This is a genomic window from Nonomuraea sp. NPDC004580, from assembly GCF_040609855.1.
Classification (GTDB): Bacteria; Actinomycetota; Actinomycetes; order Streptosporangiales; family Streptosporangiaceae; genus Nonomuraea; species Nonomuraea salmonea.
Genome location: NZ_JBEXLH010000070.1, coordinates 1 through 41,852 on the forward strand (window position 1 = coordinate 1; position 41,852 = coordinate 41,852).

The 41,852-nt window shown below is 72.2% G+C and carries 41 protein-coding genes; 25 read left to right on the top strand and 16 right to left on the bottom strand.

Annotation, left to right across the window (positions count from 1 at the left end; genetic code table 11):
• Nucleotides 1-96 precede the first annotated feature (96 nt).
• The 4 genes from rfaE2 to ABZW11_RS39915 are packed head-to-tail and all read left to right on the top strand — an operon-like array spanning nucleotide 97 to nucleotide 3,069.
• A complete protein-coding gene (rfaE2, locus tag ABZW11_RS39900; RefSeq protein WP_355429504.1) occupies nucleotides 97-576 on the top strand; it encodes a D-glycero-beta-D-manno-heptose 1-phosphate adenylyltransferase in 480 nt (159 codons plus the stop codon).
• Nucleotides 573-1,247, top strand: a complete 675-nt coding sequence (locus ABZW11_RS39905; protein WP_355429507.1) for an SDR family oxidoreductase — start codon at nucleotides 573-575, stop codon at nucleotides 1,245-1,247. The genes rfaE2 and ABZW11_RS39905 overlap by 4 nt, the downstream gene beginning before the upstream one ends.
• Nucleotides 1,238-2,110, top strand: coding sequence for a glycosyltransferase family 9 protein (locus ABZW11_RS39910; RefSeq protein WP_355429510.1), 873 nt, complete (start codon nucleotides 1,238-1,240; stop codon nucleotides 2,108-2,110). The genes ABZW11_RS39905 and ABZW11_RS39910 overlap by 10 nt, the downstream gene beginning before the upstream one ends.
• Nucleotides 2,107-3,069: a UDP-glucuronic acid decarboxylase family protein gene (locus ABZW11_RS39915; RefSeq protein ID WP_345385932.1), complete on the top strand. Its 963-nt coding sequence runs from the start codon at nucleotides 2,107-2,109 to the stop codon at nucleotides 3,067-3,069. The genes ABZW11_RS39910 and ABZW11_RS39915 overlap by 4 nt, the downstream gene beginning before the upstream one ends.
• Before the next feature lie 113 nt (nucleotides 3,070-3,182).
• Here ABZW11_RS39915 and mshC read toward each other — a convergent pair whose 3' ends face one another.
• The 5 genes from mshC to ABZW11_RS39940 are packed head-to-tail and all read right to left on the bottom strand — an operon-like array spanning nucleotide 3,183 to nucleotide 7,106.
• Nucleotides 3,183-4,406 (bottom strand): cysteine--1-D-myo-inosityl 2-amino-2-deoxy-alpha-D-glucopyranoside ligase, encoded by a 1,224-nt coding sequence (gene mshC / locus ABZW11_RS39920; protein ID WP_355429514.1) that lies wholly within the window; start codon nucleotides 4,404-4,406, stop codon nucleotides 3,183-3,185.
• A 10-nt stretch (nucleotides 4,407-4,416) separates the two neighbouring features.
• Nucleotides 4,417-5,067: an NRDE family protein gene (locus tag ABZW11_RS39925; protein WP_355429517.1), complete on the bottom strand. Its 651-nt coding sequence runs from the start codon at nucleotides 5,065-5,067 to the stop codon at nucleotides 4,417-4,419.
• Between the two features lie 33 nt (nucleotides 5,068-5,100).
• A complete protein-coding gene (locus ABZW11_RS39930) occupies nucleotides 5,101-5,865 on the bottom strand; it encodes an SCO1664 family protein (RefSeq protein ID WP_355429520.1) in 765 nt (254 codons plus the stop codon).
• Complete coding sequence (locus ABZW11_RS39935) at nucleotides 5,862-6,410, bottom strand: DUF3090 domain-containing protein (RefSeq protein WP_355429523.1); 549 nt, start codon at nucleotides 6,408-6,410, stop codon at nucleotides 5,862-5,864. Before ABZW11_RS39935 ends, ABZW11_RS39930 begins: the two co-directional genes overlap by 4 nt.
• 9 nt (nucleotides 6,411-6,419) lie before the next feature.
• On the bottom strand, nucleotides 6,420-7,106 hold the full coding sequence (locus ABZW11_RS39940; RefSeq protein ID WP_355429526.1) for a histidine phosphatase family protein: 687 nt from the start codon (nucleotides 7,104-7,106) through the stop codon (nucleotides 6,420-6,422).
• Nucleotides 7,107-7,170: 64 nt separating this feature from the next.
• On the opposite strand from ABZW11_RS39940, the gene ABZW11_RS39945 reads away from it, so the two are divergent.
• Nucleotides 7,171-8,118: an aldo/keto reductase gene (locus ABZW11_RS39945; RefSeq protein WP_355429529.1), complete on the top strand. Its 948-nt coding sequence runs from the start codon at nucleotides 7,171-7,173 to the stop codon at nucleotides 8,116-8,118.
• Between the two features lie 148 nt (nucleotides 8,119-8,266).
• Complete coding sequence (locus ABZW11_RS39950; protein WP_355429532.1) at nucleotides 8,267-9,106, top strand: hypothetical protein; 840 nt, start codon at nucleotides 8,267-8,269, stop codon at nucleotides 9,104-9,106.
• A 98-nt stretch (nucleotides 9,107-9,204) separates the two neighbouring features.
• Here ABZW11_RS39950 and fabI read toward each other — a convergent pair whose 3' ends face one another.
• Complete coding sequence (gene fabI, locus ABZW11_RS39955; RefSeq protein ID WP_355429534.1) at nucleotides 9,205-9,969, bottom strand: enoyl-ACP reductase FabI; 765 nt, start codon at nucleotides 9,967-9,969, stop codon at nucleotides 9,205-9,207.
• Nucleotide 9,970: 1 nt separating this feature from the next.
• Nucleotides 9,971-10,666, bottom strand: a complete 696-nt coding sequence (locus ABZW11_RS39960) for a beta-ketoacyl-ACP reductase (protein ID WP_355429537.1) — start codon at nucleotides 10,664-10,666, stop codon at nucleotides 9,971-9,973.
• Between the two features lie 77 nt (nucleotides 10,667-10,743).
• Between ABZW11_RS39960 and ABZW11_RS39965 the strand changes: the two genes are divergently transcribed.
• Both ABZW11_RS39965 and ABZW11_RS39970 read left to right on the top strand, forming a co-directional pair.
• Nucleotides 10,744-12,237, top strand: coding sequence for a TldD/PmbA family protein (locus tag ABZW11_RS39965; protein ID WP_355429540.1), 1,494 nt, complete (start codon nucleotides 10,744-10,746; stop codon nucleotides 12,235-12,237).
• Nucleotides 12,234-13,601: a TldD/PmbA family protein gene (locus tag ABZW11_RS39970; RefSeq protein WP_355429543.1), complete on the top strand. Its 1,368-nt coding sequence runs from the start codon at nucleotides 12,234-12,236 to the stop codon at nucleotides 13,599-13,601. Before ABZW11_RS39965 ends, ABZW11_RS39970 begins: the two co-directional genes overlap by 4 nt.
• Nucleotides 13,602-13,750: 149 nt before the next feature.
• Here the strand turns inward: ABZW11_RS39970 and ABZW11_RS39975 are convergent, their stop codons facing one another.
• Nucleotides 13,751-13,963: a dodecin gene (locus ABZW11_RS39975; RefSeq protein ID WP_344873910.1), complete on the bottom strand. Its 213-nt coding sequence runs from the start codon at nucleotides 13,961-13,963 to the stop codon at nucleotides 13,751-13,753.
• Nucleotides 13,964-14,061: 98 nt separating this feature from the next.
• Between ABZW11_RS39975 and ABZW11_RS39980 the strand changes: the two genes are divergently transcribed.
• Nucleotides 14,062-14,376, top strand: a complete 315-nt coding sequence (locus tag ABZW11_RS39980) for a DUF3099 domain-containing protein (protein ID WP_355429547.1) — start codon at nucleotides 14,062-14,064, stop codon at nucleotides 14,374-14,376.
• A 305-nt stretch (nucleotides 14,377-14,681) separates the two neighbouring features.
• Here ABZW11_RS39980 and ABZW11_RS39985 read toward each other — a convergent pair whose 3' ends face one another.
• The 5 genes from ABZW11_RS39985 to ABZW11_RS40005 all read right to left on the bottom strand — a co-directional run bounded on the left by ABZW11_RS39985 (nucleotide 14,682) and on the right by ABZW11_RS40005 (nucleotide 20,609).
• Nucleotides 14,682-15,572: an NTP transferase domain-containing protein gene (locus ABZW11_RS39985; RefSeq protein WP_355429550.1), complete on the bottom strand. Its 891-nt coding sequence runs from the start codon at nucleotides 15,570-15,572 to the stop codon at nucleotides 14,682-14,684.
• Entirely contained in the window at nucleotides 15,565-16,554 is a 990-nt protein-coding gene (gene moaA / locus ABZW11_RS39990) for a GTP 3',8-cyclase MoaA (RefSeq protein WP_355429552.1), read from the bottom strand. Before moaA ends, ABZW11_RS39985 begins: the two co-directional genes overlap by 8 nt.
• A 195-nt stretch (nucleotides 16,555-16,749) precedes the next feature.
• Complete coding sequence (locus tag ABZW11_RS39995; protein WP_355429555.1) at nucleotides 16,750-17,253, bottom strand: hypothetical protein; 504 nt, start codon at nucleotides 17,251-17,253, stop codon at nucleotides 16,750-16,752.
• A 145-nt stretch (nucleotides 17,254-17,398) separates the two neighbouring features.
• On the bottom strand, nucleotides 17,399-18,703 hold the full coding sequence (locus ABZW11_RS40000) for a hypothetical protein (protein WP_355429557.1): 1,305 nt from the start codon (nucleotides 18,701-18,703) through the stop codon (nucleotides 17,399-17,401).
• 70 nt (nucleotides 18,704-18,773) lie between these two features.
• A complete protein-coding gene (locus ABZW11_RS40005; RefSeq protein ID WP_355429560.1) occupies nucleotides 18,774-20,609 on the bottom strand; it encodes an AMP-dependent synthetase/ligase in 1,836 nt (611 codons plus the stop codon).
• Between the two features lie 145 nt (nucleotides 20,610-20,754).
• Here ABZW11_RS40005 and ABZW11_RS40010 point away from each other — a divergent pair, with 145 nt between their 5' ends.
• A complete protein-coding gene (locus ABZW11_RS40010; protein ID WP_355429563.1) occupies nucleotides 20,755-22,236 on the top strand; it encodes an oligopeptide:H+ symporter in 1,482 nt (493 codons plus the stop codon).
• Nucleotides 22,237-22,247: 11 nt separating this feature from the next.
• The gene (locus tag ABZW11_RS40015; RefSeq protein WP_355429566.1) at nucleotides 22,248-22,856 is read left to right on the top strand and encodes a trimeric intracellular cation channel family protein; all 609 of its coding nucleotides are present in this window, start codon (nucleotides 22,248-22,250) and stop codon (nucleotides 22,854-22,856) included.
• 3 nt (nucleotides 22,857-22,859) lie between these two features.
• On the opposite strand, the gene ABZW11_RS40020 is transcribed toward ABZW11_RS40015, so the two are convergent.
• On the bottom strand, nucleotides 22,860-24,293 hold the full coding sequence (locus tag ABZW11_RS40020; protein ID WP_355429569.1) for a PLP-dependent aminotransferase family protein: 1,434 nt from the start codon (nucleotides 24,291-24,293) through the stop codon (nucleotides 22,860-22,862).
• Between the two features lie 63 nt (nucleotides 24,294-24,356).
• Between ABZW11_RS40020 and ABZW11_RS40025 the strand changes: the two genes are divergently transcribed.
• Together ABZW11_RS40025 and ABZW11_RS40030 are read left to right on the top strand one after the other, a co-directional pair.
• Nucleotides 24,357-24,959: a hypothetical protein gene (locus tag ABZW11_RS40025; RefSeq protein WP_355429572.1), complete on the top strand. Its 603-nt coding sequence runs from the start codon at nucleotides 24,357-24,359 to the stop codon at nucleotides 24,957-24,959.
• A 79-nt stretch (nucleotides 24,960-25,038) separates the two neighbouring features.
• Complete coding sequence (locus tag ABZW11_RS40030) at nucleotides 25,039-26,793, top strand: glycoside hydrolase family 15 protein (protein WP_355429575.1); 1,755 nt, start codon at nucleotides 25,039-25,041, stop codon at nucleotides 26,791-26,793.
• An 80-nt stretch (nucleotides 26,794-26,873) separates the two neighbouring features.
• Here the strand turns inward: ABZW11_RS40030 and ABZW11_RS40035 are convergent, their stop codons facing one another.
• Nucleotides 26,874-27,782: a transglycosylase SLT domain-containing protein gene (locus tag ABZW11_RS40035; RefSeq protein ID WP_355429578.1), complete on the bottom strand. Its 909-nt coding sequence runs from the start codon at nucleotides 27,780-27,782 to the stop codon at nucleotides 26,874-26,876.
• Nucleotides 27,783-28,112: 330 nt separating this feature from the next.
• On the opposite strand from ABZW11_RS40035, the gene ABZW11_RS40040 reads away from it, so the two are divergent.
• Together ABZW11_RS40040 and ABZW11_RS40045 are read left to right on the top strand one after the other, a co-directional pair.
• Nucleotides 28,113-28,826 (top strand): AMP-binding protein, encoded by a 714-nt coding sequence (locus tag ABZW11_RS40040; RefSeq protein WP_355429581.1) that lies wholly within the window; start codon nucleotides 28,113-28,115, stop codon nucleotides 28,824-28,826.
• Between the two features lie 175 nt (nucleotides 28,827-29,001).
• Nucleotides 29,002-29,259 carry a hypothetical protein gene (locus ABZW11_RS40045; protein ID WP_355429584.1) on the top strand — a complete coding sequence of 86 codons (258 nt, stop codon included), beginning with the start codon at nucleotides 29,002-29,004 and terminating at the stop codon, nucleotides 29,257-29,259.
• 13 nt (nucleotides 29,260-29,272) lie between these two features.
• Here the strand turns inward: ABZW11_RS40045 and ABZW11_RS40050 are convergent, their stop codons facing one another.
• Complete coding sequence (locus ABZW11_RS40050; RefSeq protein ID WP_355429587.1) at nucleotides 29,273-30,556, bottom strand: cation:proton antiporter; 1,284 nt, start codon at nucleotides 30,554-30,556, stop codon at nucleotides 29,273-29,275.
• 132 nt (nucleotides 30,557-30,688) lie between these two features.
• Between ABZW11_RS40050 and ABZW11_RS40055 the strand changes: the two genes are divergently transcribed.
• The 10 genes from ABZW11_RS40055 to ABZW11_RS40100 all read left to right on the top strand — a co-directional run bounded on the left by ABZW11_RS40055 (nucleotide 30,689) and on the right by ABZW11_RS40100 (nucleotide 41,545).
• On the top strand, nucleotides 30,689-32,482 hold the full coding sequence (locus ABZW11_RS40055; RefSeq protein WP_355429590.1) for an aldehyde ferredoxin oxidoreductase C-terminal domain-containing protein: 1,794 nt from the start codon (nucleotides 30,689-30,691) through the stop codon (nucleotides 32,480-32,482).
• A 147-nt stretch (nucleotides 32,483-32,629) separates the two neighbouring features.
• Nucleotides 32,630-33,388, top strand: coding sequence for an SDR family NAD(P)-dependent oxidoreductase (locus tag ABZW11_RS40060; protein ID WP_355429593.1), 759 nt, complete (start codon nucleotides 32,630-32,632; stop codon nucleotides 33,386-33,388).
• Between the two features lie 2 nt (nucleotides 33,389-33,390).
• The gene (locus ABZW11_RS40065; RefSeq protein WP_355429596.1) at nucleotides 33,391-34,890 is read left to right on the top strand and encodes an adenylosuccinate lyase family protein; all 1,500 of its coding nucleotides are present in this window, start codon (nucleotides 33,391-33,393) and stop codon (nucleotides 34,888-34,890) included.
• Nucleotides 34,883-35,830, top strand: a complete 948-nt coding sequence (locus tag ABZW11_RS40070; RefSeq protein WP_355429599.1) for a thiamine pyrophosphate-dependent dehydrogenase E1 component subunit alpha — start codon at nucleotides 34,883-34,885, stop codon at nucleotides 35,828-35,830. Before ABZW11_RS40065 ends, ABZW11_RS40070 begins: the two co-directional genes overlap by 8 nt.
• Nucleotides 35,823-36,797, top strand: a complete 975-nt coding sequence (locus tag ABZW11_RS40075; protein ID WP_355429602.1) for a transketolase C-terminal domain-containing protein — start codon at nucleotides 35,823-35,825, stop codon at nucleotides 36,795-36,797. The genes ABZW11_RS40070 and ABZW11_RS40075 overlap by 8 nt, the downstream gene beginning before the upstream one ends.
• Nucleotides 36,794-37,255, top strand: coding sequence for a VOC family protein (locus ABZW11_RS40080; protein WP_355429605.1), 462 nt, complete (start codon nucleotides 36,794-36,796; stop codon nucleotides 37,253-37,255). The genes ABZW11_RS40075 and ABZW11_RS40080 overlap by 4 nt, the downstream gene beginning before the upstream one ends.
• A gap of 34 nt (nucleotides 37,256-37,289) precedes the next feature.
• Entirely contained in the window at nucleotides 37,290-38,135 is an 846-nt protein-coding gene (locus ABZW11_RS40085; RefSeq protein ID WP_355429608.1) for an amidohydrolase family protein, read from the top strand.
• The gene (locus ABZW11_RS40090) at nucleotides 38,132-39,220 is read left to right on the top strand and encodes a Gfo/Idh/MocA family oxidoreductase (protein WP_355429611.1); all 1,089 of its coding nucleotides are present in this window, start codon (nucleotides 38,132-38,134) and stop codon (nucleotides 39,218-39,220) included. Before ABZW11_RS40085 ends, ABZW11_RS40090 begins: the two co-directional genes overlap by 4 nt.
• Complete coding sequence (locus ABZW11_RS40095) at nucleotides 39,217-40,230, top strand: LacI family DNA-binding transcriptional regulator (protein ID WP_355429614.1); 1,014 nt, start codon at nucleotides 39,217-39,219, stop codon at nucleotides 40,228-40,230. The genes ABZW11_RS40090 and ABZW11_RS40095 overlap by 4 nt, the downstream gene beginning before the upstream one ends.
• 355 nt (nucleotides 40,231-40,585) lie before the next feature.
• Nucleotides 40,586-41,545: an arabinan endo-1,5-alpha-L-arabinosidase gene (locus ABZW11_RS40100; protein ID WP_355429617.1), complete on the top strand. Its 960-nt coding sequence runs from the start codon at nucleotides 40,586-40,588 to the stop codon at nucleotides 41,543-41,545.
• The last annotated feature ends 307 nt before the right edge of the window (nucleotides 41,546-41,852 follow it).

A 41,852-nucleotide genomic window follows, 5' to 3' on the forward strand; every position in this document is an offset into this window, starting at 1 on the left:
GCATGCTCGAAGCCCTCCGCCAGGCCGCCGAACTGTCCCAGGCCCGTACCTCAAGACGCCGCCATCACCACGCCTGGGGAAGGACGAGCGGCCCCTGTGCAGGTGCAGGAGCAACGGCTCGGCGACCGTCCGCGCACCGCGCTGGAGGTGGCCGGGCTCACCCGCGCCCAGGGGGGCCGGCTGATCGCCACCGGCGGCTGCTTCGACCTGCTGCACGCGGGTCACGTGAGCCTGCTGCGGCGGGCCAGGGCGCTCGGCGACGCGCTCGTCGTCTGCGTCAACTCCGACGACTCGGTACGCCGGCTGAAGGGCCCCGCCAGGCCCATCGTGGATGTGCGCGACCGGGTGGAGGTGCTGCGGGCGCTGGGCTGCGTGGACGCCGTGCTGGTGTTCGACGAGGACACCCCGGCGGCGGCCATCGAGCGGCTGCGGCCCGACGTGTGGGTGAAGGGCGGCGACTACGAGGGGGAGACGCTGCCCGAGTCCGAGGTACTCGGCAGGCTCGGCGCGGAGATCGTCGTGCTGAGCACGCTGCCGGGGCGATCGACAACCAACCTGATCAGGGAGATCCAGTGAACATTTTGATCACCGGGGGCGCGTCCGGGCTCGGCCTGGCCACCGCCGAGGCGGTGGAGAAAGAGGGCTGGAAGGCGCTCGTCGTCGACGTACGCGCGCCGGACCAGCGCTTCGAGCACGTGACGGCGGATCTCGCCGACCGGGGCGAGGCCGAGCGCGCGGTACGCGAGCTGGCCGAGCGGGCCGGCGGCCTCGACGGCGTCGTCACCGCCGCGGGCATCGACGCCTGCGGCCGGCTGGAGGACGTGCCGGCCGACGACTGGGAGCGGGTCATCAAGGTCAACCTGCTGGGCACCGCCTCCGTCGTACGGGCGGCGCTGCCGTACCTCAAGCACACCCGCGGCAAGGTCGTCACCTGCGCGTCCACGCTGGGGCTGCGTCCGCTCAGCGACGCGTCGGCGTACTCGGCGTCGAAGTTCGGCGTCGTCGGCTTCACCCGGGGGCTCGCGATCGAGCTGCGCGGTGAGGTGGGGGTGACCCTGCTGATCCCGGGCGGCATGCGGACGAGCTTCTTCGACGGCCGTCCCGAGCAGTACAAGCCGGGGCCCGAGGCCGGGCTGAACGACCCTGCCGACGTGGCCCAGGCCATCGTGTTCGCGCTGCGGCAGCCGGCCGGATGCGAGGTGAGAGAGCTGGTCGTCTGCCCGTCCACGGAGACGTCATGGCCCTAGAGCTGCTGGCCCTGCGCGGGCTCGGCCTGGGCGACCTGCTCACGGCCGTGCCCGCGCTGCGGGCGCTGCGCCAGGCCTTCCCTGGGCATCGCATCACGCTGGCGGCCCCGCGGGCGCTGGAGGCACTGCTGCCGCTGGTCGGCGCCGTGGACGACCAGGTGGACGTCGCGGGGCCCGGGCCCGTGCCGTTCGAGCGGCCCGACGTGGCGGTCAACCTGCACGGCAAGGGGCCGCAGAGCATCGAGGCGCTGCAGCGCACCGAGCCGGGGCGGCTGATCAGCTTCGGCACCGGGCCCGCCTGGCAGGACGGCGTGCACGAGGTGCGGCGCTGGTGCGGGCTGCTGGAGTGGCACGGCATCCCGGCCGATCCGGCTGACCTGACGCTCGGCATCTCCGACCGTACGGGTCCCGCGATCGTGCACCCGGGCGCCGCCTACCCGGCGCGGCGCTGGCCGCCCGAGCGGTTCGCCGAGGTGGCGGCCGCGCTGGACGACGTGGTGGTCACGGGCAACGCGGCCGAAGTGCCGATCGCGGCCCGGGTCGCCGAGCTGGCGGGGCTGCCGCCTGAGCGCATGCTGGCCGGGCGTACCCGGCTGGCCGATCTGATCGACCTGGTCAGCCGGTCGCGGCTGGTGGTGTGCGGGGACACGGGGGTGGCGCACCTCGCGACGGCGTTCTGCGTGCCGTCGGTGGTGCTGTTCGGGCCGGTCTCGCCGATGTTGTGGGGCCCGCCGCCCGGCTGGCGGCACGTCGCCCTGTGGACGGGACACCACGGCGACCCGCACGGCGAGCGGCCGGACCCCGGCCTGCTCGAAATCGAGGTGTCGGAAGTCGTGGAGGCTGCCATGGAGGTCACGTCATGAGGGCGCTGGTCACGGGGGGCGCGGGTTTTCTCGGCTCGTACTTGTGCGAGCGGCTGCTGGACGAGGGCGCGGACGTCATCTGCATGGACAGTTTCCTGACCGGCGGGCCGCGCAACGTCGAGCACCTGCTGGAACGACCGGAGTTCCGGCTCATCGAGTGCGACCTGACCGGATACGTGCACGTGCCCGACCGGCTGGACCTCGTCCTGCACTTCGCCTCGGCCGCCTCGCCGGCCGACTACCTGCGCTACCCCATCGAGACCCTGCGGGTCGGCAGCGTCGGCACGCTGCACGCGCTGGGCCTGGCCAGGGAAAAGGGCTCCAGGTTCGTGCTCGCCTCCACCAGCGAGGTGTACGGCGACCCGCTGGAGCACCCGCAGAAGGAGACGTACTGGGGGAACGTGAACCCGGTGGGGCCGCGCAGCGTGTACGACGAGGCCAAGCGCTTCGCCGAGTCGCTGACCACCGCCTACCGCCAGTCACGCGGCACGAACACCGGCATCGTGCGCATCTTCAACACCTACGGGCCCCGCATGCGGCCGTTCGACGGGCGGGCGATCCCGACGTTCATCCGCCAGGCGCTGACCGGCGAGCCCATCACGATCACCGGCGACGGCAGGCAGACCCGCTCCATCTGCTACGTCGAGGACACCGTCTCGGGCATCCTCGCCATGGCGGCCGGCGACTTCGCCGGGCCCGTCAACATCGGCAACCCCGACGAGCTGACCATGCTGGAGCTGGCCACCCTGGTCAAGAAGCTGACCGGGTCGTCGTCGGAGATCCGCTTCATCGACAAGCCGGCCGACGACCCGAAGGTCAGGCGGCCCGACACGACGCTGGCGGCCGAGCTGCTGGGGTGGCGGGCGCGGGTGCCGGCCGAGGAGGGGCTGCGCAGGACGATCGAGTGGTTCGCGGCGGAGCTGGCCGCGATCGAGCAGCTCGAAGGCGTCCAGGTGTGACGCCACCCGCCCGGCCGCTCACGGGGGGCGGCCGGGCGGGTGGCCCTGGTGGTGCGTCAGGTGCTGCGGGGCGGGTCAGGTGCTGCGGGGTGAGTCAGGTGTTGCGGGGTGAGTCAGAGCGCGACGCCGAGCAGGGCGTCGGTGAGGTCCTTGACCAGGGCGGGGGCGGCGGGGTCGGAGCCGGGGGCGGCCAGGGCGGCGCCGGCCCAGGCGTCGATCGCGGCCAGCGCGCCGGGGGCGTCGAGGTCGTCGGCCAGCCGCCCGCGGACCGTGGCCAGCAGGTCGCCGGCGGGCGGGCCTGAGGGCAGCGCGACCGCCGAGCGCCAGCGGGCCAGCCGCGCCTCGGCCGCCTCGAGCTGGTCCGGGGTGTACTCCCAGTCGGAGCGGTAGTGGTGGGCCAGCAGCACGAGCCTGATCGCCATCGGATCGTGCCGCTCGCGCAGCTTGGAGACGAAGACGAGGTTGCCCTTCGACTTCGACATCTTCTCGCCGTCGAGCCCCACCATCCCGGCGTGGGTGTAGAACTTGGCGAACGGCCACTCGCCGGTCGCCGCGTGCCCCTCGGAGGCGCCGCACTCGTGGTGCGGGAAGATCAGGTCGGACCCGCCGCCGGCGACGTCGTAGCCGGCTCCCAGGTTGTCGAGGGCGATCGCGGTGCACTCGATGTGCCAGCCGGGCCTGCCGCGGCCGAGCGGTGTGTCCCAGGCGGGCTCGCCTGGGCGCTCGGCCCGCCACATCAGCCAGTCGAGCGGGTTGCGCTTGCCCGCGCGCTCCGGGTCGCCGCCGCGCTCGGCGAACAGGGCCAGCATCTCCTGCTCGTCGTAGCCGGACACCTGGCCGAACTTGGGGGCGTCGGCCACGCTGAAGTAGACGTCGCCGTCGAGGTCGTAGGTGACGCCCTTGGCCGCCAGCCGGGTGATGAGATCGGCGACCCGGCCGACGACCTCGGTGACGCCGACGTACTCGCGGGGCGGCATGATGCGCAGCGCCTCCATGTCGCCGCGGAACAGCTCGATCTCCCGCTCGGCCAGCTCCTGCCAGTCGACGCCGGTCTGCTCGGCCCGCTCCAGCAGCGGATCGTCCACGTCGGTGGCGTTCTGGGTGTAGTGGACCTCGTGGCCCGCGTCGCGCCACAGGCGGCCGACGAGGTCGAAGGCGAGGTAGGTGTTGGCGTGGCCGAGGTGGGTGGCGTCGTAGGGGGTGATGCCGCAGACGTACATCCTGGCCGTCGGCCCGGGATCGGTCTGCCGCACCTGCTTGGCCGACGTGTCGTAGAGACTCAGCGGAATGCTCTCACCTGGGAGCTTTGGAACGTTCTGGGCAGACCACGATCTCATGCCTTTGAGCCTATCTGTCCTGATCGACGGTCAGGTCGGTGAAGTCGTACGTCACACTCTCCCGCGCGATGGAGACCCGCATCACCGACAAGGAGGCGAAGACGCGGCCGTCCGGCAGCTCGTGCCTGATGATGAGCGCGCCGCGGTCGTCGGACGGCTCCTCCGCGGTCAGCTCGCTCCAGTCGCCGGCGGCGCGGAAGCGCGGCAGGTAGGCGGCCACCCGCTCGCTCTCGGGGTCGAGGCCGGAGTTGACGACCATGCTGGTGCCCGCGGGCAGCGGGGAGGTGGTGAGCCGCTCGCCGTTCCAGCTGAACAGCAGGACCCGGTCGAGGCCGGCCAGCACGAGGTGGAAGGGGTCGTAGCGGCCGAGGTCGCCGGTGGGCGGCTCACCGGTGTACGCCGCCCGCAGCGCCAGGTCGCCCCGCGAGACCTTCGTGGTCTCGTCGGCGGCCCTGCCGTGCCCGTTGAGCAGGGCGGCGGCGCGGCGGGCCGCCGGGTTGACGGCCAGCCAGGTGCCGCCGGCCTTGAGGTCGCGCCCGCCGATCACGCCGGGGTAGTCGGGCCAGTGCTCGCCAGGACCCTCCCACGGCCGGTCGGCGAACTCGTCCCTCACGCCCATGAGCGTCAGCTCCCGGCCGGTCCTCACGATCAGCGTGCACATGGGGCAAAGGCTAGTAAACCCGCCCGGATCACCCTAGATCGGGGGCCAGGGAATGGCCGGCCAGCCCTCCGACGGGTAGGGGTGCACGCCGGTGTCGAGCAGCCGGCGCACCCGCTGCCAGGTGGCCTCGACCTCGGCCAGCGTCAGCAGCTCGCGCAGCTTGCGGCCGAGGTCGCCGGACTCGATGTCGCGCTCCAGCTTGGCCAGCACCGCCACCGCCTCGCGGGCCAGCGGCTTGCCCCGCCACTGCCACAGGACCGTGCGGAGTTTGTCCTCGACGGAGAAGCACACCCCGTGGTCGACCCCGTAGACGTGGCCTGTGGGCAGCGGCAGCAGGTGGCCGCCCTTGCGGTCGGCGTTGTTGACCACCGCGTCGAAGACCGCCATCCGGCGTACGACCGGGTTGCGGCTCTTGACCAGGCGCATGAGGTCGATCTCGCGCTCGGTGTCGATCCACAGCTGGCACATGCCGGGGCCGAAGGGCCCGTCGCGGTAGACCGTGGGCGGCACGACGCGCCAGCCGGTGGCCTGGGAGACCTCGAAGGCGGCGACCTCGCGGGCGGCGAGGGTGCCGTCGGGGAAGTCCCACAGGGGGCGCTCGCCGCGTACGGGCTTGTAGACGCAGGCCGCCGAGCGCGAGCCCAGCTTGACCGAGCAGTAGAGCGTCATGTTGGTCGCCTCGACCAGCCGCCCCGCGACCTCCAGCGTGCCGTCGCGCAGCAACGTGAGGGCCTCCTCGTCATGCACGGGCGGCGGTGGGGCGGGCTTGACGGCCGGTTCGCTCTCGGGAGCGGTCATGAAGCCGCCTCACCCCCGCGGTAGCCGTTGAGACGGACGCAGACGTGCCCCGTGGCGTCGAGCGGCTGGCCGCACAGCGGGCACGGGGGCCGGCCCGCCGCGACGATCTGGAGCGCCCGCTGGGTGAAGGCCCGCGCGGCCCCGGCGCTGATGCGCACGCGCAGCACCGCGGGGTCGGGACTGTCGAGATCGTCTTCGTCGATGACCTCCTGCGCTTCTATCACCACCTGTGACTTCTCCGCATCCCAGGTCAGCGCCATGGTGCCGACGCGGAAGTCCTCCGCGACCGGCGTGTCGAGAGGAGCGTCGTCGGCCAGGTCGGCGGGGGCCAGCGCGGGCACCTGGGCGGTGCCGCCGCTGAGTCTCAGCACCTCGTCGAGCAGCTCGTCGAGCCTGCCCGCGAGCGCCGCCACCTGCAGTTTCTCCAGCGCCACCGTGGTCAGTCTGCCCTCGGCCCTGGCCTGCAGGAAGAAGACCCGCGCGCCCGGCCGCCCCAGGGCACCGGCGACGAACCTCTCCGGTGGGTCGTAGTCGAAGACCGGCATAGCCTGACCTTACGTGGTTCCGGGTCCGCCGCCGACGGCGGCATCGCTCCCGGTGATGTTTTCTCCCCCGTCTTTCTCCTCCGAATCCTCGGGAAGCTTCAATTCCCCCATATCGTTAATCCTGTGGACAAAGGGACGCAAGGGGGCATAGCGAATGACTGTGAGAGCGGCCGGATCAGCTGTTATCCGCTGAAAATGATCGAGATGGAGCCCCAGAGCGTCGGCCACGATCGCCTTGATCACATCGCCGTGGCTGCACACGAGGTAGACCGCCTTCTCCCCCAGGCGCCGATTCCACTCCCTGACCGCCGCGACCGCGCGATGCTGCATCTCCGCCAGCGACTCACCGCCGGGGAACGTCACCGCGCTCGGATGCGCCTGCACGACCGGCCACAGCGGCTCCTTGGCCAGCTCCTTCAGCGGCCTGCCGGTCCAGTCGCCGTAGCCGCACTCGATGAAGCGCTCGTCGGCGATCACCTCCAGCTCGCGTCCTTCGGCGACCGCTTGTGCCGTTTCCCGGCAACGTTCGAGCGGGCTGGAGACAATGGCGTCGAGCCTGACGCCCGCGACGCGCCCGGCGAGCGCGGTGGCCTGCGCCCTGCCCGCCTCGCTCAGATGCACCCCAGGGGTACGGCCGGCCAGCACCGGCCCGGTGAGGTCCGTCAGCCCGTGCCGGACCAGAAGCAACGTGGTCATCCCGCAAGTGTCGCAGGCGTCGATCACGACGTTTCATCGGCCTGAACGGTAACCTGGCGGGATCATGGAGCAGCGCTATGTCGGCCACAGCGGCCTGTCGGTGTCCCGGCTGGGGCTCGGCACGATGACCTGGGGGCGTGACACCGACGCGGACGAGGCCGCGGCCCAGCTCCGCACGTTCCTCGACGCGGGCGGCAACCTGGTCGACACCGCCGACGTCTACACGGGCGGCGACGCCGAGCGGCTGCTCGGCCGCATGCTACGCGACTCCGTGCCGCGCTCGGAGCTGGTCATCTCCACCAAGGCCGTGGTCACGCCCGCCGGCCGCCGCCCGCGCGACGCCTCCAGGCGGCACCTCATCGCCGCCGTCGACGACTCGCTCAACCGCCTCGGGCTCGACTACGTCGACCTGTGGCAGCTGCACACCTATGACGAGGAGGTGCCGCTGGAGGAGACCCTCGCCGCGCTCGACGCGATCGTCTCCTCCGGCCGCGCCGTCTACGCCGGCGTCTGCGACTACGCCGGCTGGCAGCTCGCCGCCGCCGCCGTCACCCAGAAGACGGTCCCCGGCCGCATCCCGATCACCGCGGCCCAGACCGAGTACTCGCTGCTGGCCCGTGAGCCCGAGCGCGAGCTGCTGCCCGCCGCCGCCCACCTCGGCGTCGGCGTGCTGGCCTGGTCACCGCTCGGGCGCGGAGTGCTGACCGGCAAATACCGCACCGGCATCCCCGCCGACTCTCGGGCCGCGACGCCCCACTTCGCCGACTTCGTCCGCCCCTATCTGGACGAGCGCAGCCGCCGGGTCGTCGAGTCCGTCATGACCGCGGCCGACGGCCTCGGCGTGTCGCCGCTGGCCGTGGCCCTGTCATGGGTGCGCGACCAGCCGGGCGTCGCCTCCGCCATCGTCGGCGCCCGTACGCACGCGCAGCTCAAAGGCGTCCTGCCCGCCGAGGACGTCGTGCTGCCGATAGAGATCCGAGAGGCCCTCGATGACGTGTCGTCACTCGACTGAGGCGGCCGCCCGCCACCGCCGCACTGAACGAGAGGCGCCCTCGCGTATCACTAGTCGATACCGAATCGCAACTTCAGCCACGAAAAGCCTGCGTCTTCCGGCCGATGTCCAGCAAGATTCCTTCCGGAAGCGACGCAGGAGGGGACGGATGGGGACCAGAACCGCGATCTCGGTCGGAGTACTCGCGGTGGCGCTGGTGGCCGTCCCGGTGGGGGCTCCCGCCGCATCGGCCACCGCCCAGGACTGCACGCGCGACGGGGGCCTGCTCTCGGGGGTGACCAACACCCTGTGCGACGTCGTCCAGGCCGTCACCGGCACGGTCGACACGCTGACCGGCGGCACCACCAGCAAGGTGACCGAGGGGCTCGACAAGACCACCGACGAGGTGCTCGGGCGGGTCGGCGAGGTGCTGCCGACCGGGCGCGCCAAGTCCGCCCCCGACGAGGAGGACGAGCGGCCCGCCACCACGCCCAGGCCGGCCCGGGAGCCCGAGCGCGACGAGGAGTGCCCGTCCGTGCTGTCGTGCACCGATCAGAGCACCGTCGACCGGCTCACGCCCCGGCCCTCCGCCTCACCGCCGGCCACCCGCACCAAGCGGCCCAGCGAGGGCCTCATCTCCGCCACCGCCACCTCGCTCCCCCAGCCGGTGCCGGCCAGGCCGCAGACGACCCGGCCCGAGCGGCAGGAGACCGGCGTCCATCGGGCGGCGCCGAAGAAGAAGACCGCGCACGCCGAGGAGCCGCGGGTCGACCTGCTGTGGCCCAACCCGTTCCAGCACGAGCTGGCCGTGCCGATGCAGGACCAGCGCGTCGTACGGCCCAGCCCGCCGGCCTCCGACGTGATCGGCACCGTGCTGACCATCGCGCTGCTCGGCTCCGCGGTGCTGGCGACCCGGATCGTCCAGCAGCGGCGGCACGGCAACGAGCCGGCCGAGTCGATCCCCTTCGAGCCCGCCCGCACCGGCAACGGCCGCCACCGCCTGGCCTGAGCAGGGCCCGAGCAGGGCCCGAGCAGAGCCCGGGGAGGGCCCGTCCGGACAGCACGAGACCCCCGGCCCAGGAGCCGGGGGTCTCATGAAGGAAAGGGTCAGCCGCCGATGGCGTGGACGCCGCCGTCGACGTGGACGATCTCGCCCGTCGTGGCGGGGAACCAGTCGGACAGCAGCGCCACGCACGCGCGGGCGGTGGGCAGCGTGTCGGCGAGGTCCCAGCCCAGCGGCGCCTTCGCGGGCCAGCTGTCCTCGAACTCCTGGAAGCCGGGGATCGACCTGGCCGCCATCGTCCGCAGCGGACCGGCCGCGACCAGGTTGACGCGGATGTCGTGCTTGCCGAGGTCGCGGGCGAGGTAGCGGTTGCAGGACTCGAGCCCGGCCTTGGCGACGCCCATCCAGTCGTAGACCGGCCACGCCTTGGAGGCGTCGAAGTCGAGGCCGACGACCGCGCCGCCCTCCTTCATCAGGGGCAGGCAGGCCACCGCGAGCGACTTGTACGAGTATGTCGAGACCTGCAGCGCGGTCGCGACGTCCTCCCACGGGGTGTTGAGGAAGTTGCCGCCGAGTGCGCTCTGCGGTGCGAAGCCGATGGAGTGGACGACGCCGTCGAGCCTGTCGACGTGCTCGCCCACGCGGTCGGCGAGGGTGGCGAGGTGTTCGATGTTCTGGACGTCGAGCTCCAGCACCGGCGCGGGCTCGGGCAGCCGCTTGGCGATGCGCTCGACGAGGCTGAGCCGGCCGAAGCCGGTCAGCACGACCGTCGCGCCCTCCTCCTGGGCCAGCTTGGCCACCGCGTAGCCGATGGAGGAGTCGGTCAGCACCCCGCTGACGAGGATCCGCTTGCCGTCGAGAATGCCCATGTCAGTGCCCCATTCCGAGTCCGCCGTCGACGGGGATCACGGCCCCGGTGATGTAGGAGGCGTCGTCGCTGGTCAGGAAGCGCACGACGCGCGCGATCTCCTCGGGCGCGGCCTGCCGCCCGAGCGGGATGTTGGAGACGATGGCCTCGTGGTCGAGCTCGGCGGTCATGTCGGTGTTGACGAAGCCGGGCGAGACGACGTTGACGGTGATGTTGCGCGAGCCGTATTCGCGGGCCAGCGAGCGGGCGAACCCGACCAGGCCCGCTTTGGAGGCGGCGTAGTTGGCCTGGCCTGCCTGGCCGCTGAGGCCGACGACGGAGGAGATGAGGACGATCCGGCCGCGCTTGAGCCGCATCATGGGCCTGATGGCCCGCTTGGCCACGCGGTAGGCGCCGGTGAGGTTGGCGTCGATGACCTCGGTGAAGGTCTCCTCCTTCATCATCGCCAGCAGGGTGTCCTTGGTGATGCCGGCGTTGGAGACCAGCACCTCGACCGGGCCGTGCTCGGCCTCGACCTTGTCGAAGGCGGCCTCGACGTCGGCGGTGCTGGTGACGTCGCAGCGCACGCCGAACAGGCCCTCGGGCGGCTCACCCGATCGATAGGTGACCGCGACGGCGTCGCCTGCCGCGGCGAGTTCACGGGCGATCGCGAGGCCTATGCCGCGATTGCCCCCGGTGACGAGTACAGAGCGTGCCATGACACCTGACGCTATCCCCTACCGGCGGGTATCCGCTTGTCCGGGTGGCACAAGATCACAGGGTTAGGATCGTGGACATGCGCCAGATCGATCCCGACTTCCTGGAGCTGCCGTTGCGGCAGCTCGCGGACGCCGCTCTGCAACGCGCTCGCGACCTCGGCGCCGAGCACGCCGACTTCCGGCTCGAACGCGTCAGGGCCGAGTCGCTCAACCTCTACGACGCCCGGCTCGAAGGTGCCATGGACGCCGACGACCTGGGCTACGCGGTGCGCGTGGTCAAGGGCGGCACCTGGGGGTTCGCCTCCGGCATCCACCTGACGCCCGAGGCCGCCGCCGTGGTGGCCGAGCAGGCGGTGCGCGTGGCGGAGGTGAGCGCCCCGATCAACAGGGAGCCCATCGAGCTGGCGTCCGAGCCGGTGCACTCCGGCGCGGTGTGGGTGTCCGACTATGAGATCGACCCGTTCGAGGTGGCCTCGTCCGACAAGGTGAGCCTGCTGGCCGACTGGTCGGCCGGGCTGCTCAAGGGCGCCGACCACGTCTCGGCGCGGCTGCTGCAGGTCAAGGAGCAGAAGTTCTACGCCGACACCGCCGGCACCTCGACCACCCAGCAGCGGGTGCGGATCTACCCCCGGTTCAACGCCATGAAGGCGGCGGACGGCGGCTTCGACGACATGTCCACGATCGCGCCGCCGGTGGGCCGCGGCTACGAATACCTGACCGGCTCCCATTGGGACTGGCAGGGCGAGCTGGCCAGGCTGCCCGAGCTGCTGGCCGAGAAGCTGGCCGCGCCGTCCGTCGAGGCCGGCGAATACGACCTGGTCATCGACCCGTCCAATCTGTGGCTGACGATCCACGAGTCGATCGGCCACGCCACCGAGCTCGACCGGGCGCTCGGCTACGAGGCCGCCTACGCCGGCACCAGCTTCGCCACGTTCGACCAGCTCGGCGAGCTGGTCTACGGCTCGCCCGTGATGAATTTGACCGGCGACCGCACCGTCGCCCACGGCCTGTCCACGGTCGGCTACGACGACGAGGGCGTGCAGGCGCAGAGCTTCGACATCATCAAGGACGGCGTCCTGGTCGGTTACCAGCTCGACCGGCGCATGGCGCTGATGAAGGGGCTCGGGCGCTCCAACGGCTGCGCGTTCGCCGACTCGCCCGGCCACATGCCGATCCAGCGCATGGCGAACGTCTCGCTAGCGCCCGCTCCCGGCGGGCCGTCGACCGGCGAGCTGATCGCGGGCGTCGAGCGGGGCATCTACCTCGTCGGCGACAAGAGCTGGTCGATCGACATGCAGCGCTACAACTTCCAGTTCACGGCCCAGCGGGCCTACCGCATCACCGGCGGCCGGCTGGACGGGCAGGTCAGGGACTTCGCCTACCAGGCCACGACCACCGACTTCTGGCAGTCGATGGAGGCGGTCGGCGGGCCGGAGACCTACGTGCTCGGCGGCGCGTTCAACTGCGGAAAGGGCCAGCCCGGGCAGGTCGCGCCGGTCAGCCACGGGTGCCCGTCGGCGCTGTTCCGCGGCGTACGAATCCTCAACACGGTGCAGGAGGGCGGGAAGTGACGCCTCAGGAGATGGTGGAGAGGGCGCTGGAGCTCTCCCGCAACGACGGCTGCGTGGTGCTGGTCGACGAGGGCTCCACCGCCAACCTGCGCTTCGCGGGCAACACGCTGACCACCAACGGCGTCGCCCGCTCGTCCCGGCTGACGGTCATCTCGATCTCCGGTCAGCAGGTCGGCGTGGTGTCGCGGGCGGCCGTACGCGACGAGCAGCTGCCCGACGTGGTGGCGGCGGCCGACGCGGCGGCGCGCGAGGCGCAGCCGGCCGAGGACGCCAGGCCGCTGGTCGAGGCCGGTCCCGCCGCGCCGCACTGGGGTGAGGAGGTGCGGCCGACCGACATCGAGGTGTTCGGGCGGTTCACCCCCGCCCTCGGTGAGGCGTTCGCGGCGGCGGAGGCGGGCGGCAGGCGCCTGTACGGGTTCGCCGAGCACTCGGTGACCTCCACGTTCCTCGGCACGTCCGCCGGGGTGCGGCTGCGCCACGACCAGCCGACCGGGCGGCTGGAGGTCAACGCCAAGTCCGCCGATCTCAAGCGGTCGGCGTGGACGGGCGTGTCCACCGAGGACTTCACCGACGTCGACGTCTCCGCGCTCGGCTCGGCGCTGGCGCAGCGGCTCGAATGGGCGAAGAACCGCGTCGACCTGCCCGCGGGCCGTTACGAGACGCTGCTGCCGCCGAGCGCGGTGGCCGACCTGATGATCTACATGTTCTGGTCGTCGGGGGCGCGTGACGCGCTCGACGGGCGCACGGTGTTCTCCAAGCCGGGCGGCGGCACCCGCGTCGGTGAGCGGCTCGCCAGGCTGCCCGTCACGCTGACGAGCGACCCCGCGGCGCCCGGCATCGCGTGCGCGCCGTTCGTGACGGCCCACCGTTCCAGCCGGGAGAGCTCGGTGTTCGACAACGGGCTGCCGCTGTCGCGTACCGACTGGATCAAGGACGGGCGGCTGGAGGCGCTGCTGCAGACCCGCCACTCGGCCGGGCTGAGCGGGCTGCCGGTGACGCCCTCCATCGACAACCTGATCATGGCCGGGCCCGGCGACGCCTCGATCGACGACATGATCGCCTCGACGCGGCGCGGGCTCCTGGTCACCTGCCTGTGGTACATCCGCGAGGTCGATCCCCAGACGCTGCTCCTGACCGGGCTGACCCGCGACGGGGTCTACCTGGTCGAGCACGGGGAGGTCGTGGGCGAGGTCAACAACTTCCGCTTCAACGAGAGCCCCGTCGACCTGCTCGGCCGGATGACCGAAGTGGGTGCAGGCCAGCGGACGCTGCCCCGGGAGTGGAACGACTACTTCCAGCGGACGATCATGCCGGCGGTACGCGTGCCCGACTTCAACATGTCCACGGTCAGCCAGGCGAGCTGACCCTACGGCGGCCCGGGTCCTCCTCTCGCTGAAGCGGACCCAGGCCGCCGTATTCTCTTCTCACGCGGCCCGCTGGGCCGCTTCACGGGCGTTGCGGAGCCCTTCCGTGGCCTGGACGGTCTCCGGGGTTCGCGCGGCCTCGTGCGGGCTCAGGCGTCCTCGAGGCGGAAGCCGACCTTCATGCCGACCTGGAAGTGGGCGACCTCCCCCGCGTCGAGGTGCCCTCTGATCTCCGTCACCTCGAACCAGTCGAGGTGCCGCAGTGTCTCGGAGGCCCGCCTGAGGCCGTTGCGGATGGCCTGGTCGACGCTCTCCCCCGAGGTGCCGACGATCTCGGTGACGCGGTACGTGCGATCCGTCATCTCCACATCCTCCTTACTAGAAGGCCATGGTCGCATGACCCCCGCTCCCCGCCGGGGCGCGGTAGTGAGCTCGGCATGGCGGGACTACCGTGGAAGGTATGAAGGGGTGGCGCAGGAAACCGGAAGTCCACCAGGTCACCGACGCCAAGCCGTCGCTGTCGGCCGACATACACAAGCGCGAGATCAGCTACCTGATCAAGATGGGGATCCGCACGATCTGCCTGATCCTGGCGGTCGTGGTGCCGGTGCCGTGGCCGTACCGGCTGCTGTTCATCGCCGGCGCGGTCTTTTTGCCATACATAGCGGTAATCGGGGCCAATGAGAGGGGGAACCCCGGCCCGCCGCCTACCTTTCAGTCCCCGGAGGCTAACCAAACCGAGATACCGCTGCATCGACGCGAGATCGGGTCGTGACTAAGTCTTGACGCATCCCATGGGTTGTAGGTGTACGCTTTAGCCAAGCGCTCCGGTCCCCCGTCGGAGTGCTGGTGCCGGCGTTCCGGGCCCCCGTCGGAACGCCGATGAAGCGACGCCGGGTGGTTTGCCCCCGTAACCACCCGGCGTCGCCCTTTTCCCGGCCAGTGTTGGATCAACGCGCGCCATCGCCCCGAGTTCGATAGGGCGGCTTTCCCGAAATCGTTTACACTCGCCCCCTCCCCGTTATTCACAGGAAATCTTCAGGGAAGGGACGAGCTTGACTTCAAGAGTTCGTTCGAGTGTCAGTCGTCGGTCAGGGTCTCCTCGGTAGCGCGGCTCCAGTTCTTCGCCAATGTGGTCAATCTGGCCACAGCGTCCTCGGGAGCCGTGCCGGCGCCCTGGGCGAGCCCCAGCAGGTACGCCGTGAGCGGCGCGGCGGGCCTCGCCACCCCGTGGGCGACCTCCTTGGTGAGGTCGAGGATCTGGTCGCGGTCCACTCGGGCCGGGTCGACGCCGAGCTCCTTGCAGGCCAGGATGGTCCATTCGTGCAGCACGTTCATGCGAGCCTCCTCCAGGTCGTCCATTGTGTCGCAGTCGAACCAGGGGCGCCCCGGCAAGGTGAGCCGGACGCGTACGAGGGGGGCGAGCAGGCCCCTGAGTGAGCGGCCGTCGTAGGCGGCGAGCCCGGCCTTCAGCTCGTCCGCCGGCCACGCGCCGGCCAGCCACTGCTCCCGCCCGCCGTCGTCCAGGAGTACGGCGCCGCCGCCCGCCTCGCGGGCGGCCCTAAGGAGCGCGGCGACGTGGCCCGCCCCCATGAACGGCAGGTCACCCGCCAGCACCGTCACCCAGCCGGACGTCACGTGCGGCAGCGCGGCGGCGAGCGCGGGCACGGGCCCGCTCCCCGGCGGCTCCTCGCGGACGTAGACCACACCGGGCACGGGCCGCCGCTCAGGGCCCGCGACGACGATGGCGCCGGCGCCGGAGACGGCCGCGATGACGTGCTCGACGAGCGGCCTGCCGCCCACGGTGAGCGCCGGTTTGTCCGCTCCGCCGAGCCGCCTGGCCCGCCCTCCGGCCAGGATCACCGCGTCGAACCCGGCGTCGGACCCGGCGTCGGACCCGGCGTCGGACCCGGCGTCGGACCCCGCGTCGGACCCCGCGCCGGGGGGCGACGGGGCAGGGCCGTCAGCCACCGATGGCGGACATGGGGCGGGCCGGCTGGAGGAAGGCGGGGTCGTCGATGCCGTGGCCGGCGCGCTTGCGTGCCACGGCGGCCAGCCAGCGCTCGGCCAGCTCGTCGTCGGAGGCCCCCGCGCGCATCGCGGTCTTGAGGTCGGACTCCTCGGTGGCGAACAGGCAGTTGCGCACCTGGCCGTCGGCGGTGAGCCTGACCCGGTCGCAGGCGCCGCAGAACGGCCGCGTCACCGAGCCGATCACGCCGACCCTGTCGGGGCCGCCGTCCACGAGGAACCGCTCGGCCGGGGCGCTGCCGCGCTCTTCGAGGTCGTCGGGGGTGAGGTCGAACGCGTCGGACAGCAGCCGCAGGATCTCGTCGGCGGTCACCATGTCGGCGCGGCTCCAGCCGTGCTGGGCGTCGAGCGGCATCTGCTCGATGAAACGCAGCTCGTAGCCCTGGCCGAGGGCCCAGCGCAGCAGCGGCACCGCCTCGTGGTCGTTGATGCCGCGCATCAGCACGGCGTTGATCTTGACGGGGCGCAGCCCGGCGGCGTCGGCGGCGGCCAGCCCCGCGATGACGTCGGCGTGCCTGTCGCGGTGGGCGAGCCGCTTGAACGTGCCGGGGTCGAGCGTGTCGAGCGAGACGTTGACCCGGTCGAGGCCGGCGGCGGCCAGCGGCTCGGCGAGGCGGGCCAGCCCGATGCCGTTGCTGGTCAGCGAGACCTGCGGGCGGGGGCTGAGCGCGGTGGTGCGGGCGACGATGTCGACGAGTTCGCGGCGCAGGAGGGGCTCGCCGCCGGTGTAGCGGACCTCGGTGATGCCGAGGCGTTCGACGCCGATGGTGACCAGGCGGACGATCTCGTCGGCGGTGAGGAGCTCGGGCTTCGGGAGCCAGTCGAGGCCCTCAGGCGGCATGCAGTAGGTGCAGCGCAGGTTGCATTTGTCGGTGAGGGACACCCTCAGATCCGTCGCCACCCGTCCGAACGAGTCTCGCAACACGGGGCGTCACCTCCTGTTCGTGTGCCCGGATCGCCAGCCTACGTCGGCCTTACGCCGGGCCGGAAATCCTCTGGTTCGTGCCTCAATAACACATTGTTCCCTAGATCGATTCCAAGCTCACGTCCAAGGTTGCGGGGGTTCGCCCGGGGATGGCGAACGCCCGGCCGGTGCGGCCGGGCGTTCGCCGGGATGTGACTAGCGGTGGTGGTGGCGGCCGATGACCTTCACCCAGTCCTTGCCCTCGGACGGAGCCAGGTGCCTGCTGCCCTCGAACACCGCGCGCCAGGTGCCCGAAGAACGGGCCGGGACCTTCAGCGCGAAGTGACCGTCGCCGCGCGTGCGCACGGTGTCGACGTGCTCCCAGCGGCCGCTGCCGGCCGGCTGGAAGAGGATGACGACCCGCTTCCAGGCCAGGCGGTGCCAGGTCTCCTGCTTTTTGCAACGGTCGGAGTGGATCACCGACACGAAGCCCTTGATGTAGTCCTCCTCGCACTGGACCGAGAGCTTGCCCCCGATGTGCAGGGGACGGCCCCGGAACGCGGGCTCGGGGTTCACGTCGAGCTGGAGGCTGGTGTGGCCGCCCGCGACATCCGGGTCGAGGCCCGGGTCCGCGAGCGCGGGCGTGGCGGCGGAGGTCGCCACCACCGTCGCGCCCATGGCAGCAGCCGCCAGGCCGGCGGCAAGACGTCGCATCTTCAAGACAACATTCCTTCCCCGTTTGCGAGACGGCCCCCGAATCGGGGCACATCACCGCCAATAGACGCGCTTGGGGAAGAAAAAGTTGCAGTAAATCCGATCACGAATCGGCAACGACGCGTTTGCGCACGTCCATTGCCGGGACGGGCTACTGTGCGATTTGGTGCACTTTTGAATTGTCTGGTGCGTAATGTCCAGTTCCGGTGTAGCGGACGCGCCAATAACCGTCGGTATGTCCCTGCAGCGTCTGGACGAACGCGCCGGACGCGTCCGTCGTCGCCTGGCCCGCCTTCTCCCAGGCCGAGGTGGCGTCGGGACGCCAGAGGATCTCCAGGCGCTGCTTGGCGAACGGCCCGTAGTCGGTCAGGCCGCGCGGATCGACCCTGGTGAGCGAGCCGCGCAGGCGCACGCCGTCGCCGCGGGCCGACTTCTCCGCCCGTACGGACGACAGCCTGCTCTCCCGCCTGAGCTCGAACGAGGCGTACTGGACGGCCGTCTTCCCGTCCTTGCCCTTGGCCGTGGCGGTGATCGTCCAGGTGCCGGCCGGGTAGTAGCGGTTCAGGCGCTTGTCCGGCAGGAAGCGCCACGTCTCCCAGCCGTCGGCCATCCGGGCGGGCGGCACCGGGATGCGGCGCCACACCAGCCGGGGCGGGATCACCTCGCCGGTCTGGGGCTGGACGCCGACCTTGGGCGCCGTCACCCCGACCTGGACCGGCTGCGGGTTCATGACGTGCTGCTGGGACGCGGGCTGCTGGGCGGGCTGCCGGCCGGGCTGCTGGGCGGGCTGCTGGGCGGACTGCTGGGCGGGCTGCTGCACGCCGGCCTGCGCGGTCACGGGCGTCCGGGTGGCGCGGGCCGAGGTGATCGCGTGCTGCTGGGCGGGCTGCCGGCCGGGCGCGAGGGCGGGAGGAGCCTTCACCGGTACCTGGGCGTTGGCCTGGGCACCGGACTGAGTGCCGGACTGAGTCCCGGCCTGAGTCCCGGCCTGCGCGTCGGACTGCGCGGTGCTCTGGGCGTCGGACTGGGTTGCGCCCTGAGCCGCATCCTGGGTTTCCTCCTGCGCCTCCTGCCGAGGCGGCCGCTGCGCCGCCTCCCCGGGCGCGTCCTGGTCCGGGGTCCGGGTGTCGCCGGGTGGTGTGACCGGGGCGCCGGTCTGGGCGGGAGGCGGGTTCCGGGGCGCGGTGACGGGTGGGGTGGCGGGACGTGGCTGCGGGGCGCCGGCCGGTGGGGCGCCGGGTTCGACCTTGACGGTGACGCCGTCCTTACCCCGCACCCCTCTGGCGATCACCTCGATCACCAGCCGGACGGAGCCGTGCGCCCCGACCACCGGTTGCGCGGGTCGTACGGTGATGGCACGGATGGCGGGCTCGGTCGCGGCGGAGGCAGCCGGTGCGGGCACCGTGAGCGACCCCGCCGCGAGCGAGACGAGAAGAAGGCTTCGGCTTGTGGTCATGATCGAGACGGTAGGAACCGGCCGGTAATGGGCACAGCCACAACACACGCCCCGAATGGCAAAGCCGGGATCAACCTGAATAGAGCCCTTCGATGATGTCGGCGTACTTCGAGTGGATGATCCGCCTCTTCAGTTTGAGGCTCGGGGTGAGCTCCTCGGTCTCGGCCGTCCATTCCACGCCGAGCAGCGCCCATTTCTTCACCTGCTGCACGCGGGCCAGTTTCTCGTTGGCCGCGCGTACCGCCTCCTCCACCTCTTTGAGCACTTCGGGGTGCTCGGCCAGTTCGGCGAGCGAGCCGAAGGTGATGCCGCGCGACTGCGCCCAGCCCGGCGAGGTCTCGGCGTCGAGCGTGAGGATGGCGACGGTGTGCGGGCGCCGGTCGCCGTAGGCGAGCGCCTGGCCGATGAGGAGGTGCTGCTTGAGGTGGTTCTCGATCTCGGCGGGTGAGATGTTCTCGCCGCCGGCGGTGATGATCAGCTCTTTCTTGCGGTCGACGACGCGGTAAAAGCCGTCCTCGTCCACGGCGCCGATGTCGCCGGTGTGCAGCCAGCCGTCGGCGTCGATGAACCCGGCGGTGGCCTCGGGCCTGTTGAGGTAGCCGGCGGTGTTGAGCGGGCTGCGGGTGAGGATCTCGCCGTCCTCGGCGATGCGGACCTCGACGCCGGGCTCGGCCATGCCGACGCTGCCGAGGCGGTAGCAGGCGGGGCTGTTGCCGGTGAAAGCGCCGGTGGTCTCGGTCATGCCGTACACGTCGATGACCTTGAGGCCGAGTCCGGCGTAGAAGTGGCGTACCTCGTCGGCTAAGGGGGCGGCGCCGGTGGCGGTCCACTCGGCGCGGTCGAAGCCGATCAGGCCGCGGATGACGGACAGCAGGGACGCGTCGGCCTTCTCGTACGCGGCCTGGATCTCGGGCGTCATCGTGCGGCCGTACTGGCCGGCCTCGACGTAGGCGGCCCCGGCGGCCATGGCGGCGCGTACGGCGGCCTGCTGCTCCTCGGGCTGGGTGGCGAGCACGGCCTGCAGCCTGGCCATCATCTTCTCCCACACGCGCGGCACGCCGAAGAACATCATCGGCCTGACCTGCCCGAGTGTGGTGCCGAGGTTGGCGAGGTCGGTGCAGAAGTGCACGTGGGAGACCTTCACCAGCGGCAGGTAGAGGCTGAGTATGCGCTCGGCGATGTGGGCGTAGGTGAGGTAGGAGATCTGGGTGCCGCGCTCGGGCAGCGAGGTCATCCGGTCGGTGGCGGCGACCTCGTAGAAGATGTTGGTGTGGGTGAGCGGCACGCCCTTGGGGGTGCCGGTGGTGCCCGATGTGTAGAGCACGGTGGCGACGTCCTCGGGGGTGACCGCGCGCCAGCGGGCCTCGACGGCGCCGGGGTCGGCGGCCAGGCGTTCGCGGCCGAGGCCGAGGAAGGCGTCCCAGGTCATGAAGCGGTCCCCGGCGGGGGCGCCGTCCAGCATGATGATCTTGCGCAGGCCGTCGAGGCGGTCGAGCACGGGCTCCCAGCGAGCCAGCTCGGCGGGGCCGCCGAGCACGGCGTAGCGGGCGCCGACGTCGCCGGCCACGAACGCGATCTGGTCGGGCGCGAACGTCGAGTAGATCGTGCAGCCCACCCCGCCGGCGTGCACGGCGCCGAGGTCGGCCAGCACGTGCTCGCTGCGGTTGACCATCATGAGCGCCACCGGCTCCCCCGGCCGCAGGCCGAGCGCGGCGAAGCCGGCGGCGATCTCCAGCACCCGCGTGCGGGCCTCGGCGTAGGTGAGCGTGCGCCAGCCGTCCCCTTCCGGGTCGGAGTAGGCGGGCGCGTCGTCATGCTGCTCGGCAGCCTTCGCGAGCTGCTCGCAGACGGTACGGCCGGCGATCTCCCGCAGGATCTCGGCCCGGACGTCAAGGACTTCGGCCATGGCACCCGCCTCCTGTCAGTAACCACTTATGCGAGTGGCATGCATCGCACCACAGCGCGCGGGCACCGGCAAGAGCTTGCGGAGAAAGATCCCTGTCGTTCACGTACAGTGATCAAAAGAATGCGCATGGTGTCGGGGGGCGCGCGTGAGTAACGGTGGCGGCAGGACGTTCTTCGGGCATCCGTGGGGGCTGGCCACGCTGTTCTGCACCGAGATGTGGGAGCGGTTCTCCTGGTACGGCCTGCGCGCGATCCTGGCCACGTTCATGGCCGCATCGCCCGCCCACCAGGGGCTGGGCCTGTCGCAGGAGACGGCGCAGGCGGTCGTCGGGGTCTACGGCGCGCTCATCTACCTGGTGGCGCTGCCCGGCGGCTGGGTCGCCGACCGCATCCTGGGGGCGCGCAGGTCGGTGTTCTGGGGCGGGTTCGTCATCATGCTGGGGCACATCAGCATGGCGATCCCGGTGACGACGTCGTTCTTCGTCTGGCTGGGCCTGCTGCTCATCATCACGGGCACCGGCCTGCTCAAGCCGAACATCTCGGTCATGGTGGGCCGGCTCTATCCCGAGGGCGACGACGGACGCAGGGACTCCGGCTTCTCGCTGTTCTACCTCGGCATCAACCTGGGCGCGTTCTTCGCCCCGATCGTCGTGGGCTGGCTGGCCGCGGGCGACCGCTGGCATCTCGGGTTCGGCGCGGCGGCGGTCGGCATGGCGCTCGGCCTGGTGCAGTACGTGTGGGGCGGCAAGAGCCTGCGCGGCGTCGGCGAGCGGCCCGGCCTGCGCCTGACCCGGCGCGAGCGGCGCCGCTTCACCGGCATCGCGCTCGCCGCCGTGGCGCTCGTCGCGGTCGCGCTGGGCGTGTGGGCGGCGGCGGGGACGCTGACGGTCGACCGGCTCACGGTGGTGATCACCGTGCTCATCCTGATCGTGCCGATCGTCTACTTCGCCTACATCCTGCTCGGCAGTCACAACCTGACCGAGGACGAGCGGATCAGGATGAAGGCCTACATCTGGCTGTTCGTGGCGGCCGCGGTGTTCTGGATGATCTACGACCTGGCGCCCAGCAAGCTGCTGTTCTTCGCCGCCGACCACACCGACCTGTCGCTGTTCGGGCTGCCGATCCAGGCGGCCACCACGCAGTCGTTCAACCCGCTGTTCATCATGATCTTCGTGCCGGTGTTCGCGGCGCTGTGGCTGAAGCTGGGCACGCGGGTGAGCACGCCGCAGAAGTTCGCGTTCGCGCTGGTCATGGTGGGGCTGAGCTTCGTGGTCATGGCCCTGGCCGCCGCGCTGGCGGGCGCCGGCAGGGTGTCGGTGTGGTGGCTGGTGCTGGTCTATCTGGTGCAGGTGTTCGGCGAGCTGTCGCTGAGCCCGGTCGGGCTGTCGGTGACGACGAAGCTGGCGCCCGAGGCGTTCAAGGGGCAGATGCTGGGCGTGTGGTTCATCGCGACGTCGGTGGGCGACGCGGTCGGCGGGCAGACCGGGCGCCTCGGCCGGGTGCTGTCGGATCCGGCCTATTACCTGGTGCTGGCGGCGATGGCGATCGTGGCGGGGGCGGCGCTGTTCATGTTCACGAAGAAGCTGCGGGTGATGATGGCCGAGCACCACGATCCGGCCATGCGGTAGACATTCCCAACGTGTCCGAACTTCTCGACCTGGCCGGAATCTTCGTCTTCGCGCTGTCGGGCGCGCTCATGGGCGTGCGCAAACGTCTCGACGTGGTCGGCATGGCGGTGCTGGCGGAGATCACCGCGCTGGGCGGCGGCCTCGTCCGCGACCTGATACTCAACGTGCGTCCCGCCGCCTTCCAGAGCCTCGGCTACGTGCTGGTGCCGCTGGCCGCCACGGTGATCGTCTTCTTCTGGCATCCGCACGTCGCCAGGGTGATGCCGGCCATCCTGGTGCTGGACGCGGCCGGGCTCGGGCTGTTCTGCGCGGTCGGCACGGCCAAGGCCATGGAGTACGGGCTCAGCCCGCTGCACGCCTCACTGCTCGGCGTCACCTCGGCGGTCGGCGGCGGCATGCTGCGCGACGTGCTGGCCGGGGAGATCCCGACCCTGCTGTACGACCGCCAGCTCTACGCCGTGCCGGCCCTGGTGGGGTCCGCGGCGATGGCGGGGCTGGCGTCGTACGGGCTGCACGGCTGGCCGGCCACGCTGGCGGCGGCGGTGCTGGCGTTCGGCCTGCGGATCGCCGCGATGCGGCGTAACTGGCGGGCCCCGCTGGCCAGGGGCGTCGGCGAGTGAGCCTCAGACCATCCCGATGAGCGAGTCGCCCGGCCTGGGCGCGGCGAGCGGGCCGTGGTCGAGCGCGGCGCGCAGCCGGACGACGGCGTCCTCCAGCACCTGGGCCGGCTGGGTGAACGGCAGTCGCAGGTAGTTCTCCAGCGTGCCGTCCAGGCCGAACCACGGCCCTGGGGCCAGGCGCAGCCCGTGGTAGGCGGCGGCCTCGGCGAGCGCGGCCGAGCCGGTGCCTTCTGCGAGGCGTACCCAGAGGGTGCCGCCGCCCCTGGGCGGCTCGAACGTCCACTCGGGCAGGTGCTCGCGCAACCCCGCGATCAGCGCCGCACGCGACGTGCGCAGCGCGCGGCGGCGCTCGGCGCGCGTCTCCTCCAGCCGGTCGAACAGCCGCGCCACGACGAGCTGCTCCAGCACGGGGCTGGCCAGGTCGACCGACGCGCGGAAGGTGGCCAGCCGGCGGATCAGCGCGGCGCCCGCGCGCACCCAGCCGATGCGCAGCCCGCCCCACCACAGCTTGGACGCCGACCCGACGCTGATCACCCGGCCGTCGGTGTCGAAGGCGGCCATCGGTGAGGTGTGCGGCGCCTCGTCCAGCGCCAGCTCGGCCCAGGTCTCGTCCACCAGCAGCGTGGTGCCGGCCCGGCGGGCGGCGCCGGTGATCGCGGCGCGCACGGGGTCCTCCATGAGCGCGCCCGTCGGGTTCTGGAAGTCCGGCATCAGGTACGCCAGCCGCGCCGCCGACTGGCACATCGCCCCCGCCACCAGGTCCTGCTCCCAGCCCTCGTGCGAGACGCCGACCGGGACGATGCGGGCGCCGCGCCGCCTGGCGGTGTCGATGGCGTGCGGGTAGGTGGGCGACTCCACCAGCACCGGGTCGCCGGGCCCGGCCAGCAGGCCGAAGACGAGCTGCAGCGCGTGCTGGGAGCCGGTGGTGACGAGGATCTGCTCCGGCCTGGTGGCCACGCCCCGCGCGGTGTAGCGGGCGGCGATGCGCTCCCTGAGCGCGGGCAGTCCCATGGGGTCGTATCCGTTGCCCATGCCGTAGCGGGGCAGGTCGGCGACCGCCTCCGTCATGGCCTCGGTGAGCGCGCAGGGGGCGGGCGGCGCGGCGGCGTGCAGCTGCACGAGGCCGTCGCCGTCGGTGCTGAGCCACGGGTTGTCGGCGGTGGTGGCCGGGTCGGGCAGCGCGGTCCAGCTGCCCGAGCCCTGCCGGCTCTCCAGGTAGCCGCGCTCGCGCAGCAGGTCGTACGCGGCCGTGACGGTGGTCCTGCTGACCTTGAGCGTCTCGGCCAGGTGGCGCTCGGCGGGCATGCGGACGCGGATGGGGATCTGGCCGTCGAGAATGAGGGCGCGTACGCGGTCGGCGAGCGCGCGGTAGTAGGGGCGGGCGCCGGGATCGAGACCGGCTAGGCGGGCCACTTGCGTGGCGGACAGGTGCCGCATAAGGCCACTTTCCGCCATTGGCCCTGTTATGTGCAAGGTTGTGCCTGCCACTGTGGAGCCACTATGAGTGAAACCACCGTCCCACGGCCGCGCTCCTTCCCGGTGCGCCTCCTCCGCCTCTACGGCGGGCTCGCGATGTACGGCCTCGGCCTCGCCCTGCAGGTCGAGTCGGGCCTCGGCAACGGCCCCTGGGACGTCTTCCACCAGGGCGTCGCCCTGAAGCTCGGCCTGACCATCGGCACCGTCATCATCCTGGCGGGCGCGCTGGTCATGCTGCTGTGGATCCCGCTGAAGCAGCGACCCGGCCTGGGGACGATCAGCAACGTGGTGTTCGTCGGCCTGTTCGCCGACGCCGCACTGTACCTGCTGCCCACGCCCGATCTCCTCGCCGTCCAGATCGTCTACGTGGGTCTCGCCGTCACCACCGTGGCCTTCGCCACCCTGTTCTACATCGGCGCCGGCATGGGCGCGGGTCCCCGCGACGGCCTCATGACCGGCCTGGTCCGCCTCGGCCTGTCCGTCCGCGTCGCCCGGCTCGTCATCGAGGTCACCATGCTGGCCGCGGGCGCGCTGCTCGGCGGCACGGTCGGCCTCGGCACCCTGGTGTTCGCGCTGGCCATCGGCCCGCTGGTCCAGCTGTTCACCCGCTGGTTCCCCCTGACGTGATCCCGGGCACCCGGGCCGGACATGACGCGACATGATCGGCCCGGGCCCGGGATCACCCCGCGCCGAGTACCGTCTAGGCATGCGGATCGAGGATTACGCCCTGATCGGAGACATGCAGTCCGCCGCGCTCGTCGCGCGCGACGGTTCGATCGACTGGCTCTGCCTGCCCAGGTTCGACTCGCCCTCGTGCTTCGCGGCGCTGCTCGGCAGCGAGCGCAACGGGCACTGGTGGCTCGGGCCGACCGGGCGCAAACCGGCCGATCGGCGCCGCTACCGCCCCGACACGCTCATCCTGGAAAGCGAGTGGGACACCCCCACGGGCACCGTCCGGGTGATCGACTTCATGCCGCCGCGCGACCGCAACCCCGACGTCGTCCGCATCGTCGAGGGCGTGTCCGGCAGCGTCGAGATGTCCACCCAGCTGCGCGTGCGCTTCGACTACGGCCGCATCGTGCCCTGGGTGCGCCGGACCAACGGCCACCTCCAGGCCATCGGCGGCCCCGACTCCGTGTGGCTGCACTCCCCCGTGCCGCTCAAGGGCGGCGACTACGCCCACCGGGCCACGTTCACCGTCAACGAGGGCGACCGGCTGCCGTTCGTGTTCACCTGGCACCCTTCACACGAGCCGATGCCGCCGCAGATCGAGTGCGAGAACCAGCTCGTCGAGACCGAGGCGTTCTGGGCCGAGTGGGTGGCGAAGTGCACCTACGAGGGGCCGTACCGCGAGGCCGTGGTCCGATCGCTGATCACCCTGAAGGGGCTGACGTACGCGCCGACCGGCGGCATCGTCGCCGCGCCCACCACGTCGCTGCCCGAGGACCTCGGCGGGGTGCGCAACTGGGACTACCGCTTCTGCTGGCTGCGCGACGCGACGCTGACGCTCGACGCGCTCATCAGCTCCGGCTACCTCGAAGAGGCCGCCGACTGGCGCGGCTGGCTGCTGCGCGCCATCGCCGGCCGCCCCCAGGACCTCCAGATCATGTACGGCGTCGCCGGCGAGCGCCGCCTGCCCGAGCTGATGCTCGACTGGCTCGACGGCTACGAGGGCTCCCGCCCCGTCCGCATCGGCAACGAGGCGGTCAAGCAGCTCCAGCTCGACGTGTACGGCGAGGTGATGAACTGCCTGTTCACCGCCCGCACCCGCGGCCTGTGGCCGGACGACCGGGCCTGGACGATCCAGCGCCAGCTCCTCGACTACGTGGAGGACCACTGGGACGAGCCCGACGAGGGCCTGTGGGAGGTGCGCGGCCCGCGCCGCCACTTCGTGCACTCCAAGATCATGTGCTGGGCGGCGCTCGACCGGGCCGTCAAGTACGTCGAGCGGTTCGACCGCGTCGGCCCGGTCGAGAAGTGGCGCACGCTGCGCGACGCCATCCACGCCGAGGTGTGCGACAAGGGCTTCGACGCCGAGCGCAACACCTTCACCCAGTCGTACGGCTCGTCCGAGCTCGACGCCGCGCTGCTGATGATCCCCATGGTGGGCTTCCTGCCCGTCGACGACCCCAGGGTGGCGGGCACGGTCGCGGCCATCGAGAAGGAGCTGATGGCCGACGGCTTCGTGCTGCGCTACCCGCTGGCCGCCGACAACGACGTGGACGGCCTGCCCGGCGGCGAGGGCGCGTTCCTCGCGTGCAGCTTCTGGCTGGTCGAGGTGATGGCCATGCAGGGGCGCAAGGAGGAGGCGAAGGAGCTGTTCGAGCGGCTGCTGACGCTGCGCAACGACGTGGGGCTGCTCGCCGAGGAGTACGACCCCCGCTACGGGCGGCTGGTCGGCAACTTCCCGCAGGCCTTCAGCCACGTTCCCCTGGTGCACGCGGCCCGCGCGCTGTCCTGATCCGTCGCGAGCCGGCGTGACGGCGTCCGCTCACGGACCAGAGGCGGCGTCCGCTCACGGACCGGCGTGGCGGCGTTCGCTCACGGACCCGTGAGGCGGCGTTCGCCCTCCGTCGTGAGGACGAAGACCTGCCAGGCGTAATAGGCGTAGTAGGCGCGCGGGTCGCGCTTGATCTGGCGGGCGTGCAGCAGGATCGCGTTCACGTACGCCTGCGACGGGTTGTAGGCGTGCAGGGCCTTGCGGTAGTCGCGCGGGGCGCCGGTGGCCTTGAGGTAGTTGGCGGCGCCCATGACGGCGTCGCGCGGGTCCTGCACGTCGCCGCCCAGCCCGTACGCCTTCCAGGTGGCCGGCATGAACTGCATCGGCCCCTGCGCCCCCGCGTGGCTGTCCGACCGCACCCGCCCGAACTTCGTCTCCGCGAACATGACCGCCGCCAGCACCTCCCACTCGACCCCGAAGCGGCGCTCGGCCTTCTTGAAGTAGCCGAGCAGCTCGCCGGCCGGGCGGGCGTCGCGGGTCTTGAACACCGCGGACGGCTTGATCGGCCGGGTCAGGGCGAGCAGTTCGCGCAGCGCTGAGGTGTTGTCCCCGGCCTGCTCCTTGAGCTTCTTGGGCAGGCGGGCGAAGGCCTTGGAGGCGACCTCGGGGTGGCGGGCGGCCCAGCGGTAGAGGCGCTGGTGGTAGAGGGCGATCAGCTCGACGTCCTCGGGCAGCTCGGGCTCGTCGCTCTTCGTCCACCCGTCGATGGCCTCGTTGAGCTTCTTGGTGGTCTCGCTGATCGCGGTGGCCAGGTCCGCCGCGGTCTTCGGGAGCTTCTTCCCCGGTTCGGGGAGCCGGTCGACTTCTGGCTCCTGCGTGGTGGGGCTGGCGGCGGCCGGGGACGGGTCGCCGCCCACGCTCCGGGCCGGGGTGCCGCAGGCCGCCGTGAGCAAGAGCGCGGCTGCGGTGACGAGCGCGGGTGCCCGGCGGGGCCGGCGGCGTGCCTTCATGACTCCGGAACCTACCCGGTGTCCTGGCCGCGTGTTGATGCTGGTGGCGTGGGAGCGCTCCCAGCGAAGCGGATGGATCCCCGTTCTTCGCCGGTACTGCTCTCCGTAATGTTGCCAAAACGTTGTCCGGCGGAGGCCCTGGTCAGCCGGGCCATTGGGGGCGTTTCCCGGTGATCGGGCGGTGGAGGCGCCGGTTCCGCTGGACCGCGGAGCACCTGTCTCCCTACCCTGGAAGTTGTTGGGAGCGTTCCCACGGAGGTTCTCGTAGCGGGCGTTCGGTCCGGTCTCAGCGTTGAGGCCGCCATGCCTGTCCGTACGAAGGATGGCGCGATGCGCGAAATGCCGCAGGGGGAGACCCCGATCCGGCACAGGAACGACGGCGGGGCGAACGGCGCCGCCTCACCGCTGTCCGAGAGGCCCGGGAGGGCCGGGATGGTGGTGCTGTTCGAGGAGTGGGCGGCCAAGGCTCCGGAGCGGGCGGCGGTCGTGGACGGCGAGGGCACCGTCTCGTACGGCGAGCTGAACGCCGCCGCCGACCGCCTCGCCCGCCTCATCGCGGCCGGACCGGGCAATGCCGCCGGCCCAGGCGGTGGCACAGGCGGTGGCACAGGCCCAGACGGTGGCACGAGTGGCGTCCCTGGCGGGGTGGCCGGCGGGGTGGCCGGCGGGGTGGCCGGCGGGGTGGCCGGCGGGGTGAAGGACGGGGAGGTGGTCGCGATCGTCGCGGGGCGGACGGCCGGGACCATGGCGGGGATGCTCGCCGCGATGAAGACCGGCGCCGCCTACCTGCCGCTCGATCCGGATTATCCGGCGGCCAGGATCGAGGTGGTCCTGCGTGATTCGGGGGCCAGAACCATACTCGTTCCCGGCGGGCTGCGGGAGCGGCTGCCCGCTTTCGACGGCACCGTGCTGGAGCTGCCGGCGTTCGGGGAGGGCGCGGCGGCGGACGGCTCCCCCGTCAACGGCCCCATCGACGGCCCCATCGACGGCCCTGTGAACGGCCCCGCAGCGGCCCCGTCAACGACGCTGCGCATGCTGCTGTGAACGGCTCGGCCGATCGGGAGACCTGGGTGCGCGCATCTTCGGTCCGGCGCTGATCGGGGGCTCTCGGCGTATCGGGCCGTCCTGCGGGCGTGGCGGGCGGCGAGGCATGCGGGTGAAACCGGCGGGGGCGGGCTTGTCGTATGGATCACAGCGATGGGTCCGTGAAAGGGGCGGGATGCCGGACATGCGCCAGCTCCGCCCCGCCGATCCCGTACGCATCGGCGACCACCGGCTCGCCGGGGTGCTCGGCTCCGGCGGGCAGGGCACCGTCTACCGCGGCGTCGACGGCGACGGCGAGACCATCGGCCTGCTCGGCCCTCGCGTGGCGAACGGGCTCTATGACCTGGCACTGGCCGAGCTGGACGGCCGGCCGGTCGTCGTCGGGGCCGGCGATGGGAGCCGGTTGTACGCCTACAGCCTGGGCTCGTCCTGAGCAGGGGACGGGGTCACCGGTCGGAGGTGGCGGCGCGGCCGTCTCGGATGGCGTCCACGTGGCGCATGATCGGCGTGGCCGTGATGCCGTGCAGCACCACCGAGACGACCACGGTGAAGCCGGTCACCGCCCACAGTTCCTCCGCCGGTACGCCGAAGTCCGCCACGCCCAGCGCGTACGCCAGGTAGAACAGCGACCCGATCCCCCGGATGCCGAAGAACGAGATGGCCAGCCGTTCCCGGGGTCCGGCGCGGCCGCCCCACTGGCTCAGCAAGCCCGCCAGCGGGCGGATCACCAGCAGGAGCAGCAGGCCGACGGCGGCGCCGCGCCAGGTGAGCGCCGCGAGGCCGCCGGTGGCGACGAAGCCGCCGAGCAGGAGCAGCAGCCAGGCGGTGAACAGCCGCTCGAGCTGCTCGACGAACCCGTGCAGCACGTTGTTGTAGCCGTGCCCGTGCTCGGCGCTCCTGATGGCGCAGGCGGTGACGAACACGGCGATGAAGCCGTACCCGTGGATGAGCTCCGTCACTCCGTACGCCAGGAAGGTGGCCGCGAGGGCGACGAACCCGTCGCGGCGCTCCGACAGGGGCGGCCCGCCCGCCGCGCCGCGGAAGAACAGCCGGCCGAGCAGGTATCCGATCAGCAGGCCCGCCGCCAGCCCCGCGGCGGTGCGGTAGAGGACGTCGGTCAGCGCCCACTCCCCCAGCCAGCCCGCGCCGGTGGACACGGCTACGGCGATGGCGGCGTACACGATGGGGAAGGCCAGCCCGTCGTTCAGCCCCGCCTCCGAGGTGAGGGCGAAGCGGACCTCGTCGTCGGCGTTCTCGGCGTCCACGGGCTCGCCGACGCTCACGTCGGAGGCGAGCACCGGGTCGGTGGGCGCGAGCACGGCCCCGAGCAGCAGCGCCGCCGCGAGCGGCCAGCCGGGCAGCGCGACGGCGGCCGCGGCCACCATGACCACGGTGATCGGCATGGCGAGGCCGAGCAGCCGCCAGGTCGTGGACCAGCCGCGCGGGCCGGTCCGCCGGTTGATGGCCAGCCCCGCGCCCATGAGGGAGACGACCACGCACAGCTCGGTGATGTGCTCCAGCGCCGTTCGGTGGGTGATCGGGTCGGGCTCGGGCAGTCCGATGGGCAGCGCGAACAGCAGCACGCCCGCCACCAGGTAGACCAGCGGCAGCGACACGGGGCGACGTGCCAGCACGTCGGGGAGGACGGCGGCGAGCAGCGCGGCGGCACCGCCGAGCGCCAGCATGAGGTCGAGGGTGGACATCACCCCGGTCACTGCCCGGAAGATCACTCTTTATCACTATTTGCCCACCCTTCTTCCACCCAATGGACATGGGCGTGCGCCTGGGCGGGGTTGCGGAGACACAGTGGTATGTGATGTGGTGCCGCCCGATTCCAGCATCCGAGTTCGGGAGGCCGTGCGGTGCCGTTCATTGTGGATCTGAACAGCGGGAACGTCGAGAAGGAAGATCGGACGGCGGAGAAGGGGCACTACGGCGGGTCCGTGCTGGGGTTGCGGCTGCTCAGTGAGCGGACGGTGCCGGGGCTCGATCCGTACGACCCGCGCGCGCTGCTGTACGTCGCGGCCGGGACGCTCGGTGGGACGCACGCGCCTGGGCTGGCCAAGGCGGTGTTCCTGGCCAAGTCGCCGCTGACCGGGGCGGCCGGGGAGGCGCACGCGCTGGGGCCGTTCGCGGCGGGGATGCGGTCCGCCGGGGCCAAGGCTCTCGCGGTGACGGGGCGGGCCGAGCGGTTGTCGTACCTGCTGATCCAGGGCGGCGAGGTGAGCGTGCGTGAGTGCGGCGAGCTGAGCGGGCTGGGAGTGGCGGCCGCCACCGACGCGCTGCGGCAGCGGCACGGCGAGCATGCGCACGTGGCGGCGATCGGACCGGCGGGCGAGAATCTCGTCCGGTACGCCAGTGTCGTCACCGACTACGCCTTCGCCGCCGGGCGTTATGGGCTGGGTGCGGTGTTCGGGGCCAAGAATCTGAAGGCCATCGTGTGCGTGGGGTCCGGTGTGCCGGCCGAGGTGGCCGACCCTGGGACCGTTGCGGCCCTGGGTGCCGGCTACCGGGGGGCGCTCGCCACCAATCCGCTCGCCGCGCTGCAGGCCGGCGTGCCGGGGTTCGCCGGGTGGGTCGGGGACACGCTCGCCCCCGGGTACGCCTCCGTCCGCAACTTCTCCGTGCCCGGGCCGCCTGGGCTGCGGGTCCCGGTCGAGGGGGACTACGACGGGCGGGCGGTGGCCACGTCCGGCGCCTGTCCTGGCTGTCCGAACGACTGTCTCAAGGTGTACGCCGGGCGGACCGGTGGGCTGGGGCAGGAGGCGTTCCTGTCGCTGGGGTGGAATCTCGGCATCGACGGCCTCGACGCCGTGCTCGCCGCCAACGCCCGCTGCAACGACCTCGGCCTCGACCAGGTCTCGCTCGGCGGCACGCTGGCCTTCGCGATGGAGTGCGCGGGGCACGGGCTGTTGCCGGGCGGGCCGGCGTTCGGGGACGCGGCGGCGCTGCCGGAGCTGATCGAGGACGTCGCCACCCGGTCGGGCCCGCTCGGCGACCTGCTGGCGGAGGGGTCCGCCAGGGCGGCGCGGCGCCTGGGGTCGGAGGCGCGGACGTACGCGATGACGGCCAAGGGCGCCGAGCTGCCGTGCTTCGACCCGCGCCCGCAGCCCGGCATCGGCCTCGGTTACGCCCTCGCGCCCGGCGGCCCCCGCTACGACGCCCTGGAGCACGACCTCGACTTCGACCCGGTCGCCGGGCTCGGCTACAGCTTCCCCGAGGCCGCCAGGGTCGGCGCCGCCCCCGCTCCGGCCGGTGAGCTGAACGAGGAGCGCGGCCGGCGCAGCGCCCGCCTGCTCCGTCTGTGGAGCGGCCTGGACGCGCTCAACCTGTGCGTCTTCGCCTCCACCCCGACCCGCCCGCTCACCATCGACCGCCTGACCACGCTGGTGACGGCCGTGCTCGGGGAGCCGTTCACGCTGGACGACCTGCTGGCGGCCGGCCAGGCCCGCCTGGACGGGATGCGCGGCTACGCCCTGCGCGAGGCCGCGGCATCTGACGACTTCCCCGACCGGCTGAGTGAGGACCTGCCGGCCCGCCTGCACGACGAGCCGATCACGACCGGCCCCCACGAGGGAGCGGTGCTGGACAGGGAGGCGTTCGCGCGCGCACGCCGGGCCTTCTACGAGGAGCTGGGCTGGGCGGACGCTTCCTGACCGCGCGCCTGCTGCGGGCGCGGTTCGTTTCACATATATGACCGATCGGCGAAATATACCGATAAAAACGATTGAACGGTCTCTTGTTCCGTTTGCTGGCTCCTTGTTAGGGTTAGGTCAAACGTTTGACCCGGAAGAGGGAAACGGATGCCTGTCACGATCGACCTGACCGGCCGTACCGCGCTCGTCACCGGCGGCGCGGGCGGTCTCGGGTTCGCCTGCGCCCGTGCCCTGGCCGACGCGGGAGCCGACGTCGTGCTCTCCGACATCGAGGGCCCGCGCCTGAGCGTGGCGGCGGCGGAGCTGGGCGCGGCGGCGCGGCCGGCCGACCTCACCGACCGCGCCCAGGCCACGGCGCTGGTGGCCGGGCTCGACCGGCTCGACGTGCTGGTCAACTGCGCCGGCATCATGCGGACCACGCCGCTGCTCGACATCGAGCCCGACGAGTGGCTGCGCATCGTGGACGTCAACCTCAACGCCGCCTTCTGGCTGACGCAGGCGGCCGGGCGGCGGATGGCCGGGCAGGGCGCCGGCTCGATCGTGACGCTGGCCTCGGTGGCCGCCCGCTCGGGCCGGCCGAACGCGGCCCACTACTCGGCGAGCAAGACGGCGCTGCTGTCGCTGACCAAGTCGGCGGCCGAGGCCCTCGCCCCCGTACGGGTGAACGCGGTCTGCCCCGGCGTCTTCCTCACCCCCATGTGGGAGGAGATCATCAGCGACCGCGACCGCCGCTTCGGCCCAGGGGCCGGCGAGGGCTACCTGAAGGAGGTCGGTGAGCGCTCGCCGCTCAAGCGGGTGGGGCGGCCCGAGGAGGTGGCGGCGGCGGTGTTGTTCCTGGCCAGCGACCTGGCGTCGTTCGTGACCGGCCAGGCGCTCAACGTCGACGGCGGACTGGAGATGAACTGATCTTGACCCCTCAGACGACCCCCCCAACGACGCGGCAGACGTTCAAGCTGCTGCCCGAGCTGTTCGGCGACCCCGCGATGGCCGAGATCTTCTCCGCCGAGCGCACCGTGGTGGCCTGGCTGCGTACGGAGGCGGCGCTGGCCAGGGCGCAGGCGGAGACCGGCGTGATCACGCGGGAGGACGCGGCGGCCATCGACGCGGCCTGCGTGCCCGCCACGGTGGACCTGCCGCGCCTGTGGTCGGAGGCGGTGAACGTGGGGTACCCGATCCTCCCCCTCGTCAGGATGATCGCGGCGGCGCTGCCCGAGGGCCCCGACGGGCGCGTGCACTACGGCGCGACCACCCAGGACATCATGGACACCGGCCTGGCCCTGCAGCTCGGCGAGGCGCTCGACCGGCTGGCCGAGCTGCTGCGCTGGTTCGGCGACGCGGTGGCGCGGCTGGTGGACGTGCACGCGGGCACGGTCATCGCGGCCCGTACGCACGCGCAGCAGGCGGTGCCGACGACGTTCGGGGCGAAGATGGCGGTGCTGCTGGCGGAGGTGACGCGGCAGCGCGAGCGGGTGGCCGCGACCGCGCGGCAGGTGCGGGTGGTGTCGCTGTTCGGCGCGGGCGGCACCTCGGCGGCCATGGGCGAGCGCTCCTCCGACGTCCGCGTGGTCATGGCGCGCGAGCTGGGCCTGCGGACGACCGAGGTGCCGTGGCACGTGGCGAGGGACGGCGTGGCGGAGTTCGGCGTGACGTGCGCGTCGCTGGCGGCGACGGCGGCCCGCTTCGCCCGGGAGGTCGTTGACCTGTCGAGGACCGAGGTGGGCGAGGTGCGCGAGGCGGGCGGCCACCACAGGGGCGCCTCCTCGACGATGCCGCAGAAGGCGAACCCGATCGGCTGCGAGGCCGTGATCGGCATGTCGGGCACGGCGGGCGCGCTCAGCTCTGGCCTGTTCCGCGCGATGGAGGCGGGGCACGAGCGGGCGGCCGGCGAGTGGCAGGTGGAGTGGTACGTGGTGCCGCTGCTGGCCGAGCTGGCCGCGGGCGCGCTGGCCACGGCCGCCGACGTGGCGGCGGGCCTGCGGGTCTATCCGGAGGCGATGCGCGCCAACCTGGACGCGGAGGGCGGCCTGATCATGGCGGAGGCGTACATGATGCGCCTGGCTCCGGCGCTGGGCAGGGAGCGCGCGCACGACCTGGTCTACCGGGCGGCGCACGAGGCGCGCGAGCAGGGCCTGGCGCTGGCCGACGCGCTGCGCGGGACGGCGGGGCCTGGCGACCTGGAGGGCCTGGGCCCGCTGCCCATCCCGCCGGAGTCCTACGTCGGCGACGCCGGGGCGATCTGCGCCGCGGCGCTCAAGACCTGGAGGGAAGCGCCCGCAGAGCGGGAGCCCGCTCCGGCGCCCGAACAGCAAGCGCCCCAAAGACGAGCGCTGGAGGAACGAGCACCCGAAGAACGAGCGCCTGAAGAACGAGCGCCTGAAGAACGAGCGCTGAGGAGCGGGCATGAGTGAGCGGCGGCTGGCGGATCTGCTGGCCATGTGGCGGATCCGCGCGTTCGAGGAGAAGGTGCGCGACCTGCGGGCGCAGGGCCCGGTCGTCGGGTCGGTGCACCTGTGCGTCGGGCAGGAGGCGATCCCGGTCGGGGCGTGCGGCGAGCTGGAGGAGCAGGACGCGCTGTTCGCGACCTACCGGGGGCACGGCTGGGCGCTGGCGCGCGGGGTCCCGGCGGAGCCGCTGTTCGCGGAGCTGATGGGCCGGGCGAGCGGGGTCAACGGGGGGCGCGGCGGTTCGGCGTACTTCACGGCCGCCGAGTACGGCTTTCACGGCGAGAACTCGATCGTCGGCGCGGGCGCGCCGCTGGCCTGCGGGGCGGCGCTGGCGGGCCGGCACGACGGCTCCGGCCGGGTCGCGGTGAGCGTGTTCGGCGACGGCGCGATGAACCAGGGTGCGGTGCACGAGGCGATGAACTTCGCCGCGGCCTTCAAGCTGCCGGTGGTGTTCGTGTGCGAGAACAACCGCTACTCGGAGCTGACGCCGATCGCCGGCATGGTGGGCAACGCGCGGCTGGCCGACCGCGCCGCCGCGTACGGGATGCCGGGCCACCGCGTGGACGGCAACGACGCGGAGGCGGTGCGCTTCCACGTGCGCGACGCGCTGGAGGTGGCCCGCGAGGGCGGCGGGCCGACGCTGCTGGAGTGCATGACGGAGCGGCTGGTGGGCCACTACATCGGCGACGCCGAGACCTACCGGCAGCCGGGCGAGCTGGACCGGATCAGGCGCAGGGAGCCGATCGCGCGGCTGCGCGCGGGCCTGCTGGCCGACGGCGTACCTGAGCAGGAGATCGACGCGGTGGAGCGGCGGGCCCGCGAGGAGACGGAGGCCGCGGCGGCGGCCGCGCAGGCGGCGCCGCCCGCCGACCCGGCGACGGCGAGGGAGCACCTCTATGCGTGAGCTGACCTACGGCGAGGCCGTGAACGCGGCCCTGCACCGGGTGATGGAGGAGCTGCCGCAGACGCTGGTCTACGGCGAGGACGTGGCCGTGCCGGGCGGCGTGTTCGGGGTGACGCGGGGACTGCGCAGGCAGTACGGCGAGCGCGTCTTCGACACCCCGATCAGCGAGTCGGCGATCCTCGGCAGCGCGGTGGGCGCGGCGATGTTCGGCCGCCGCCCGATCGTGGAGATCATGTGGGCCGACTTCTCGCTGGTCGCGCTGGACCAGATCGTCAACCAGGCGGCCAACGTGCGGTACGTCTCGGGCGGCCGGCTGACGGCGCCGCTGACGATCCGCACCCAGCAGGGCAACGCTCCTGGCGCGTGCGCGCAGCACTCGCAGTCGCTGGAGGCGCTGTTCCTGCACGTGCCGGGGCTGCGGGTGTGCATGCCGAGCACGCCGCAGGACGCCTACGACCTGCTGGTGACGGCGGTGCACTGCGACGACCCGGTCCTGGTGATCGAGAACCGCACGCTGTACTTCGGCGCCAAGGAGCCGGTCGAGACCGATGGGCCGGTCAAGCCGATGGGCGGGGCGCGCACCCGCCGCGACGGCTCGGACGTGACGATCGTGACCTGGGGGGCGATGACGCACCGGGTGCTGGAGGCGGCCGGGCGGCTGGCCGGCGAGGGTGTCGAGGCGCAGGTGCTGGAGACGCCGTGGCTCAACCCGTTCGACGCCGGCTCGGTGCTCGGCGGCGTCCGGCGGACGGGCCGGCTCGCGGTCGTCCACGAGGCGAACGTCACGGGCGGCTTCGGCGCCGAGGTCGTCGCCCGCGTCACGGAGGCGGGGGCGCCGCTGCTCGCGCCGCCGATCAGGATCGGCACGCCGGACGTGCGCATGCCGGCCGCGCCGGTGCTGGCCGAGTCGCTGGTGCCGGACGCCGCCCGGATCGCCGAGCGCGTACGGGACCTGGTGAAGGGATGAGGGGCGTCTGGCACTTCTCGTTCACGGTGGCCGATCTCGACAGGTCCGTGGCCTTCTACCGCGACCTGCTCGGCTTCACGCTGGTGCACGCGCAGACCCAGGACAACGCCTACACCCGGCGGCTGGTCGGCTATCCCGACGCGGTGCTGCGGGTGGCCCAGCTCGCCGTGCCGGGGCAGCCGCGCGGCGTCTCCACGCACGACCTGGAGCTGGTCGAGTACGTACGCCCGCGCGGCGCCCCCCGCGACCCGGCCCGCCACCTGCCCGGCGCCGCCCACCTGGCGCTCACCGTCGAGGACGCGCGGGCCGAGCACGCCCGGCTGTCGGCGGCCGGGGTGCGCTTCGTCAACCCGCCCGCCGAGATCACCGCGGGGGTCAACAAGGGCGGTTACGCCTGTTACTTCCTGGACCCGGACGAGATCACGCTGGAACTCGTCCAACCTCCTGCTACCTTGTGACGCTCAAACGATTGATCATGGGAAGGGGAGCTGGATGACCGTCATCGACGCCCACCAGCACTTCTGGAACCTGGAGACGGGTTCGTACCCCTGGCTGACGCCGGAGTCGGGGCCGATCTTCCGTACGTTCGAGCCGCCCGAGCTGCTGCCCCAGCTCGCCGAGGCGGGCGTCGACCGCACGGTGCTGGTGCAGGCGATGGACTCCTACGCCGACACCGACGCGATGCTGGCGCAGGCGGAAGCGTACGACGTGATCGGCGCGGTCGTCGGCTGGGTGCCGCTGCTGCGGCCCGATGAGGCGGCCGAGGCGCTGGAGCGGTACCGGCGGCACCGCAAGTTCGCCGGGATCAGGCACCTCATCCACGACGAGCCCGACCCCGACTGGGTGCTCCAGGAGCCCGTGATCGAGGGGCTGCGGCTGCTGGCGGCGGCCGGGCTGCCGTTCGACGTGGTGGCGGTGCTCCCCCGGCATCTGGAGCACGTGCCGGTGCTGGCCGAGCGGGTGCCGGGGCTGCGCATGGTGATCGACCACCTGGCCAAGCCGCCGATCAAGGACAAGGGGTGGGAGCCGTGGGCGTCGCTGCTGGCGCGGGCGGCGCAGTGCCCTGACGTGTACGCCAAGGTGTCGGGGCTGAACACCGCGGCCGACGCCGGGACGTGGACCGGCGAGGACCTGCGGCCGTACGTCGAGCACGCGATCGGGCTGTTCGGCCCCGAGCGGTTGATGTTCGGCAGCGACTGGCCGGTGGCCACGCTGGCCGGCGACTACGCCAAGGTGTGGCGGGAGACGCAGGTCGCGCTGTCGGGCCTGGACGAGGCCGGCCGCGCGCAGGTGCTCGGCGGCACCGCCGCCCGCTGCTACGGGATGGAGGAGCGGTGATCGACGTGTTCGCGCCCATCGCGGCCGCCGCCGACCTGACGATCCCGGCGGAGCACCGCCGGCCGGTCGCGGTCGTGGGTGCGGGGGCCATCGTGGACGTCGCCCACCTGCCCGCCTACCGGCAGGCCGGGCTGGAGGTGACCGGGCTGTTCGACCTCGACGCGGGCCGCGCCGCCGAGGTCGCCGCCCGGCACGGCGTGCCGCGCGTGTACGGGACGCTGGAGGAACTGCTGGCCGACGAGCGGGCCGAGGTCGTGGACATCGCGGTCGCGCCGGCCGCGCAGCCGGGCATCGCGCGGCAGGCGCTGGCGGCCGGCAAGCACCTGCTCTGCCAGAAGCCGTTCGCGCCCGACGTGGCCACCGGCCAGGAGCTGGTGGACCTCGCCGCGGCGGCCGGCCGCAAGATCGCGGTCAACCAGCAGCTCCGCTTCGACGAGGGCATCGCGGCCGCCCGCGCGATGGTGCGGCAGGGCTGGATCGGCGAGCCGACGGCGATGACGTTCACCGTCGACATCTTCACCGACTGGAGCGCCTGGGACTGGCTGGTCACCACCGACCGGCTGGAGATCGTCTACCACTCGATCCACTACCTCGACGCGATCAGGTCCGTCCTGGGCGACCCCGAGCTGGTCTTCTGCACCGGCAGCCGGACGCCGGGCCAGGTCGCCAAGGGCGAGACGCGCACGATGAGCACGCTGGTCTACCCGGGCGAGGTGCGGGCGCTGGTGCACGCCACCCACGAGAACCGCACCGGCGACGGCGAGGCGGCCTTCCGCGTCGACGGCACCGAGGGCGCGATCAGGGGCACGCTCGGCCTGCTGTACGACTATCCGCACGGCCGTCCCGACACCCTGGAGGTGAGCAGCCGGGCGCTGCCGACGGACGGGTGGCTGCCGTACCCGGTGACCCGCCGCTGGCTGCCCGACGCGGTGGCCGGGCCGATGGGGTCGCTGCTGCGGGCGGTCGCCGAGGGCGGCGAGCCGGAGACGTCCGGCGCCGACAACCTCGGCACGCTGCGCCTGCTCGACGCGCTCTACCGGTCGATGGACAGCGGCCGGAGCGTACGCCCGGGATCACCGGCATGAAGCGCACCCGCGTGACGCTCGCCGACGTCGCCGCGATGGCGCGGGTCGACAGGGCCGTCGTCTCGCGCGTCGTCAACAAGGATCCGACGCTCAACATCCGGCAGGAGACGCGCGAGCGGGTGCTGGCCGCGATCGAGGAGCTCGGCTACCGGCCGAACGTGGCGGCGCGCAGCCTGCGTACGTCGCGGGCGCACATGTTCGGGCTGTTCATCCCCGACTTCGCCAACCCCGTCTACGCCGAGATCATCAAGGGCGCCGAGGCGGAGGCCGCCGCGCGGGGCTACGTGCTGGTCACCGGCAGCGCCACGGGGGCCGGGCTGGGTGAGTACATGGACCGCATCGGGCAGGGCCGCATCGACGGGCTGCTGCTGGCCGGCACGGGCGAGGACGCGGACCTGGCCGCGCAGCTCGACCAGGCGGCGATCCCGTGGCTGATGCTCAACAACCGCAGCCAGGGCGTCAAGCGCTACGTCATCCTCGACGACCAGCGGGCCGCCGCGCTCGCCGTCGAGCACCTGGTAGGCCTGGGCCACCGCCGCATCGCGCACCTCGCGGGACCGTCGCGCGCCGACACGGCCGCGCGCAGGTCGGCCGGATACTCGGCGGCGATGCGCGACGCGGGCCTGCCCGAGGGACCGATCACGGCGGCCGACTACACGCCGGCGGGCGGGGCCGCGGCGATGGCCAGGCTGCTGGCCGACGCGCCCGAGGGCGAGCGGCCGACGGCGGTGTTCGTGGCGAACGTGGCCTCCGCCATCGGCGCGATGGAGGGCGTGCGGGCGGCCGGGCTGGAGATCCCGCGCGACGTGTCCATCGTCGCGGTGCACGATCTCGACCTGGCCAGCTATCTCAACCCGGCGCTCACCACCGTGCGGATGCCGCTCGCCGAGCTGGGCCGGCGCGGCGTGTCGCTGCTGGGCGGCCTCGACCCGGACGCGACGGTCGCCGAAGTGCTGGCCGGCCCCATCGAGCTCATCCACCGCCGCTCCACCGCTCCCCCACCGCGCTGAGACGCTGCCGGGCCATGGCGGAGCGCGGCCGGACGCGGGGGCGTCCGGCCGGTTCCTGTGACGCGGCGCGGCTTCCGGCGGCGCTGGTGCCGGCGCTTGTGTTAGCGCTAACATCGCGGGTCGAAAGTGGCCCGAACGCTAAGGACGTCAAGGCGCTCCGTCAAGAGCCGAGCCCGCCGGCATCCGCATCGGCCCAGCTCACAGCAGGGTCGCAGAACCGGCGACCATGTAAGTTTCACGCCCGGCCGCACGAGGGTTGACGCTCGCCGAAAAGCGCGCCTACATTGCCTGCGACGCACCCGGCGCAGCGTCCGGCGGAGCGAAGCGGTCACCTTTCCCGATCGAAGGAGGACCCTTGCGCCGCCTGTCCCGTCCCGTCGCCGCCATCGCGGCGGCACTCACGCTCATGGGAGCCGCGTTCGCCTACCCCGGCCCCGGCCGGGTGACCGGCGACGTGGTCGTGCACGACCCCACGATGATCCGCACCTCGTCCAACTACGTGCTCTACTCCACCCACGGTTACCTGGAGGCCCGCACCTCCACCGACCGCGTCCACTTCACCAGGTCCGGCTCCGCCTTCCGCACGCCGCCGTCGTGGTGGCGGACGTACTCGTCGGGCAACGACCCGTGGGCGCCCGACATCTCCCAGCAGGGCGGGAGATACCTGATGTATTACGCGGTCTCCAGCTTCGGCTCGAACAACTCGGCGATCGGCCTGGCCACCAGCTCGACCGGCCAGCCCGGCTCGTGGAGCGACCAGGGCATCGTCTACAGCACGACGACGAGCTCCGACCACAACGCCATCGACCCCAACCTGCTCGTGGACGCCTCGGGCCGGTGGTGGCTGAGCTTCGGGTCGTACTGGACCGGCATCAGGATGATCAGGCTCGAACCCTCGACCGGCAAGCGCCACTCCTCCGACCGCACGCTCCACCACCTGGTGACCCGGCCGGACGCGCCGTACGCGGTGGAGGCGCCCGACATCGTCCGGCACGGCAACCATTACTACCTGTTCGCCTCCTACGACCGGTGCTGCGCGGGCCTGGACAGCACGTACAAGGTCAAGGTGGGCCGCTCCACCAGCCCCACGGGCCCGTACGTGGACCGCTCAGGCCGCTCGATGCTGAGCGGCGGCGGCACGATGGTGCTGGAGACCCATGACCACGTCGTCGGCCCCGGCGGGCAGAGCGTCATGTCGGACGTGGACGGCGACCTGCTCGTCTACCACTACTACGACCGCAACGACAACGGCACGCCGAAACTGGGCGTGAACCTCATCGGCTGGGACTCGGCCGGCTGGCCTTACGTGTACTGAACGGGTACTGACCTGCGGTGGCGGGCGCTTCATGGCACCCGCCACCCCGGTGACTTCCGGGTGTCCGCAATCCTGCCCATTGACAACGCCGCAAATCGGACTTTAGGTTTGCGAAACGTTTCGACTTCTCAAATCGACCGTTGGAGCGCCATGACCTCGTTGCGCGACGTGGCAGCACGCGCGCAGGTGGCCGTCAGCACCGTCTCGGCCGCGCTCAGGCCCCATCGTAAGGGGTTCAGCTGGCTCAATCCGGTGACGTTGTGGCGCTCGCGTAACGAGGTGCTGGCGACGTTGTTCGGTGATCCTT

Excerpts from the sequence above, each read along its gene's own strand:
- ABZW11_RS39935 (WP_355429523.1), bottom strand. The coding sequence starts at position 6,410 with ATGCCGGTCTTCGACTACGACCCACCGGAGAGGTTCGTCGCCGGTGCC.
- ABZW11_RS40070 (WP_355429599.1), top strand. The coding sequence starts at position 34,883 with ATGAGTGAGCGGCGGCTGGCGGATCTGCTGGCCATGTGGCGGATCCGC.
- ABZW11_RS39945 (WP_355429529.1), top strand. The coding sequence starts at position 7,171 with ATGGAGCAGCGCTATGTCGGCCACAGCGGCCTGTCGGTGTCCCGGCTG.
- ABZW11_RS39980 (WP_355429547.1), top strand. The coding sequence starts at position 14,062 with ATGAAGGGGTGGCGCAGGAAACCGGAAGTCCACCAGGTCACCGACGCC.
- ABZW11_RS40005 (WP_355429560.1), bottom strand. The coding sequence starts at position 20,609 with ATGGCCGAAGTCCTTGACGTCCGGGCCGAGATCCTGCGGGAGATCGCC.
- ABZW11_RS39915 (WP_345385932.1), top strand. The coding sequence starts at position 2,107 with ATGAGGGCGCTGGTCACGGGGGGCGCGGGTTTTCTCGGCTCGTACTTG.
- ABZW11_RS39950 (WP_355429532.1), top strand. The coding sequence starts at position 8,267 with ATGGGGACCAGAACCGCGATCTCGGTCGGAGTACTCGCGGTGGCGCTG.
- ABZW11_RS39940 (WP_355429526.1), bottom strand. The coding sequence starts at position 7,106 with ATGACCACGTTGCTTCTGGTCCGGCACGGGCTGACGGACCTCACCGGG.
- ABZW11_RS40095 (WP_355429614.1), top strand. The coding sequence starts at position 39,217 with ATGAAGCGCACCCGCGTGACGCTCGCCGACGTCGCCGCGATGGCGCGG.
- fabI (WP_355429534.1), bottom strand. The coding sequence starts at position 9,969 with ATGGGCATTCTCGACGGCAAGCGGATCCTCGTCAGCGGGGTGCTGACC.
- ABZW11_RS40035 (WP_355429578.1), bottom strand. The coding sequence starts at position 27,782 with ATGAAGGCACGCCGCCGGCCCCGCCGGGCACCCGCGCTCGTCACCGCA.
- mshC (WP_355429514.1), bottom strand. The coding sequence starts at position 4,406 with ATGAGATCGTGGTCTGCCCAGAACGTTCCAAAGCTCCCAGGTGAGAGC.
- ABZW11_RS39910 (WP_355429510.1), top strand. The coding sequence starts at position 1,238 with ATGGCCCTAGAGCTGCTGGCCCTGCGCGGGCTCGGCCTGGGCGACCTG.
- ABZW11_RS40060 (WP_355429593.1), top strand. The coding sequence starts at position 32,630 with ATGCCTGTCACGATCGACCTGACCGGCCGTACCGCGCTCGTCACCGGC.
- ABZW11_RS40085 (WP_355429608.1), top strand. The coding sequence starts at position 37,290 with ATGACCGTCATCGACGCCCACCAGCACTTCTGGAACCTGGAGACGGGT.
- ABZW11_RS40075 (WP_355429602.1), top strand. The coding sequence starts at position 35,823 with ATGCGTGAGCTGACCTACGGCGAGGCCGTGAACGCGGCCCTGCACCGG.
- ABZW11_RS40000 (WP_355429557.1), bottom strand. The coding sequence starts at position 18,703 with ATGACCACAAGCCGAAGCCTTCTTCTCGTCTCGCTCGCGGCGGGGTCG.
- ABZW11_RS39975 (WP_344873910.1), bottom strand. The coding sequence starts at position 13,963 with ATGACGGATCGCACGTACCGCGTCACCGAGATCGTCGGCACCTCGGGG.
- ABZW11_RS39930 (WP_355429520.1), bottom strand. The coding sequence starts at position 5,865 with ATGACCGCTCCCGAGAGCGAACCGGCCGTCAAGCCCGCCCCACCGCCG.
- ABZW11_RS40080 (WP_355429605.1), top strand. The coding sequence starts at position 36,794 with ATGAGGGGCGTCTGGCACTTCTCGTTCACGGTGGCCGATCTCGACAGG.
- ABZW11_RS40020 (WP_355429569.1), bottom strand. The coding sequence starts at position 24,293 with ATGCGGCACCTGTCCGCCACGCAAGTGGCCCGCCTAGCCGGTCTCGAT.
- ABZW11_RS40025 (WP_355429572.1), top strand. The coding sequence starts at position 24,357 with ATGAGTGAAACCACCGTCCCACGGCCGCGCTCCTTCCCGGTGCGCCTC.
- ABZW11_RS40040 (WP_355429581.1), top strand. The coding sequence starts at position 28,113 with ATGCGCGAAATGCCGCAGGGGGAGACCCCGATCCGGCACAGGAACGAC.
- ABZW11_RS39925 (WP_355429517.1), bottom strand. The coding sequence starts at position 5,067 with ATGTGCACGCTGATCGTGAGGACCGGCCGGGAGCTGACGCTCATGGGC.
- ABZW11_RS39965 (WP_355429540.1), top strand. The coding sequence starts at position 10,744 with ATGCGCCAGATCGATCCCGACTTCCTGGAGCTGCCGTTGCGGCAGCTC.
- ABZW11_RS40030 (WP_355429575.1), top strand. The coding sequence starts at position 25,039 with ATGCGGATCGAGGATTACGCCCTGATCGGAGACATGCAGTCCGCCGCG.
- ABZW11_RS40045 (WP_355429584.1), top strand. The coding sequence starts at position 29,002 with ATGCCGGACATGCGCCAGCTCCGCCCCGCCGATCCCGTACGCATCGGC.
- ABZW11_RS39960 (WP_355429537.1), bottom strand. The coding sequence starts at position 10,666 with ATGGCACGCTCTGTACTCGTCACCGGGGGCAATCGCGGCATAGGCCTC.